The sequence below is a fragment of the Streptomyces populi genome, from assembly GCF_002911015.1.
Taxonomy (GTDB): Bacteria; Actinomycetota; Actinomycetes; order Streptomycetales; family Streptomycetaceae; genus Streptomyces; species Streptomyces populi.
Genome location: NZ_KZ626909.1, coordinates 1 through 44,302 on the forward strand (window position 1 = coordinate 1; position 44,302 = coordinate 44,302).

At 71.8% G+C, this 44,302-nt stretch carries 37 protein-coding genes; 16 read left to right on the forward strand and 21 right to left on the reverse strand.

The genetic code is table 11. The features are described 5' to 3' along the window. The 4 genes from CW362_RS28670 to CW362_RS28685 form a co-directional block, all read right to left on the reverse strand. A partial coding sequence (locus CW362_RS28670) for a hypothetical protein (RefSeq protein WP_162684254.1) occupies positions 1 to 4,118 on the reverse strand: 4,118 nt, incomplete at its 3' end. Positions 4,119 to 4,142: 24 nt separating this feature from the next. Continuing rightward, positions 4,143 to 5,735: a hypothetical protein gene (locus CW362_RS28675; protein ID WP_162684255.1), complete on the reverse strand. Its 1,593-nt coding sequence runs from the start codon at positions 5,733 to 5,735 to the stop codon at positions 4,143 to 4,145. A 275-nt stretch (positions 5,736 to 6,010) separates the two neighbouring features. After that, a complete protein-coding gene (locus tag CW362_RS28680; RefSeq protein ID WP_103552510.1) occupies positions 6,011 to 10,021 on the reverse strand; it encodes a hypothetical protein in 4,011 nt (1,336 codons plus the stop codon). Between the two features lie 97 nt (positions 10,022 to 10,118). Then, positions 10,119 to 12,149 (reverse strand): CHAT domain-containing protein, encoded by a 2,031-nt coding sequence (locus tag CW362_RS28685; RefSeq protein WP_162684256.1) that lies wholly within the window; start codon positions 12,147 to 12,149, stop codon positions 10,119 to 10,121. 122 nt (positions 12,150 to 12,271) lie between these two features. On the opposite strand from CW362_RS28685, the gene CW362_RS28690 reads away from it, so the two are divergent. The 4 genes from CW362_RS28690 to CW362_RS28705 all read left to right on the forward strand — a co-directional run bounded on the left by CW362_RS28690 (position 12,272) and on the right by CW362_RS28705 (position 15,653). After that, positions 12,272 to 13,090: a hypothetical protein gene (locus CW362_RS28690; protein ID WP_103552512.1), complete on the forward strand. Its 819-nt coding sequence runs from the start codon at positions 12,272 to 12,274 to the stop codon at positions 13,088 to 13,090. A 351-nt stretch (positions 13,091 to 13,441) separates the two neighbouring features. After that, complete coding sequence (locus CW362_RS28695; RefSeq protein ID WP_103552513.1) at positions 13,442 to 14,506, forward strand: aromatic ring-hydroxylating dioxygenase subunit alpha; 1,065 nt, start codon at positions 13,442 to 13,444, stop codon at positions 14,504 to 14,506. Then, entirely contained in the window at positions 14,503 to 14,721 is a 219-nt protein-coding gene (locus CW362_RS28700; protein WP_162684253.1) for a hypothetical protein, read from the forward strand. The genes CW362_RS28695 and CW362_RS28700 overlap by 4 nt, the downstream gene beginning before the upstream one ends. After that, positions 14,718 to 15,653 (forward strand): PDR/VanB family oxidoreductase, encoded by a 936-nt coding sequence (locus CW362_RS28705; RefSeq protein WP_103552514.1) that lies wholly within the window; start codon positions 14,718 to 14,720, stop codon positions 15,651 to 15,653. The genes CW362_RS28700 and CW362_RS28705 overlap by 4 nt, the downstream gene beginning before the upstream one ends. Here CW362_RS28705 and CW362_RS28710 read toward each other — a convergent pair. Beyond that, positions 15,604 to 16,419, reverse strand: a complete 816-nt coding sequence (locus CW362_RS28710; RefSeq protein WP_103552515.1) for an IclR family transcriptional regulator domain-containing protein — start codon at positions 16,417 to 16,419, stop codon at positions 15,604 to 15,606. The genes CW362_RS28705 and CW362_RS28710 overlap by 50 nt on opposite strands. Before the next feature lie 186 nt (positions 16,420 to 16,605). Here CW362_RS28710 and CW362_RS28715 point away from each other — a divergent pair, with 186 nt between their 5' ends. From CW362_RS28715 to CW362_RS28730, 4 genes are read left to right on the forward strand one after another with little or no spacing between them, the layout of a single operon-like run. Next, the gene (locus tag CW362_RS28715) at positions 16,606 to 17,577 is read left to right on the forward strand and encodes an ABC transporter substrate-binding protein (protein WP_103552516.1); all 972 of its coding nucleotides are present in this window, start codon (positions 16,606 to 16,608) and stop codon (positions 17,575 to 17,577) included. After that, a complete protein-coding gene (locus CW362_RS28720; RefSeq protein ID WP_240658084.1) occupies positions 17,574 to 18,383 on the forward strand; it encodes an ABC transporter permease in 810 nt (269 codons plus the stop codon). Before CW362_RS28715 ends, CW362_RS28720 begins: the two co-directional genes overlap by 4 nt. Further along, positions 18,380 to 19,198, forward strand: coding sequence for an ABC transporter permease (locus CW362_RS28725; RefSeq protein WP_376449943.1), 819 nt, complete (start codon positions 18,380 to 18,382; stop codon positions 19,196 to 19,198). The genes CW362_RS28720 and CW362_RS28725 overlap by 4 nt, the downstream gene beginning before the upstream one ends. A 20-nt stretch (positions 19,199 to 19,218) precedes the next feature. Continuing rightward, positions 19,219 to 20,028: an ABC transporter ATP-binding protein gene (locus tag CW362_RS28730; protein ID WP_103552517.1), complete on the forward strand. Its 810-nt coding sequence runs from the start codon at positions 19,219 to 19,221 to the stop codon at positions 20,026 to 20,028. A 36-nt stretch (positions 20,029 to 20,064) separates the two neighbouring features. Here CW362_RS28730 and CW362_RS28735 read toward each other — a convergent pair whose 3' ends face one another. The 11 genes from CW362_RS28735 to CW362_RS28785 form a co-directional block, all read right to left on the reverse strand. Then, positions 20,065 to 21,666: a glycoside hydrolase family 13 protein gene (locus CW362_RS28735; RefSeq protein ID WP_103552518.1), complete on the reverse strand. Its 1,602-nt coding sequence runs from the start codon at positions 21,664 to 21,666 to the stop codon at positions 20,065 to 20,067. A 39-nt stretch (positions 21,667 to 21,705) separates the two neighbouring features. Then, positions 21,706 to 22,581, reverse strand: coding sequence for a carbohydrate ABC transporter permease (locus tag CW362_RS28740; RefSeq protein ID WP_103552519.1), 876 nt, complete (start codon positions 22,579 to 22,581; stop codon positions 21,706 to 21,708). Then, complete coding sequence (locus tag CW362_RS28745) at positions 22,578 to 23,549, reverse strand: carbohydrate ABC transporter permease (RefSeq protein WP_103552520.1); 972 nt, start codon at positions 23,547 to 23,549, stop codon at positions 22,578 to 22,580. The genes CW362_RS28740 and CW362_RS28745 overlap by 4 nt, the downstream gene beginning before the upstream one ends. An 8-nt stretch (positions 23,550 to 23,557) precedes the next feature. After that, positions 23,558 to 24,910 carry an ABC transporter substrate-binding protein gene (locus CW362_RS28750; RefSeq protein ID WP_103552521.1) on the reverse strand — a complete coding sequence of 451 codons (1,353 nt, stop codon included), beginning with the start codon at positions 24,908 to 24,910 and terminating at the stop codon, positions 23,558 to 23,560. A gap of 279 nt (positions 24,911 to 25,189) precedes the next feature. Further along, entirely contained in the window at positions 25,190 to 26,188 is a 999-nt protein-coding gene (locus CW362_RS28755) for a LacI family DNA-binding transcriptional regulator (protein ID WP_206301077.1), read from the reverse strand. Between the two features lie 143 nt (positions 26,189 to 26,331). After that, positions 26,332 to 27,021, reverse strand: a complete 690-nt coding sequence (locus CW362_RS28760; RefSeq protein ID WP_103552523.1) for a GntR family transcriptional regulator — start codon at positions 27,019 to 27,021, stop codon at positions 26,332 to 26,334. A gap of 122 nt (positions 27,022 to 27,143) precedes the next feature. After that, positions 27,144 to 28,145, reverse strand: a complete 1,002-nt coding sequence (locus CW362_RS28765) for a proline racemase family protein (protein WP_103552524.1) — start codon at positions 28,143 to 28,145, stop codon at positions 27,144 to 27,146. A gap of 269 nt (positions 28,146 to 28,414) precedes the next feature. Beyond that, positions 28,415 to 29,317: a dihydrodipicolinate synthase family protein gene (locus tag CW362_RS28770; RefSeq protein WP_103552525.1), complete on the reverse strand. Its 903-nt coding sequence runs from the start codon at positions 29,315 to 29,317 to the stop codon at positions 28,415 to 28,417. Further along, positions 29,314 to 30,858 (reverse strand): NAD(P)/FAD-dependent oxidoreductase, encoded by a 1,545-nt coding sequence (locus CW362_RS28775; RefSeq protein WP_103552526.1) that lies wholly within the window; start codon positions 30,856 to 30,858, stop codon positions 29,314 to 29,316. The genes CW362_RS28770 and CW362_RS28775 overlap by 4 nt, the downstream gene beginning before the upstream one ends. Next, positions 30,851 to 31,150 (reverse strand): (2Fe-2S)-binding protein, encoded by a 300-nt coding sequence (locus CW362_RS28780; RefSeq protein ID WP_103552527.1) that lies wholly within the window; start codon positions 31,148 to 31,150, stop codon positions 30,851 to 30,853. Before CW362_RS28780 ends, CW362_RS28775 begins: the two co-directional genes overlap by 8 nt. After that, the gene (locus tag CW362_RS28785; RefSeq protein ID WP_103552528.1) at positions 31,147 to 32,298 is read right to left on the reverse strand and encodes an NAD(P)/FAD-dependent oxidoreductase; all 1,152 of its coding nucleotides are present in this window, start codon (positions 32,296 to 32,298) and stop codon (positions 31,147 to 31,149) included. Before CW362_RS28785 ends, CW362_RS28780 begins: the two co-directional genes overlap by 4 nt. A gap of 361 nt (positions 32,299 to 32,659) precedes the next feature. Between CW362_RS28785 and CW362_RS28790 the strand changes: the two genes are divergently transcribed. From CW362_RS28790 to CW362_RS28805, 4 genes are all read left to right on the forward strand, one after another. Beyond that, a complete protein-coding gene (locus CW362_RS28790) occupies positions 32,660 to 33,178 on the forward strand; it encodes a toxin-antitoxin system HicB family antitoxin (protein WP_103552529.1) in 519 nt (172 codons plus the stop codon). Positions 33,179 to 33,273: 95 nt separating this feature from the next. Further along, entirely contained in the window at positions 33,274 to 34,116 is an 843-nt protein-coding gene (locus CW362_RS28795; protein WP_103552530.1) for a DUF4097 family beta strand repeat-containing protein, read from the forward strand. A gap of 305 nt (positions 34,117 to 34,421) precedes the next feature. Further along, a complete protein-coding gene (locus CW362_RS28800) occupies positions 34,422 to 35,426 on the forward strand; it encodes an ATP-binding cassette domain-containing protein (protein ID WP_103552531.1) in 1,005 nt (334 codons plus the stop codon). Next, positions 35,423 to 36,205, forward strand: a complete 783-nt coding sequence (locus CW362_RS28805) for an ABC transporter permease (protein ID WP_103552532.1) — start codon at positions 35,423 to 35,425, stop codon at positions 36,203 to 36,205. The genes CW362_RS28800 and CW362_RS28805 overlap by 4 nt, the downstream gene beginning before the upstream one ends. Positions 36,206 to 36,269: 64 nt before the next feature. Here CW362_RS28805 and CW362_RS28810 read toward each other — a convergent pair whose 3' ends face one another. From CW362_RS28810 to CW362_RS28825, 4 genes are read right to left on the reverse strand one after another with little or no spacing between them, the layout of a single operon-like run. Beyond that, positions 36,270 to 37,085 (reverse strand): ABC transporter permease, encoded by an 816-nt coding sequence (locus CW362_RS28810; RefSeq protein WP_103552533.1) that lies wholly within the window; start codon positions 37,083 to 37,085, stop codon positions 36,270 to 36,272. Positions 37,086 to 37,095: 10 nt separating this feature from the next. Continuing rightward, positions 37,096 to 37,986, reverse strand: a complete 891-nt coding sequence (locus CW362_RS28815) for an ABC transporter permease (RefSeq protein ID WP_103552534.1) — start codon at positions 37,984 to 37,986, stop codon at positions 37,096 to 37,098. A gap of 7 nt (positions 37,987 to 37,993) precedes the next feature. Next, positions 37,994 to 39,202 (reverse strand): ABC transporter substrate-binding protein, encoded by a 1,209-nt coding sequence (locus tag CW362_RS28820; RefSeq protein ID WP_206301078.1) that lies wholly within the window; start codon positions 39,200 to 39,202, stop codon positions 37,994 to 37,996. Between the two features lie 26 nt (positions 39,203 to 39,228). Further along, entirely contained in the window at positions 39,229 to 40,308 is a 1,080-nt protein-coding gene (locus CW362_RS28825) for an ABC transporter ATP-binding protein (RefSeq protein WP_103552535.1), read from the reverse strand. 122 nt (positions 40,309 to 40,430) lie between these two features. Between CW362_RS28825 and CW362_RS28830 the strand changes: the two genes are divergently transcribed. Together CW362_RS28830 and CW362_RS28835 are read left to right on the forward strand one after the other, a co-directional pair. Further along, entirely contained in the window at positions 40,431 to 41,249 is an 819-nt protein-coding gene (locus tag CW362_RS28830; protein WP_103552543.1) for a FadR/GntR family transcriptional regulator, read from the forward strand. Then, complete coding sequence (locus CW362_RS28835) at positions 41,206 to 41,985, forward strand: PDC sensor domain-containing protein (RefSeq protein WP_103552536.1); 780 nt, start codon at positions 41,206 to 41,208, stop codon at positions 41,983 to 41,985. Before CW362_RS28830 ends, CW362_RS28835 begins: the two co-directional genes overlap by 44 nt. 90 nt (positions 41,986 to 42,075) lie before the next feature. On the opposite strand, the gene CW362_RS28840 is transcribed toward CW362_RS28835, so the two are convergent. Further along, positions 42,076 to 42,735 carry an MmyB family transcriptional regulator gene (locus CW362_RS28840; RefSeq protein ID WP_103552537.1) on the reverse strand — a complete coding sequence of 220 codons (660 nt, stop codon included), beginning with the start codon at positions 42,733 to 42,735 and terminating at the stop codon, positions 42,076 to 42,078. Between the two features lie 269 nt (positions 42,736 to 43,004). Here CW362_RS28840 and CW362_RS28845 point away from each other — a divergent pair, with 269 nt between their 5' ends. Continuing rightward, positions 43,005 to 43,661: a helix-turn-helix domain-containing protein gene (locus CW362_RS28845; RefSeq protein WP_103552538.1), complete on the forward strand. Its 657-nt coding sequence runs from the start codon at positions 43,005 to 43,007 to the stop codon at positions 43,659 to 43,661. Between the two features lie 32 nt (positions 43,662 to 43,693). Beyond that, positions 43,694 to 44,224, forward strand: a complete 531-nt coding sequence (locus CW362_RS28850) for a toxin-antitoxin system, toxin component (RefSeq protein ID WP_103552539.1) — start codon at positions 43,694 to 43,696, stop codon at positions 44,222 to 44,224. The last annotated feature ends 78 nt before the right edge of the window (positions 44,225 to 44,302 follow it).

Here is a 44,302-nt window from a genome sequence, read left to right on the forward strand (position 1 = left end):
TCCACCCATGCCCTGCGCCAGCGGTCGTCGGCCTTGCCGCTGGGCAACGACGGTCCCCCGTAGCGGCCGAGCCGGTGCAGGGCGAACTGAAGGTTGCGGCGCCGGGACTCCTCCCAGAGCGGCGAGTCCAGCAGCTCGGCCAGCAGGCCGGCCGGGACACCGACCTCGGCTCCGCGCCGTGCCGCCATGAGGTGCCATGCGGTGGGTGGATTGTTCTCCGGGGCGAACGGGTCCAGCGGACCGAGGAGTCCGGCCGCCTCCCGCGCGGGCTTCAGCGCCTGACGGCGGGAGAGGCGATGGGTGCGGGCCAGCAGGTCGGCGGCGCGCAGTGCCAGGAGCCGCTGACGCGCGTGCGGCTCGGGCTCGGGGAACACGGCCTCCAGGTCCGCGGGCACGAGCCGGTGCAGGCGCAGCCAGGCCGCGTGGACCTGCCCGTTGTCCCGGCCCAGTCGTTCGACGGCCGTGCGCAGGGCGGCCTTGGCGCTCGGCCCCGGACCGAGCAGCCGGTAACGCAGCTCAGCGGTCCACAACGCGCGCAGCCCCGCCGCCCGGGGGTCCTCACCGGGCTCGGCGCGGTGCCGGACCAGCAGTCGTTCGAAGACATCGGTGCGGGGCCGTTCGGTGAGCAGGGGGGTTTCCGCGACGGGACCGTACAGGCGGATCTGTTCGACGAGCAGCATCAGACGGCGGCCGGGGTCGGGCACCGACTCCAGAGCCGTGTTCAGGACCGCGCCATGGTCGCGTGCCTCCTCCAGCGGTCCGCACACCAGGGCGTGCACGGCGTGGGTGAGCCACTCCGCGGGCGTGGGCGGCGGACCGTGCAGGCCGGGGTCCTCCCTGCGCCGGGTCAGCTGCTCCGCCCACCGGCCCAGCAGGGCCGCCGCGTCCCGCGTCATCCGCCGGCGGTGCAGCAGGACGCATTCGGCGGCGTTCATGGCCGTGCCGGCCGCGCCGCGCGGGGTCTCCCGCAGCGGTGTGGCGCGGGAGACCCCTTGATGGGCCCGGCCGAGGTCACCCGCCACGGCCAGTGCCGTCGACGCCCTGAAGGCCAGGGCGGAGAGGCGCTCCTCGTCGTCGGAAGCCCGGTTCAGGGCGCGGTCCGCGTAGATCTCGGCCTGCTGGAGGTCGAGCATCTGGGCGTGCGCGCGGGCCAGGACCATCAGCGTCTCGAAGGCCAGCTCCGGCGCCACCTGGCCCGAGACCGCGGGCAGGGTGACCTCCTCCAGCAGCTGCTGTGCGGCGCTGGGATCGCCCGTCAGCAGATACGACCGGGCCCGCAGCAGGTCGGCGGTGAGCGAGCCCCGGCCGAAGCCCTCGCGGTTCAGGAGGCCGTCCGAGACGGGCAGCCCCGAGCGCAGCTCCGCGTCCGCCCCGGCCAGGTCCACCCACTCCTCGGCGTGTTCCGTGACCGTGCCGTACCGTCGTCGCCAGGCCCGTACCAGATCGGGGCGGTCCGCGCGCTGCCAGTCGCGCATCGCGAACCGGGCCACCATCAGCGCCTGCGGGCCTCCGCGCGCGCGGGCCGCGTCGAACATCCGGGTGAACACACGGTCGGCTTCGGCGTGGCTGAGGTGGGCGGGCTCGCGGGTACGGCCGATCCGGACCTCGCAGCCGGCCAGCAGCAGCCCGGCGTCGGCGAGCCAGAGGTCCTGCAGTTCGTGCGCGGGTCCGGTCCGCGCGTCGGCCTCGAGGACGTCGCGCAGCAACCGGCGTGCCTCCCGTACCTTGCCGAGGCCTTCCTGCGCGCTCGCGCGGATGCGCAGGGCCGCATCGATGATGTGCGTGCGCAGCCGGTCCTCCTGGACCGGGGGCCGGTCCGGCACGGTCATGGCGGCCCTGCGCCGGGCCAGCGCCAGATAGCGCTCGACGTCGTTCCACGCGGGCCGGGAGCTGTAGAGCACGGCGTGCAGCTGGCCGTAGGCGCGTTCGAGGGCGATGTCGTACCAGAGCTGTGGTGGCATCACCCGGGGGTCGGGTTCCCCGCGGCCTTCGGCCTCGGACCGCTCGTCCTCGAAGTCCGCGCTGATCAGCCGGTCGGCGAGGTCGATGACCGTGGTGAAGGCGCCGTGCCGCCACGCCGCGGTGACCTGGGAGTACCAGATCCCGGCGGCGTCGTCGAGGAACGCGTCGCGGTCGCCCTGCCGCTCGACGGCGGAATGCAGCTGGTGGTACACCTGCTCGGCGATCCAGCCCGCGGTCTCGGCGAAACCCCCGGCGTCCCGGGCGAGTTCGCGGCAGGTGGCGGCACCGTCCCGGTGGAACCTGTGCCAGACCTGCTCCTCGTCCAGGCGCATGCGGCGGCTCAGTGCGCGCCGTACGTTGACGTGCACGAGCAGGCGGCTCTCGTCGCCCTTGATCCAGGCGGACCGGCGGGCGTGCTCGATGAGCCGGTTCCACAGGGCCCGTGGGTCGGCGAACTCGTCGGCACCGGCGTTCGGGTCCTTGGACAGCAGGGGTACGAGCACCTTCTCGAAGTAGTCGAAGGTGGGGTGCCTGGCGACGGCGCAGTACTCCAGGGCCCGGCTGACCCGGGCGTCGCCGATGTTCCTCAGTTCCCGCTCGACGACGAAGAGGTAGAGGGAGTCGCCACCCCCCGGCAGGTCGTCCGGCAGATCGTCCGGCAGGTCGGCGAGCAGCGCGAGGACGAGCGGGGTGAAGGCGGGCGAGCCCTCGACGTCCCGGGCGCTCGTCTCGACTATGCGCTCGGCCCGTTCGGGATCGACGCCCCTCATCCTGAGATAGGCGTTCGCCTCGTCGACGCTGAACGGCTTCAGTTCGACGGAACGCCACGGGACGTCACCGAAGACGGACCGGAACCCCTCCGTCTCGGTGACGTCCGAGCGCCCGGACAGCACCACGCGCAGCGAGGGGACCGCCCTGACCAGCCCGCGGACCAGACGGAACAGGCGCTCCAACTCGTGGTCCGGGCGGGTCAGCACCTCGTCCAGGGTGTCGAGGCACAGAAGGACGGGACCTTGGGCCAGCGCGTTGAGGGCGTCGGTGAACCGGGTGACGAGGGCTCCCGACAGGGGCGCCGACCGCCCCGGATCACGCGGCGGTTCACCGGGCATGCCGAACTCGCGGTCGAGCCGGCGCGGGACATCACGGTGGTCCCGCACGAAGTCCGCCATCGGACCGAGCCGTTCCCCGGCTTCCGGCATCTGGATCCGGGCGCGCTCGACGAGGTGGGCGGCCACCTTCACCAGCATCAGTTCCGGCATGTCCAGCAGCAGTTCGGTGACGAGCGTCTGTGCGTCCACGACCGCGGAGAGCACGGGCGGGCTCTGCCTGATGCCGTACTTGGCGACGAGCCAGGCCAGTTGGGTGCTCTTGCCCATGCCTCCGTGTGCGTGCACATGGATCACCAGGGGCGGCCCCGGCGGCAGGGCGGCCTCCTCCGGGAGGGGTGTCTCCGGGGCGGGGGCACGGACCGCCGATTCCAGGATGCCCTCGACGTCCCGGCGTGCGACGTAGTGCCGGGTCTGCTCCAGGAACTCGTACAGTCCCCTGCCCGCCTCCAGCCGGCGCTCCGCCTCGTCACGGCGCCACGACAGACCGGGGTGCAGGAAATCAGAGGCGTAGGGGTGGAGGTCGTCGGGCGCGATCGCCTCCGCGAGCCGGTGGCACATGGCGAGGTCGGGGAGGTTCTCGAAGACCGGGTAGAGCCTGTCGAACTCCTCGCACGCCTCCTCGTGTTGACCGGCGATGACCAGGAGCCGCAGCCTCTGCGTCCGCGCCGTACCCCCGTCGGCGCCGGTCAGCCGGGAGGCGAGCCGCGAAGCGAGGCGGACCATGTCCCCCGGCGGTACGCCGTGGGCGCCGGGGTTCTGCCCGTCCTCCCACCAGGCGGCCCACGCCCCCTTGCGCACCAGGTCGTTGAGCTCGTACCAGCCCGCCTCGGCGGGGTACGCCTCCACGGCCCTTCCCAGCTCCTCGAACGTGAAGTCCAGTCCGTCGACGGCCGCGGCGAACGTGTCACGGTCGATGCAGGTCAGCAGACTGCAGTGTTTGAGGACGCGATAGCGCCGCGGGTTGCGGTGCCGCGACACCTCGAAGTGCCGGTACGCCTTCTCGTACGCGTCCCGGCCGTCCAGGCCCTCCGGTTTCCCCTCTTCCATGTGCCCCTCCCCCCTTTTTCCCTGTCAGCCGAAGCGGCTCACGGCCGCGGAATACACGTCGTTCAGGAACCCCGGGCCGAAGGCACCCCTGTTGACCTGGAGTTGTTCTGTCACGAGCTGGCGCCACTCGTCCGGATTGTGCCAGTCATATCCCATTCGCGTACCGAGTTCACGCAGCAGCGGGGCCCCGCGTTCCTCCTCCCAGGGCTCCAGGAGGACCGTGCGGCGCCCGGCGACGAACGCGCCCAGCCAGTCGGCGGTCTCGGGGTCCCTGGCAGTCACCACTACGCTGACGGCGCTCGCGCTGTTCAGAACGACGTTGAACAGGTCACGGACCAGGGAGCGGGCGGTGCCCCACTGTTTCTCGTCCTCGCCGAAGTGGTCGAGAGCCAGTGCGAGGTGGGTCCCCGACGGTGCCAGACTGACGATGAGGTCGATGGCTCCGCTCACCAGTTCGTCGCGCACCGTGTTCGTACGCGTGCGGTACTCCCCGGATTCCCTGGCGAGGAGTCGCTCCAGTTCGGTGAGCTCCTCCGGCGCGTCCCAGTCGTCGTGCCGCTTCACCTGGGCGCGGACGCTCTCGACCAGTAAGGACACCGTCTCGGTCACCGCGCTGTCCGAGCGGAGCGGTGCGGCGGACCGGACGCGGGTGTCGCGAGCGCGTGCCCTGAAGTTCAGGTAGAGAGCGCGGCGGTCACGGCGCCCCTCCCAGAGCCGCAGCGTGGACAGCAGCAGGCAGGTGGTCCCGATCGGGGTGTCGGTGACCCCGCCGGACAGCACCACCACCTCTTTCACCTCGGCCCCGCCCTCCAGGTGCTCCAGCGCCGAGAGCCGTTGGGGAACCCGGTCGGTGACCCGGTCCAGACAGGTGTACAGGTCCGGGGCGTCGGAACCGCCCCCGCGCGGCACGTGCCTCCGGGCGGTCGGCAGGACCAGTTCGGGGCGGCAGTTGACGGTGACGGCGGCCGACACCCGTGTGTCGCTCCGGGTCATCGAGCGGACGGCGTCGTCGAGGCTGTCGCCCGTGATCAGCCCCTCGTAGAACCCGGTCAGCGGACCGCACAGGTCCGGGGCCGACGCCGGCTCGGCGGTCACGGACACCGCGGCGAGCGCCGGGTGCGGCGCGTCGGCCTCGACGTACGGTTCGAGCAGCCGGTGGGCGTCGGCGGGTAACTCCTCGCTGGTGGACACGATGAGCCGTACGGAGGACAGGTCGAGCCTGCCCAGGTCGTACGGGGCCCACTGGAACAGGGACCGGGCGCTGTCACCCGCCAGGTGCAGTACGTGCGGCTTGGTCCTGTGGAGTGCCGCGATCAGCTTGTCGTCGTCGACTGGGGCAGGGAGCACTTCGACCTCCCACCGGCCGGCGTGGGGTCCGACCGCGGCGTGTACCGCGACATCCTCGTGCCAGGGCAGGTCGGCCTCCGGCTCCGCCCGGACGTCGACCCCTACGACGAGTACCCGTACCGAGAGATCGCGGAACGGCAGCGGCTCCCCCGGCTGGAAGCCTCCGGCGCCCACGCCGGTGCGGAACACACTCACCGGACCCGCCTCGCGCCGGGCGGCCTCCTCGAACGCGAGGCGTTCCCATCCGACGTCGCACAACTCGCGCCCCACCGGACGCAGGATCCACAGTCCGGGCTCATCTCGCCCCTCCCCCGTCCGCGCCGCCACCTCGCGGCGCAGCGCTTCCCACAGTTGCTCCGGTCCCGCCGGGTCCGACAGCGGTGCCCCGGTCCTGATCTCCCATCGGTCCCTGTCGGTATCGGCTCCCCGAAGCAGAGTCGATTCGACGGTGTAAGCCACCGGGTCCACATCCCCGGAAGCGATCCTGAGGTGGACGACGTCCGTCATTCACCTACCCCCATTTTCACGTGCTTCCTGACCGGAGCCTATGAATCTCCCAGGAGTCTCCGAAATCCGGATGCCAAATCCTGTTCGTCATCGACCATTCTCAGGAGGAATTTCTTCGGATCTATTTCGATCGGTACGTCGGCAGGGTCCTGCGGGCTGCGGAACGCCCCGCGGAGCCGGTCGCACAACTCGTCCACGCCACCGGGTGCCGACGGATCACGGCGCCAGCGCTCGCGGTCCTCCTCCCGCCCGCGCAGCACGTGGGCGTCCGTGAGCTCACCGAGCAGGGCCGAGTACATGTGGTGCGCCGAGGCGTCCCTCCTCACCCGGTCCTCCTCGCACCTGAGCTGGTCGTCGCCGATGCGCCGGTGGCAGGCTCCGACGTCCATGGGCGTGCCCTGGGCGTAGAACAGGCGCAACGCGTTGAGTTCGTAGTAGCAGGCCTCCTTCATCGCCGTCCCTTCCGCCTCTCCGTTGCCTTCGGCCCTCGCCAGACCGGCGTGCGCCCGCTGGACGCGCGCCCGCGCCGAGTCGGTCATGGCGACCAGCACGATGTCACCGCTGAGTTCGACGTCGTGCACGTGCGCCACCAGATCGTTGTCCAGCTTCGTCAGCTCGTTCCGGTCACCGTGCAGCCGGGGTTCGAGCTCCAGCAGACAGCCTTCGACGAGGTGCAGATGCCGTTTCACGGCGCCCGCGGTGCCCTCGCCGTCCGGGACGAAGCAGCGCCCCAGGAGGACGTGGTCGGCGCGCGCCCGGTCCCGGTGGACGCCTTCGGCCGCGCCCGACGCCTCGGCGGCGAGCTGGACGTGGGTGTCACGCCGGATGGTGAAGAGCTTCTGGCGCAGGATCTCCCCGTCGGCCCAGTGGGTGTCGACGGAGCCCCGGAACCGGGCGTCGGCGAGCGCCTCCGCCGCCGCCGGAAAGCGGTCCAGCACCTCCGGCAGCCGCCCCGCGTCGAGCAGGACCCGCAGGACCTCGACCTCGACGGCGCTGGCGACCAGCCCGACACGGGCGCCGGGGACGAGCCGGTCCAGGTAGTCACCGCCGACCCGCTCCGCCACGGCGAGCCGCCCGGTGTCCCGCAGGCCGCTGAGTATCACGACGCTCATGGCGACCGCGAGCGGCGAGCCGTCCACGTCGGGGTCGCCCTGCCCCGTGCCCAGCAGGGCCGACAGACCGGGCCGCCTGTCGCCCCGCTTCAGGTCCTCGAACACCCCGTACAGGCGCTGGGCCATCGTGGACAGGCCCGGGTCGGGGTCGTCCTGAGGGATGCTCCCCGTGATCCGCTCGAGCCGCCGGACCATGTCGCTGAGGCCGCGGTCGCGCCGCGAACGGGTCATGAGGGCGGCGACCAGCAGGAGGTAGGTGGACCAGTCCTCCACCCGCTCCAGGTACGGCAGTGCCGAGGAGATGAGCCGCAGCACGTCCGCGGTCCCGCCGTGCGTACGGCGGCGCAGCGCTCGCTTCGCCAGGCCCGCCGTGTGCCGGCAGGCGATCCGGTCCACTTCGCTCCGCAGCACGTCGCCGTCCTCGGTGCCGATCCGGCGACGGGGGTCGACGGCGAGGGCGACGGCGGGATGGATGCGTATCCGTACCTCGGAACTGCCCGGCCGCCTGGTGCGGCTGACGAGGCCGTCCCGGGCGAGCGCCGTCACCAGGTCGTCGAGCTCCCTGGTCTCCCCGTGCAGGCCACCGCCGTCGTCCTCCTCTCCGGTCCGCTCCTCGGGCGGCAGGCCGAGCCGTCTGCGGCGCAGCCCCGCCCAGACCACCGCCGGCAGGCCCGGTTCGCCGCCGTCGACGAAGGAGAGGACCAGGTCCCTCGGGCGCAGCCGCGAGAGGACGAGGAGCAGGAGGTGCCGCGGGTCCTCTTCGGGTATGCACCCCATCGTCTCGTGGGCCCACTCCTCGATCCCCGTCCAGGCGGAGGGTGGTTGCTCCGCTTCCTTTCCCCGCCACGCCCGGGGGTCCATGTCCAGGTCGGCGAGCCGACGCAGCCGTGCGCGCCCGTCCCGTTCGCCCGCCACCGTGTCCGCGAACCTCAGCAGCCCGGGATGTCCCGCGGCGCGGGAGAGCACGTCGTGGATGAGCTTGCGGTCCTCGTCGTCGGCCGTGTCGCGGGCCGCGGCGTCGATGAGCGGGCCGAGGCTCGGCAGACCCTGCGCGTGGAGGAACGCCTCGGCGGGTGCCGGCAGGGGCATCGGCACGTCGAGGAGCCGGTCCCGGTCGAGCCGCAGCGGGCGGGGACTCGTGACGAGCAGGCGGAAGCCGGGGGCGTCCGGAAGGGTCATGGCACTGATCAGGCGGGCCCAGCGCGGGTCCCGCCAGGGACCGTCGTCCACCGCCCGCGCGTCCTGTGGACGCGCGACGGTCAGCTCTCCGACATCGAGGAGGGCGACCAGCGCGTACTCCTTGGTGTTGCCCGTGATCCGCTGCTCCACGGCGCGGCTCATGCGCTCGAACTCCAGGTCGTCGGCCATCACCTCGTCCAGCCGCTCCTCGACGGTCACGCCGTCCGCGTCCAGGTACGGGCGCATGGCCGGCAGCTGGAGCAGTTCCCGGAGGAAGCGGCGCAGCACCTCGTCGGGCGGCTCGTCCCCGGGGGATCCCAGCACGTGGCGCAGCACGTCGCGGTAGCGGTGCTGGTACAGGCTGATCAGTTCGTCGGCGCAGGTGGTCTTGCCCACGCCGGGCATCCCGTGCAGGACGACTCCGTTGTGGCCGTCGCCCGCCAGCCGTGCCAGGACCCGGCTCGCCGACCACATGGGCTCGTGGTGCCCGACGAGGCTCGGCGCCGACCTGTAGGTCAGCTCGTCGGCCCGCGGCGGCTGCGGCGGGTTCAGGGTCAGTCCGCAGGCCTGCGCTCCGTAGAGGACGGGAGCCGCGACGTCGAGGGGACTCAGGACGTCCCGGCACTCCTCGATCGCCGCCGCCAGGGCCCTGGGCAGGCTCAGGCCCCGGGTGAGGAGTTGGTCGTACAGACTCACCATCAGGGCGACCGCGCCCTGATCGGATATCCGGTGCCGGAAGGCGAGGACCGGGCAGCCCAGTTGCACCGCCAGGTCCACGGCCAGCCCGCCGACGGCGGAGCACGAGTCGGTGACGCCGGGTTCCGGCTCGGTGTGGGAGGGGATGCGGAACATCGCCAGCCGGTCGGCGAGCGAGGGGCTGCTGGCCGGGCGGGTGGTCATCACCACCAGCCGCAGCCGTCTGTCGTTGCCGCTGCCGCGCAGCTTCCCGCACAGGTCCTGGGCCGTCACGGGGATGTGCTCGTGCGCTCCCTCGCCCACCGACCAGGTGCCGGGAGTTCCCCGGCCGGCCAGGTGCAGGATCATCGCCCAGTCGGCCTCCTGCCGGTTGTCACCCCGCCGGGCGTTCCCGAGGTGCTCGCCCACCTGCTCCTTGGTGACGTGGTACGAGAGCGCGCGCCTGGTGATGTCCATCCCGCGCCCGTCGGCGGCCGCGTTCTCGATGGTGCCGAGGACCTGGGACTGCTCGGCGTGCAGATCGAGCGGTTCGCCGGTCGCGGTCCTGCCGAAGAATCCGACGACGTGCAACGGACGCGTCTCGCGCGCCGGGTCCGGCGGGGCGGCCGGCCGGCGTGGATCGATGTCGTGGACGAAGGTCACCAGCCGGTCCGCCAGACTGCCCCCGCCGTCCGCGGCCAGGACGAGCGGGTAGCCGATCACCTCCCGCTCCGGCCCGTTCGGATCGAGACGCAGCAGCACCGTCGCCGGACCGTGGGCGGTCAGCCCGTCCCAGATCCTCTTGGTGAGGACCGTCCGCCGGAGCCAGTCGCCCAGGTCCCGGCCCATCCGTTCCTCGCCCGGCTCGCCGAACCTGCCGTGCTGCATGAACGCGTGCGGGTCGGTGAGGAACGCGCGGAACCTCCGTGCCCTGACCGCGTCCTCGTCCCGCGCCAGATCCACGGCGGACTCGGCCACGAGCCCGCCGGCCCTGTCGGACAGCCGCCAGAACCAGCGTGGCAGGCCGGTTTTCGCCACGGCGAATTCCCTGACCTCCAGCAGGGCGTCGTAATGCGCCGACACGTCCCCGTCCCCCCAAGAACCCCTCGCATATGCCAGTGCAGAGCAGGGTAGACCCGCGACCGCCCCTTATATGGGGAAGAGCGGGAAAGAAGGGACATCAAATATCGGCCCCTGGAACCGTGGCTTCCTTCTTTCGAAAAGGTCTGCGAATTCTCGGCGGGTGCTGACGTATCCATCCCTCGAGTTCCGCCGGGGAAGTACGGGCGCTGCGCTCGGCGTCCATCAGACGTCCCGGATTGCCTCCGGTACGGCTCAGTACCCGGGATGCGGACGGCCCCGCCGCCGTGAGCCCCGGAAGCGAGCACAGGATCTGCCGCATCTCGTCGTCGCTCAGCGACTCCAGCTCGACGCGCGGCAGGCCGGGAGCCCGCTTCGGCAGGGCCGTCCGGGAGGTGAGCAGCAGCCGGAGCGGGCCCTGCGCGGAGGCGAGCCGGTCGATGAAGGGGCCCCAGCGCGCGTCGTGGGCGAGCGCGCGGTCGGCGGCGTCCACCACCAGGAGCAGGCGCAGCCCGGACATCCGGGAGACCAGGTCCGCCCAGGAGGGGGCGGAGGGGACGGCTCCCGGGCCGCCCTGCCCCTCGCCCCGCCCGGTCCGGCGTTCGCGGAGCGGTGGGACCTCCACCGCCAGTTGCTCCAGCAGACTGTCGACCGGCTCGGCGCGGGACGGCGCGGGAGCCCCGTACCAGGGCGGTCTGGGGTGCCACAGGATCCGGTCGAAGGCCTCCCGGTGATCGTGCGCGAGCTGTACGGCGCACGTCGTCGCGCCGAGGCCGGCGCGGCCGTACAGGACGACTCCGCGCGTACCGCCGCCGACGGCGAGCGCGGCGCTGGCCGCCGTCATCTGCCGGAGGTGCCCGACGAAGGAGTCGGGCCGGCCCGGGAGGGTTCCGGAGGCGTCCGCGCGGCGGCGGATCCGCGCCGCGGGGCGCAGGCGGCGGTCCGGCAGCCGAAGACCGGCGGCGGTCGCGCCGTGCAGGACAGGTGTGGCGGCGAAGGACAGGGGGGTGGCGCCGGCCCCGAACCGGGCGTCGAGCGCGGTGTCGGACAGGGCCGCGTGGAGCGCCGTCGGCAGGGGGTGGCCCTGCCGGAAGAGATGCGTGTACAGGCCCTCGGCGAGTCGCAGGGCGAAGTCGTTGCGTACGGGGAAGCGCATCGCCACGACGGCGCATCCGAGCCGCTCGGCGATGGCCGAGGCCAGCGACTCGGGCACGGCGGGGACGGCGCGCTCCGCTTCGCCCCTGCGCTGCGTCGGCACGGCGGCACGGTTCGCGGTCCGCCCGGCCGACCAGCACACGGCCAGGAACACCAGCCTGGTCCGTCCCCGTGCCCGCTCCAGGAGTTCGAGCAGGTCCTCGGCATCCAGTTCGTCGCTCGTGCCGTCCTCCTTCTCCAGGCGCAGAAGCCCGGGCAGACCGTGCGCGACGATGTGGAGGACGTCCCAGCCCTCGGGTTCGTCCAGCATCGCGCCGAGCGTCCTGCGTGTGACGCCGAACTGCCGGGTCCGCACCTCGAGCGGCAGGGCGGGGGCGGCTCCCCCGGCGGCCAGGTCGCGCAGCCGGCCGCGCAGGGTGGCGCGGTGCGCGCCGAGGTCCAGCGCGGCCGAGCCCCGCGGCAGGCTGAACAGGGCCAGCATGCGCAGGTGTGACGGGAGTCCACGCGCTCGGGACGAGGACGGGACGGTGACGGAGGCGGCCCGGCGGCGGTCTCGTACGAACAGCACACCGTGCTCTGCCAGCGACCGGCCTCCGACCAGGCCCAGTTCCCAGGGCAGATGCTCGAAGTCACGCATGAGCGGCGGAAGTTCAAGTGTCACGACGAGCGGCGCGAGTTCCTTCAGCAGGGGCGCCACACCCCCCAGTCCGACGTCCCCGATCCACTCTCCCGAGGTTCGCACCGCGTGCTCCACGGCGGCCGCGCCGCCCTCGCTCCCGTGCACCCGGGCAACCGTGCGCTGGAGTTCGTACAGTCCGGCGAGCCCGGAACGCTGCCGCGGCGTCTCGAGCAGCACTTCTTCGAACGCGACCTGTCCTCTGCCGGCCACCTGGAGGCGCCAGGCCCACCAGTCGGGCAGCCCGTCCGCCGGATGCCGTCGCCAGTGACCGATCGAGAGCTCGGCTGATCGCAGCATGCAGGGTTTTGCCCATCTCTCTTGCAGTACAGAACATTTCATGGCCATCCATACGAAATGACCGTCACCTTGCCTACGCTACGACACGAACCACGCTGCACGAGGGGCGACGGGAGACACAGGTGGCCAGGGCGCGACACAGGCAGTACATCCGGAAGGTGCGGGCCGACCTCGGCATGGAACCGGCATGGCCGCCGGCCTCCCATCGGCGGCTCGGGGACGTCGGGGTCTTCCGCAAGGGGCACTTCGAGCGGAAGGGAACCCTCGAGTCGCTGTACGGCATCGGCTTCGCTCCCCGGCCGATCCCTCACAACCGCGCCTCGTACCACAGCGATTCGACGGGGAACGTCCAGGTCCACCTCGACACGGGCCTCGGCGTGGACGCCGGTCCGGTGGCCGCCGACGGTTCGGTGCTCCTGGAGTTCGCCAGGGCGCGGTCGGTGCTCTTCCACGCGACGGGCTGCCGGACGGAGGAGATCGAGGGCATCGAGACGGTCGAGAGCCGGATGCTGGACCTGCACCGGGCGGGCGGCTGGCCCGACGACCAGGTCGTGATCACCGAGGTCACGCATGCCGCGTTCACGACGGTCCTCATGAGCAGGAGGCGCAGGGACCGCATCGCGCTCCGGGCCGCCGCGGACCCCGGCGTCACCGGCCTGGACATGCTGGCGGCCTCGGGAGGGCTGCAATGGGCCGGAGGGTCGACAGCCGGCATCCAGTTGCTGTCCGAGGGGGATCTCACCCCCCTGTACCGGGTCCGGGGCGTGATCCCGCACTGGTTCAAGGAAGCCGAAGCGGGGTTCCTCGGCGGGACGAAGGACGAGGACGCCGTCGAGAAATGGGTCGTCGACGAAGTGAGCAGCGAGTCCTTCGAGGACGAGGACTTCGAAGAGGACGACTTCGAGGACGAGGACGAGGAAGAGGACGCCGACGGCGCCTGACCCGCGGTTCCCGGCAGCCCACGGGCACCGCGGGTCCCCGTCCGGCCCGACCCGTCGGACGGGCCCTGGCCGCCCGCGAAGAGGGAGAGCACGCCGACCACGGCACCGGCGATGACCAGCGCGGAGCCGAGGAACGTGAGAAAGCGGCCGAGTTCCCGCCGGGCCGTCCGGTCGCCGGGCGGGGCGACCGTGGTTCCTTCCGGGTCCTCCGGCAGATACGAGTCCGTGTCCCTTCCCACATCCCTTCCGTCTGGCGGAAGCCGTCTTGCCCGCCGGCCGCGGGCGTCACGACCCTGAGTTCCACCACGGCACGCGGGGCGGCGAGGCCCCGCTCTCAGGGACGGGAACGCCATGCCGCACACCACCGCCTTCGCCCGCAACCAGTGGTACGTCGCCGCCTACACCTACGAGGTCGGGCGCGGACTGCTCGGCCGGACGGTCCTCGGTGAGCCGCTCGTGCTCTACCGGACCGAGGAGGACGGGGCGGCCGTCGCGCTGTCCGACCGGTGTGTGCACCGGTACTTCCCGCTCTCGGAGAGCCGTCTCGACGGTGACCGGATCGTGTGCGGCTACCACGGGTTCACGTACGACAGGACCGGTACGTGCGTCCGCGTGCCGGGGCAGAAGCGGATACCCCGCACCGCCCGTGTCGCCTCCTACCCGGTCGTCGAGCAGGACCTGTTCGTCTGGGTCTGGATCGGCGACCCCGCGCTCGCGGACCCGGGGTCCGTACCGCGCGCACCGCACATGGACTCGCCCGGCTGGACGACGGTCAGCGGCATGGAACCCGTCGACGCGGACTACGGACTCCTCGTCGACAACCTCCTCGACCTCTCGCACGAGACGTACCTGCACGGCGGCTACATCGGCACGCCCGAGGTCGCCGAGACGCCGATCACCACCGAGGTGGACGAGGGCGCCGGTGTCGTGCGCGTCTCCCGGCACATGGACGACGCCGAGTGTCCGCCCTTCTACGCCCGGTCGACCGGCGTCCGGGGCCGGATCACGCGCTGGCAGGACATCGAGTACCACGCGCCGTGCCTCTACCTGCTGCACAGCAGGGTCGCGCCGGCCGGTGTGCCGCCGGAGGCGGACGGCAGCGACCCGAACGCCTTCCACACCGAGATCACGTACGCCATCACACCGTCCGGCGAGGGCGCGGTGTACGACTTCTGGGCGGTCTCGCGCGACTTCGCCCGCTCGGACGACGAAGTCAGCTCCTTCATGCGGGACTTGAACCACACCGTCGTGATGCAGGACGTCGACGCGCTCAACCTCCTCCAGCGGGCCCTCGCCACCGGGCGCACCGGCCACCAGGAGCTGAGCATCAACATCGACACCGGCGGTCTCGCGGCCCGGCGCATCCTGGCCCGCCTGGCGGAGGAGGGCGACAAGCCGGTGGAGAGGGCACGGTGACCGGTCCGGCCGGCGAGGTCCACCGCGTCACCTGGCTCCCGGGCACCGACGTTCTGCACGGCACCTGCCACTGCGGCGCCGAGCACACCGCCGAGGACCCGGTCGCGATGTGGGAGTGGATGCTCGCCCACCCCGAGGGACACGGGGCACGGACCGGGGACCGGGGGCGGCACCGGGGCGGAGGCGTTCAGGGGCCGCGGGGAACGGGGGCGTGAACGTGTACGAGGCACGACTCGCCGTCGAACGGATCGAGTCCGTCGCCGATGACGTGCTCGCCCTGAGCCTGCGGCATCCGCTCGGGGCCGAACTCCCTCCCTGGGAACCGGGCGCCCACATCGACGTCGTGCTCGGGCCGGGCCTGGAGCGGCAGTACTCGCTGTGCGGTGATCCGGCGGACCGCCGGTCGTGGCGGATCGCGGTGCTGCGCGAGCCGGACGGGCGGGGCGGATCGGCTCACGTGCACGGGAGGCTGGGCGAGGGCGACACGGTCCGGGTCCGGGGCCCGCGCAATCGCTTCGCGCTCGTGCCCGCCCCGCGCTACCGCTTCGTGGCGGGCGGGATCGGCATCACCCCGATCCTGCCGATGCTGGCCGCGGCCGAGGCGGCGGGCGCCGGGTGGACCTTGCTGTACGGCGGCCGGACCCGCGGTTCCATGGCGTTCACCGGGGAGTTGGAGCGCTACGGGGACCGGGTCACCCTCGCGCCCCAGGACGAGACCGGACCGCTCGACCTGCCCTCCGTGCTGGCCGGGGTCTCCGGTGACACCCTCGTCTACTGCTGTGGTCCCGGGCCGCTGCTGGACGCGATGGAGGAGCGCTGCCCCACCGCCCTGCTGCACGTCGAGCGGTTCCGGCCGCGGGAGCGAAGCACCGGCGGGGAGACGGAGTTCGAGGTCGTCCTGGAGCGGTCGGGGCGGACGCTCACCGTCGCCCCCGGCGTCTCCGTCCTCGACACCGTGCGCGCCGCCGGTGTCGAGGTCCTCCACTCCTGCACCGAGGGCACGTGCGGGACCTGCGAGACGGACGTGCTCGAAGGGACCCCGGACCACCGGGACTCGGTGCTCACGGACGCGGAGCGGGAGGCGGGCGGGACCATGCTCATCTGCGTGTCCCGCTGCCTCGGGGAACGGCTCGTCCTGGATCTGTGACCGCCAGGTCCCGCTCGATCCGCGCGACCGTCTCCAGCAGGCGGGGAAGCAGGTCGCGGCGGACGGATTCGAGGCTGTTGCGGCTGGCGTGCACCGGGATGTTCACGGCCGCCACCACGTCGCCGTTCCGGTCGCGCACCGGGGCGGCGACCGAGCGCAGCCCCTCCTCCAGCTCCTGGTCGACGACGGCGTAGCCCTGGCGCCGCGCCCGGGCCAGTTCCGCCCTCAGCAGGTCCGGCGCGACGATCGTGCGCGCGGTCAGAGGGCGCAGATCGGCCCGCCGCAGCCGGGTGTCGATCTCGTCGTCCGCGAGGTGCGCGAGGATCACCCGGCCGACCGAGGTGGCATGGGCCGGGAAGCGGGTGCCGACGGTGATCGCCGCCGTCATGATGCGCCGGGTCGGGACCCGCGCCACGTACACGATGTCGTCACCGTCGAGGACGCAGAGCGAGCTCGACTCCCCCACCTGTTCGGCGAGTTGCTCGAGGTGGGGCTGGGCGATCTCCGGGAGGGTGAAGCCGGAGAGATAGGCGTAGCCGAGTTCCAGCACGCGCGGGGTGAGCCGGAAGACACGGCCGTCCGTGCGGACGTAGCCGAGGTCGACCAGGGTCAGCAGGAAGCGGCGCGCCGCCGCGCGGGTCAGGCCGCAGCCGCGGGCGACCTCACTGAGCGTCAGTTCCGGCCGGTCGGCGCCGAAGACCCGGATGACGGCGAGTCCTCGTTCGAAGGAGCGGACGAAGTGGGGGGCTCGGTCTGCCGCAGGCATCGTCGCCTCCAGAGGGGCACGCGGAGCGCCCTCCGTACGGGACGGGGGCACACTTCGATAACTGTCAACAATATTGTCAGCCAAAGCCATTGACCCGGCACGGACAGGGTTCTACCTTCGCGCTGAGCACCATTGTGCGGTGTGCGCACACCCTGTCGGAACACTCTCGTCTGCACAGGAGGAGCCATGCGTCGTCTGCTCGCCGGGATCGCGGTCGGAGCCGTGCTGGTCGCCGCGTCGGCCTGCGGTTCGTCGGACGGCGGTGGCGCCTCGGACAAGAACTCCTCGTCCGGCGGCACCACCGAGGTCAAGCTGGGGGTCATCCCCATCGTCGACGTCGCCCCCGTCTACCTGGGCCAGAAGAAGGGCTTCTACAAGAAGCACGGACTGACCCTGTCGATGACGGCCGCGCAGGGCGGCGCGGCGATCGTCCCGGGTGTCGTCTCGGGCCAGTTCCAGTTCGGGTTCTCCAACGTGACCTCGCTGATGATCGCCCAGTCCAACGACGTTCCCGTGAAGGCCATCGCGAACGGCGTCGCCTCGACGGGCGTGGCGGGCGCGGACTTCGGTGCCATCACGGTGAAGAAGGGCAGCGCGATCAAGTCGGCGAAGGACCTGGAGGGCAAGAAGGTCGCCGTCAACACGCTGAAGAACATCAACGAGACGGCCGTGCGCGAGTCGGTGCGCAAGGCGGGCGGCGACCCGTCCGAGGTGAAGTTCGTCGAGCTCGCCTTCGACCAGATGCCCGCGGCCCTGGACAGCGGTCGGATCGACGCCGCGATGGTGGTCGAGCCGGCGCTCGCCACCGTCAAGAGCCAGGGCGCGACCGAGATCGCCTCCTCCCTGGTCGACGTGGCGCCGAACCTCACGGTCGCCATGTACTTCACCTCGAACCAGTACGCGCAGCAACACCCGGACGTGGTGAAGAAGTTCCAGGAGGCCACCGCGGAGTCCCTCGCCTACGCCGACGCGCACCCGGACGAGGTCCGGGGGATCGTCACCACGTACACCACGATCCCCGCGGCCGTGCTGGCGAAGGTGACCCTGCCGAAGTGGCCGGCCGAGCCGAACCGGGCCTCGATCGAGGCGCTGGAGAAGCTGGGCGAGCAGGACGGTCTCTTCAAGTCGACGCCCGACCTGGACAAGCTGCTGCCGTGAAGCCCACGTCACCGCGCGGCGGCGGCTCCTCCGGACGGGCCGTGAACGCCGCACTGGGCGCCGCCGGGCTCGCGGCCTTCCTCGCCCTCGGCGAGGCGGTGCCGCGGCTCGGCCTCGTCAAGGAGCAGTTCTTCCCTCCGACCAGCCGGATCGCGCGGGCCCTCGGCGGCGAGATCACCGACAGCGCCTTCTGGGCGGATCTCGGCGACACCCTCACGGGCTGGGCGCTGGGCCTCGTGATCGCCGTCGGCGCGGGCGTCGTGGCGGGGGTGGTCGTCTCGGTCGTGCCGTACCTGCGCGAGGCGACCGCCTCGACGATCGAGTTCCTGCGGCCCATCCCCTCCGTGGCCCTGATCCCGCTGGCCGTCCTGCTCTACGGCACCGAGCTGAGGTCGGTGCTCCTCCTGGTCGTGTACGCGTCCTTCTGGCAGGTCCTCGTCCAGGTCATGTACGGGGTGCGGGACGTCGACCCGGTGGCGGAGGAGACCGCGCGCTCGTACGGGCTCGGCACCTGGGCCCGGATCCGGCACGTGCTGTGGCCGACCGCGCTCCCGTACGTCATGACCGGGGTCCGGCTCGCCGCGGCGGTCGCGCTCATCCTCACGGTGACCGCCGAACTCGTCATCGGGGCACCGGGGCTGGGCGCGCGCATCGCGGTGGCCCAGACCTCGCAGGCGGTGCCCGAGCTGTACGCGCTGATCGTGGTCACGGGTCTGCTCGGGCTGCTCATCAACGTGGGCGCGCGGTCGGTGGAGCGGTACGCGCTGGCCTGGCACCAGTCGGTGCGCGGGGAGGTGACGGTGTGAAGGACGACCCCGCCGGGCGGAGGAGGCCGGGCACGTGGGGAGGCCGTCTGCTGCGCGCGCTGTTCGTCGTCGCGCTCCCCGCCCTGCTGTTCGGCCTCTGGTGGCTCGCCTCGGACGGCAGCACCGACGTCTACTGGCCGCCGCTGCGCACGATCCTCGAGACCTTCCCCGACGTCTGGACCCGCGCGCGGCTCCGCGCCGATCTGCTGCCCAGCCTGCTGCGGCTGCTCGCCGGCTACACGTCGGCCGCCGTGGTGGGGATCGGCCTCGGCACGGTCATCGGCTCGTACCGGAAGGTGCGGGCCGTGTGCGAACCCGTCCTGGAGTTCCTGCGGGCGGTGCCGCCGCCCGTCCTCGTCCCGGTCATCATGCTGTTCGCGGGCATCGGGGACACGATGAAGATCGTCGTGATCGCGAGCGGCTGTGTGTGGCCGGTCCTGCTCAACACGATCGAGGGCGTGCGCGCCGTCGACTCCGTGATGTCCGAGACGGCCCGCTCGTACGGCATCACGGGTCCGGCCCGGATCCGGTCCGTCGTGCTGCCGTCGGCGGGCCCGCAGATCTTCGCGGGGCTGCGCCAGGCGCTGTCCATCGGCATCATCCTGATGGTCATCAGCGAGATGTTCGCGGCCAGCAACGGACTCGGCTTCACCATCGTGCAGTTCCAGCGCGGCTTCGCGATCCCCGACATGTGGACCGGGATCCTCGTCCTCGGCCTGCTCGGTTTTCTCCTCTCGGTGCTCTTCCAACTGGTCGAGCGCCGGGTCCTCGGCTGGTACCACGGTCTGCGCGACTCCTCCAGGCGGTCCCCGTGACGCATCCGAAAGGGCGGTCCATGCACGCGTCTTTGGTCGTATCCGGCCTGCGGAAGGTCTACGAGGGGGCGGGGCGCCGGGTGGAGGCGGTCCGCGATCTCACCTTCACGGTGGACGCGGGTGAACTCGTCTGTCTGGTGGGCCCGTCGGGCTGCGGCAAAACCACGCTGCTGAAGTGCATGGCCGGTCTGCTGGCGCCGACGTCGGGCGAGGTGCTGCTCGGGGGCCGGCGGGTGAGCGGTCCGCCGCCGGGCATGGCGTTCGTGTTCCAGGAGTACGGGCGCAGTCTGTTCCCCTGGATGAGGGTCGGCGAGAACGTCGAACTCCCGCTGCGGCAGAAGAAGCTGGGCAGGGTTCGGCGCAGGGAACTGGTCGTCGACGCGCTGGAGTCCGTCGGTCTGGCCGATGCCGCGGGAGCCTATCCGTGGCAGCTGTCCGGCGGGATGCAGCAGCGGGTCGCGATCGCCCGGGCCCTGGCGTACGAACCCGAGGTCCTGCTCATGGACGAGCCGTTCGCGGCGGTCGACGCGCAGACCCGCGCCGATCTGGAGGATCTGGTGCGCCGGCTGTGGCGCCGGCGCGGGATCACCGTCCTGTTCGTGACCCATGACATCGACGAGGCCGTGTACCTCGGTGAGCGGGTCCTGGTCCTCTCGGCCTCCCCCACCGTCGTGCGGGAGCAGCTGAAGGTCGATCTTCCCGAGGAGCGGGACCAGTTGCGCACCCGGGTGGCCCCGCGCTTCGCCGAACTGCGGACCCGTGTGTACGAGCAGATCCAGGCGGCGAAACGCGGGGAGCCGGTCGTCGAGGACGCGCCTCCGCCTCGGTGAGGACCGTGGAGAGGGTGTCGTGCGGTGCGGCCCCGGTCAGGCGCGCAGCCAGACCGCCGTGTCCGGCGGCAGGAGTCCGTCGGCGGTCAACGGGGCGCTGTGGAGCAGGAGCCGGGAGTGCCCGGGCAGTCCGACCGGGCCGTCGGACAGATTGACGACGCAGAGCAGGCCGTCCGCGCGGGTGAAGGCGAGGACGCCCTCGGGCGCGGGCAGCCAGTCGAGCGGGCCGTCGCCGAAGCCCGCTTCGTCGCGGCGCAGGCGCAGTGCGGCCCGGTAGAGGCTCAGCATGGAGGCGGGGTCGTCCGCCTGGCGGTCGGCGGCGTACGCCGGCCAGTCGGCGGGCTGCGGGAGCCAGGGCTCGCCGCCGAACCCGGCGTGCTCCTCGGCGGCCGTCCAGGGCAGCGGGACCCGGCAGCCGTCCCGGCCCGGGTCGGTGCCGCCGGAGCGCGTGTACATCGGGTCCTGGATGCTCTCGCGCGGCAACTCCACCTCGGGCAGGCCGAGTTCCTCGCCCTGGTAGACGTACACGGCGCCGGGGAGAGCGAGCGAGAGCAGGGCCGCGGCGCGGGCCCGGCGGGTGCCGAGCGCCAGGTCGGTGGGGGTGCCGAAGGCCTTGGCGGTGAAGTCGAAGCCGGTGTCCGCGCGGCCGTAGCGGGTGACCGTGCGGGTCACGTCGTGGTTGCACAGCACCCAGGTGGCGGGGGCGCCGACGGGGGCGTGCTCGGCGAGGGTCTCGTCGATCGAGGTCCGCAGCCGGTCCGCGTCCCAGGGGCAGGACAGGAAGGAGAAGTTGAAGGCGGTGTGCAGTTCGTCGGGGCGCAGGTAGCGGGCGAAGCGCTCGGAGTCGGGGAGCCAGACCTCGCCGACGAAGATGCCGTCGTAGGCGTCGGCGACCTCGCGCCAGGAGCGGTAGATGTCGTGGAGCTCGTCGCGGTCGACGTAGGGGTTGGGGTCGCGGCCCTCGACGTAGTCGGGCAGGTCCGGGTCCTTGGCGAGCAGCGCGGCCGAATCGATGCGCACACCGGCCACTCCCCGCTCGAACCAGAAGCGCAGGATCTCCTCGTGCTCGCGGCGGACGGCGGGGTGGTCCCAGTTGAGGTCGGGCTGCTGGGGGGTGAAGAGGTGGAGGTACCAGTCGCCGTCGGGCAGCCGGGTCCACACCGGCTCGGTGGAGCCCGCGAACTGGGACGGCCAGTCGTTGGGCGGGAGTTCGCCGTGTTCGCCGCGTCCGGGGCGGAAGTGGAACAGCTCGCGCTCCGGGCCGCCGGCCAGCGCCGCCCTGAACCAGGGGTGTTGGTCGGAGACGTGGTTCGGCACGATGTCGACCAGGGTGCGGATGCCCAGCTCGCGGGCCTCGGCGATGAGCTTCTCGGCCTCGGCGAGCGTGCCGAAGGCCGGGTCGATGGTGCGGTAGTCGGCGACGTCGTAGCCGCCGTCGGCCAGGGGCGAGAGGTACCAGGGGTTGAACCACAGCGCGTCCACGCCGAGTTCGGCGAGGTACGGGAGTCTGGCGCGGACGCCCGCGAGGTCGCCGGTGCCGTCGCCGTCGCCGTCCGCGAAGCTGCGGACGTACACCTGGTAGATGACGGCGGAACGCCACCACGCGGACTGATTTCGGGCAGGGCGGGGCTGTCCCACGGTGCGTTGCCTTTCGTTCGAGGAGGTCGGGTACGGGCGTCAGCCCTTGGTGCTGCCCGCGCTGATCCCGGCGATGATGTGCCGCTGGAACACCAGGAACATCACGACCATGGGGATGCTGGCGATCACCATCGCGGCGATGAGCACGGTCAGCTGGATGTTCTGCGACAGTTGGACGAGCGCCACGCTGATGGGCTGCTTGTCGGTGTCGGAGAAGACCATCAGCGGCCAGAGGAAGTCCTGCCAGACGGCGACCAGGGCGAAGATCGACACGACTCCGAGGACGGGCCGGGACATCGGCAGCACGATCGACCACAGGGTGCGCAGCTTCCCGGCGCCGTCGATCTCGGCGGCCTCCAGGACGTCGCGCGGGATCTGGTCGAAGAAGCGCTTGAGGAGGTAGAGGTTGAAGGCGTTGGCGACGGCCGGCAGCCAGATGCCGAGCGGGGAGTTGAGCAGGCTGGTGTGCAGGACGGGCAGGTCGGCGACGGTCAGGTACTTGGGGACCACCAGGGCCTGCGCGGGGACCATGAGGGTGGCGAGGATGCCGCCGAGGATCACCTTGCCGAAGGCCGGCCTCAGTTTGGACAGGGCGTAGGCGGCGGCCGTGCAGAAGACGAGCTGGAGCAGCCAGGCGCCCGTGGCCTGGACGACGGTGTTCCACAGATGGGTGGGCAGGTCCATCAGGTCCCACGCGTCGGTGTATCCGGCGAGGTGCCAGTGTTCCGGCACGAGCGTGGGCGGGGTGCGTGTGACCTCGTCCGGCGACTTCATGGCGCCGGTCACCATCCAGTAGACGGGGAAGAGGAAGGCCAGCGCGAAGAGCAGGACGACCCCGCCGAAGACGGTCCAGTAGAGGGCCCTGCCGCGGGGGCGGGCCAGGGTGAGCGGAGAGATCAGGGTGCGGGTGCTCACGCGTCCTCCCCTTCGGAGCGGGTCAGCCGCAGGTAGAGGGCGGAGAAGGCGCTGAGCAGGACGAGCAGCATGACGCTCAGCGCGCAGGCTCCGCCGAAGTCGTTGTAGAGGAAGGCGTACTTGTAGATCAGGTAGAGCACCGTGACGGTCTTGTCCTCGGGGCCGCCACCGGTGATCACGAAGGGCTCGGTGAACACCTGCATGGTGGCGATGATCTGAAGCAGCATCAGCATGAGGATGATGAAGCGCGTCTGGGGGATCGTCACGTGCCGGATGCGCTGGAGCAGGCTCGCTCCGTCCAGCTCGGCCGCCTCGTACAGCTCGCCGGGGATGCTCTGGAGGGCGGCCAGGTAGATGAGGACGGTGCCGCCGAGGTTGGCCCAGGTGGCGACGATGACGAGGGAGACGAGTGCGGTGTCGGCGCCGTTGGACCAGTTCGAGGTCGGCAGGTGCAGCGCGCGCAGCGTCTCGTTGGCGAGGCCGGCCCCGGGGTCGTAGAACCACTTCCACAGCAGGGCGCTGACCACGGGCGGGATCATCACCGGGAGGTAGACCACGACCCTGAAGAACGCCTTGGCGTGCCGCAGTTCGTTCAGGACCAGCGCCGTCACGAACGGGACGGCGAAGCCGATGAGCAGGGCGAGGACGGTGAAGGTGAGGGTGTTGCGCCAGGCGGCCGTGAACTCCGGATCGTGGAAGACCCGGGTGAAGTTGGCGGTGCCGACCCACTCGCCGCCGCTGCCGGGCGTGTACTTCTGGAAGGCGATCACGACGGCGCGGATCGCCGGGTACCAGGAGAACAGGGCGAAGCAGAGCAGGCCGCCGGCCAGGAAGGCGTAGGCGCGGAACTGGTCGGCCGGGCGCCGGCGTGACACACCCCCGTTCCGGCGCCCGGCCGACCGCGGCGCCTCCGGCGCGCCGACGGCGGCCGGAGGGAGCACTGCGGGGGGTTTCGATGCGGTCTTCATGAACGGTGTCAGCCTCGGGCCAGGATGGAGTCGATCTTGCCGGAGGCGTCCTCGAGGAGCTGGTCGATGTCGGCGTCCTTCTTGGTGAGGACGGCGGACACGGCGGCGTCGAGGACGGAGTAGATCTGCTGGGCCTGCGGGGGCTCGATCTTCATCTGTAGGCCCTGGTTGCCGTCGAGGAAGGGCTGGTAGTTCTCCACGGGCACGTTGGCGTTGGCCTTCTTGACCTGCTGGTCCTTGGCGTCCGCGGCGCCGGTGAACAGGCGCGGTTCGGGCAGGCCGACGGGCGCGTCGTTCTGCTTGGCGCGGGCGTAGTCGCCGAGGAAGCCCTTGCCGGGGGTCAGGAACATGTGGTCGAGCCACTTGAGGCCGGCCTTGATCTGGGCCGGGGTGTCCTTCTTGTTGAACATGTAGCCGTCGCCGCCGATGAGCGTGCCCTTGCCGCCGGGCATCGGGGCCAGGGCGAGGTCGTTGTAGTTGCCGCCCTTCTCCTTGACGAGGATCGGGATGTTGTCGGGCGCGGAGAGGTACATGCCGAGCTTGCCGGAGCCCATCATCTGCTGGACGTCGTTGATGACGAGCAGTTGCTTGCTGCCCATGGAGTTGTCGCTCCAGCGCATGTCCTTCAGGTTCTGTAGGACCGCCTTGCCCTCGGGGGTGTCGACGGCCGCCTTCTTGCCGTCCTCGGAGACGACGTTCCCGCCCTGCGAGTAGAGCTCGGCGGTGAAGTGCCAGCCGCCCTGGTTCTGGGCGCTGTAGTCGGCGTAACCGACGGTGCCCTTGCCGAGCGCGGCGATCTTCTTGGCGTCCGCGCGCAGTTCCTCCCAGGTGGCCGGGGGCTTGTCGGGGTCGAGGCCGGCCTTCTCGAAGAGCGCCTTGTTGTAGATGAGGCCCATCGAGTAGCCGGTGCGCGGGACGCCGTAGATCTTGCCGTCGACGGTGTAGATGTCGCGCAGCTGCTGCTGGATGGTGCCGTAGCTCTTGAGGTCCTTGACGTAACTCGTGATGTCGGCGGCCTGGTTGACGTCGACGACGTGCTTGGCGTCGGTGAAGTACGTGTAGAACACGTCCTCCATCTGGCCTCCGGCGAGCTTGGCGTCGAAGGTCTTGGGGTCCTGGCACGGGAACGCGTCGTGCGTGACGACGTCGATGTCCGGGTTGGCCTTCTCGAAGGCCGCGACGTCGGCGTCGAAGAACGAGCGGTCGGTCTTGGCGCTCTTCGGCGGCTCGCAGTTGACGGTGATGCGGGTCTTTCCGTTCGCCGCGTCGTCGTCGCCGCTCGAACCGCACGCGGTGGCGGTGAGCGCGACGGATGACGCCATGAGCATGACGAAGCTACGGCGGAACCCGGTACTTCTCATTGGTGGACCCCTTCGGGCTGGAGCGAGGAAGGCCCACGGCGGGCTTGCCGCCGTGTTCTGGCGCCGCACACTCAAGCACCGTCGACATCGGTCCGCAAGATGTCGCGCAGAATCTGTAATTATTTGACAGCGATCAAGGGTCTTCACGGCAGGTGGTTGCGTACCGGAGTCACCGGTCCCGGTACGGCGCCTCGGTCACCGGTCCCGGTACGGCGGCGCCGGGCCGGGACCGGGTCGTGCGGCCCCGGGGCCGCGGTCGCGCGGCCCCGGTCGCGCGGCTCAGCCCCGGGGCGCCTGCGCGGTCGAGCCGCGCACCACCAGTTCCGGCTCGAACAGGAGCTCCTCGGGGGTCACGCTGCTGCCGCCGATCTGCGCGTTCAGCAGCTCCACCGCGGCGCGCCCCATGGCCTCGATGGGCTGGCGGACCGTGGTCAGCGGGGGCTCGGTGCAGTTCATGAACGCCGAGTCGTCGTACCCGACGACGGAGATCTCGCCGGGGACGCTGAGCCCCTTGCGGCGGGCGGCCCGCACGGCGCCGAGCGCGAGCGGGTCGCTGGCGCAGATGATGCCGGTGACCCCCTGGTCGAGCAGTCTGGTGGCCGCGGCCTGGCCGCCCTCCAGCGAGAACATCGCCCGCGCCACGCGCTCGTCGGGCAGATCCGGCGCGAGGGCGCGCGCCGCCGCGAGCTTGCGGCCCGAGGGCATGTGGTCACCGGGGCCGAGGACGAGTCCGATCCGCTCGTGGCCGAGCGAGTCGAGATGGCGCCAGGCCTGCTCGACGGCCACGGCGTCGTCGCAGGAGACGCACGGGAAGCCGAGGTGCTCGATGGCCGCGTTGACCAGCACCACCGGAATGTTGCGGTCCGCGAGCTCGCGGTAGTGGTCGTGCGGCGCGTCGGCCTGCGCGTACAGACCGCCGGCGAACACCACGCCGGAGACCTGCTGCTGGAGCAGCAGCTCCACGTAGTCGGCCTCGGAGACCCCGCCCTTGGTCTGGGTGCACAGCACCGGGGTGAGACCGAGCTGGGCGAGCGCTCCGCCGATCACCTCCGCGAAGGCCGGGAAGATCGGGTTCTGCAGCTCGGGCAGGACGAGCCCGACGAGCCGCGCGCGCTCGCCGCGCAGCTGGGTCGGCCGCTCGTAGCCGAGGACGTCCAGGGCGGACAGGACCGCCTGCCGAGTGGAGTCGGAGACACCCGGCTTGCCGTTGAGCACCCGGCTGACCGTGGCCTCGCTGACCCCGACCTTCTTCGCCACCTGAGCAAGTCGTCGCGTCATGCACGCAAGAATAGCGCAAGAAATGCAAGTTGCTTGCGTAACGCGTCGTCCGATTCCTCTTCACAGGAACGGGACCGGAGTCCGGGTGCCCGCCGACGGCGGCGGCTGCTTCCGGCCACCGCCCTCGCCGCCGCGGCGGCCCCTCAGGGCGCGGCCCACAGTCCGCGGACATGGCCGAGGTGGCGGGTCATCACCGCGCGGACGGCGCGTTCGTCGCGCTCCAGGAGCGCGTCGAGCAGTTCCAGGTGCTCCCTCGCCGATTCCTCCAGACGGCCCGCCCGGACCAGCGCGTCGAGCCCGTACAGGCGCGAGCGCTTGCGCAGGTCGCCGACGACCTCCACCAGGTGGGAGTTGCCCGCGAGGGCCAGCAGACCGAGGTGGAAGCGGATGTCCGCCTCCACGTAGGCGATGAGGTCACCGGCCGCCGCCGCCGTCACGATCTCCCGGGCGGCCGGGCGCAGCGCCTCCAGCGAGGCGGGATCCGCCGTGCCGGCCAGCCCCACGACGGTGGGGATCTCGATGAGCGAGCGGATGTGGGTGTACTCGTCGAGCTGCTTCTCGGACACCTCCGTGACCCGGAAACCCTTGTTGGGGACCGTGTCGACCAGTCCCTCCTTGGCCAGGTCCAGCATGGCCTCCCGGACCGGCGTCGCCGAGACGCCGAAGCGGGCCGCGAGCGTCGGCGCCGAGTAGACCTCGCCCGGCCGCAGCTCACCCGCGATCAGCGCGGCGCGCAGCGCGTCGGCCACGCGCTCGCGGTAGCTGCTCCTCCTGCCGCCCAGCGCGGGCAGGTCGGGAGCGGCTGAGGGTGCGCTGCTGCGCTCGGCGGCCATCGGGGTCTCCTCGTACGGGCCTCGGCGCCTCGGTGCGGCCTTGTCCTGTCGCACCCTTTGGGCACTGTGCCATGTCACGTGTTATCGGGGGCTCCAGTATCCACGGCCCGGCGCGTGGCCGCTCACAGGACGAACCCGGCCGGGAACGGGTCCGTCGGGTCGAGCAGGTACTGGGCGGTTCCCGTGATCCACGCGCGTCCCGTGAAGCTGGGCAGCACGGCGGGGAGCCCGGCGACCTCGGTGGTGCCCAGCAGCCGTCCGGTGAACCGCGTGCCGATGAACGACTCGTTCACGAACTCGGTGTCCAGCGGGAGTTCACCACGGGCGTGCAGTTGGGCCATGCGCGCGCTGGTGCCCGTGCCGCAGGGCGAGCGGTCGAACCAGCCGGGGTGGATCGCCATCGCGTGCCGTGAGTAACGGGCCGTCGCCCCCGGCGCGTACAGGTGGACGTGGTGGCAGCCGCGGATGGACGGGTCCTCGGGGTGCACGGGCCCTCCCTCGGCGTTGACCGCGTCCATGAGCGCGAGCCCGGCGGCGAGGATCTCGTCCTTGCGGGAGCGGTCGAAGGGCAGGCCGAACTGCTCCAGCGGCAGGATCGCGTAGAAGTTCCCGCCGTAGGCCAGGTCGTACGTCACCGTACGGCCGTCGGCGAGTGTCGCCCTGCGGTCGAGGCCGGCGGCGAACGAGGGCACGTTCCTGAGCGTGACCTCCCTGGCCGCGCCGTCCTCCACGGCGACCTCGGCGACGACGAGGCCCGCCGGGGTGTCGAGCCGGATCGTGGTGACGGGCTCGACGACCTCGACCATGCCGGTCTCCACCAGCACGGTCGCCACCCCGATCGTGCCGTGTCCGCACATCGGCAGGTAGCCCGACACCTCGATGTAGATCACGCCGTAGTCGCAGTCGGGCCGGGTGGGCGGCTGGAGGATCGCTCCGCTCATCGCCGCGTGGCCGCGCGGCTCGTTCATCAGGAGCCGCTTGATGTCGTCGCGGTGCTCGCGGAAGTACAGCCGCCGCTCGTTCATGGTCGCGCCCGGGACCGTGCCGATCCCGCCGGTGACCACCCGGGTGGGCATGCCCTCGGTGTGCGAGTCGACGGCGTGCAGGACGAGTTTGCTGCGCATGGGGCTCCTCGGTGGGTGGGTCGGGGCCGTGCCGGTGCATCAGCCCGTCGCCGTCGGACAGGGATGTGGGCGTCGGTGGCGACGGGCATCGATGTACCGGCACGGCCCCTCACGCCGGATCCCGACTGCGGGTGAGCGGTGGCTCGGGTGCAGTCCCTCATCGGCGTGGGTTTCAGCCCCTCCGGCGTTTGGGGAGCAGGGGTCCGGGGGCGGAGCCCCGGGGGTGGGAAGGGCAGGGGCGGAGGAAGGTTGTGGGCTGAGGGGGCGGCTCAGGCGAGTCCTGCGGCGACGGCACGTTCCGTGGCCAGGCGCACGGCGGCCTCCTGCTCGGGCAGCAGCGGGACGCGCGGCGGGCGGACCGGACCGCCGTGGCGGCCGACGAGGTCCATGGAGAGCTTGATGGCCTGGACGAACTCGACCCGGGAGTCCCAGCGCAGCAGCGGGTGCAGCTGTCGGTAGAGCTTGCCCGCCGTGTCGAGGTCGCCCGCGACGGCGGCGCGGTACAGCTCGACGCTCGCCCTGGGCAGCGCGTTCGGGTAGCCGGCCACCCAGCCCTTGGCGCCCGCGACGGCGAGTTCGAGCAGGACGTCGTCGGCGCCGATCAGCAGGTCGAGTTCCGGCGCGAGTTCGGCGATGCGGTAGGCCCGGCGTACGTCGCCGGAGAACTCCTTGACGCCCTGGACGTAGCCGGCGGCGTGCAGCTTCGCGAGGAGTTCGGGCACCAGGTCGACCTTGGTGTCGACGGGGTTGTTGTACGCGACGACCGGAACGCCCGCCCGGGAGACCTCCTCGTAGTGTGCGAGGACGGAACGCTCGTCGGCGCGGTAGGCGTTGGGCGGCAGCAGCATCACGGCGCCGCAGCCCGCGTCCCTGGCCTGCTCGGCCCAGCGACGGGCCTCGGCCGAGCCGTACGCGGCGACGCCCGGCATCACCCGGGACCCGCCGACCGCGGCGACGGCGGTCTCGACGACCGAGGCCCGCTCCTCGGGGGTGAGCACCTGGTACTCACCGAGGGACCCGTTGGGCACGACGCCGTCGCAGCCGTTCTCGACGAGCCAGGAGCAGTGCTCGGCGTAGCGGCCGAGGTCGATCGAGAGGTCGTCGTTCAGCGGGAGCGCGGTGGCCACGAGAACTCCGTGCCAGGGACGGTGGCTGTCGGGGGTGACCGTCATGAGGGTTCCTCCCTTTCAGTGGGGTGTGACATTGCACTGTGTGACTGTGTGGGCTGGCGATCCGGGTCATGGGTGCGTCGGTGTGGGGCTCCCGCCGGGCGGCCGGGGGCGTGGTCGTTGCCGCCGTCATGACCCTCGTCGTCCGCACCCGCGCGGGCGAGTTCGCCGAGTGGTACCGGGCGGGCCAACATGCGTTGCACGGGAGTCTGTTCGCAGCCGGTGAGGCCGGCGACGGCGGGTTCGCAGATCCGGCCCTGGCACCATCCCATTCCGGCTCGGGTGAGCAGCTTGACCGTCCGCAGGTCGCCCGCGCCGAGGTCGGTGACGGCCTCGCGGACGCGGCCGGCCGTGACCTCCTCGCAGCGGCACACGACGGTGTCGTCGGTGACCTGGTCGGCCCAGTGAAGGGGCGGTCGGTACACCGTGTCGAGCGCTGCCGCGAACCGGCGCGCTCGCGTCCGGACCCGTGCGGCCCCGGCGGCCGGGTCGGGTGCGGTGCCGTGCAGCCGGGCGGCCGCCGACCGGCCCGCGATGTGCCCCTCGGCCAGGGCCAGTTCGGCCCCGCCGATGCCCGTGGTCTCGCCCGCGGCCCAGACGCCGGGTACGTCGGTGCGCTGTTCGTCGTCCACGGAGACGTTCACCCCGTCCACGCGGCAGCCGAGCGCCTCGGCGAGGTCGGTGTGCGGGATCATCCCGTGCCCGACGGCGAGCGCCTCGCACGGGATCCGCCGCTCCGTCCCGGGCCGCACCCGCCCGTCGGGGCCGAGCGCGGCGACGGTGACGGCTTCGAGGCGCCCCTCGCCCCGGGCCTCGATGACGGTGTGCCGCGGAAGGAAGGGGACGCGGTGGCGGAGCAGCCGGGCCGCGTACCGGGCTCCCTCGGCGGCCTTGCCGGGGGCGGACGCCAGCGCCCCGGCCGCGCGCGGCAGCCTTCGGGGGTCGAGGGACTCCACGAGCGCCGCGACCTCGACCCCGGCGGCCGCCAGTGCGGTCGCGACGGGCAGCAGCAGCGGCCCGCTCCCCGCGACGACGGCTCTGCGGCCGGGCACGACGAGACCGCCCTTGAGCATCGCCTGGGCCCCGCCGGCGGTCACGACCCCGGGCAGGGTCCAGCCGGGGAAGGGCAGCACCTTCTCGTATCCCCCGGTGGCCAGGAGGACGGCGTCGGCGCGCACGGCGACGGAGCGCTCCTGGAGCGGCCCGAGGAGGGCGTGGACGGTGAATCCCGGCCGGGCGCCGGGTGCCGGCCCGGTCCGCTCGACCGTCCAGACATGGTGGTCCGGCAGGTGCTCGACCGTGCCCGCCTCCAGGTGTGCCGCGAGCCCCTGTTCCAGGCGCTCCCAAGTGCTCCACCGATGGTGCAGGGCCGAGGGCCGCCGGGCGCCGAGGCCGCTCGCGGGGCGGCGGTGGAACTGGCCGCCCGCCGCCGCGGCCGCGTCGATCAGCGTCACGTGGATGCCGCGTGCCGCCGCGGCCAGGGAGGCGGCGAGGCCGGCCGGACCCGCGCCGATCACCGCGAGGCGGGGGGATCCGTCAGTCATCGTGGCCGGTGCCCTCCTGCGTGCGGATCGCGTCGCCGGGTGCCAGCGGGACCAGACAGGCCCGTTGGTTGGGGCGGTCGTTGACGGTGACGAGACAGTCGAAGCAGACGCCGATGCCGCAGAAGACCCCGCGGGGGCGGCCGGTGCCGCGGGTGCTGCGCCACGAGGTCACGCCCTCGGCCCACAGGGCCGCGGCGACGGTCCGGCCGGGCAGCACGTCGATCGCCCGGCCGTCGAGGGTGACGGTGAAGGGCCGGCCGGGCTCGGCCCGTACGAGGTCCAGGGGGTTCACGCGGTCTCCTCGGGGAAGCGGTCGGGCCGGAACGGCGTGAGGTCGAGGCCGGGCGCCCTGCCCGCCAGGACCTGCGCGATCAACTGCCCGGTCCCGGTGGACAGTCCGATCCCGGCCCCCTCGTGCCCGCAGGCGTGGAGGAGACCGGGCGCCCGGGGGTCGGGGCCGATGGCGGGCAGGTGGTCGGGAAGATAGGGGCGGAAGCCGAGGTAGGTCCGCAGGGCGCGCACCCGCGCGAGGAACGGGAAGAGCCGGGTGGCTCCGGCGGCCAGCTCCCGGACGACCGGCAGCGAGAAGGACCGGTCGAAGCCGACCCGTTCCCGGCTCGCGCCGATCAGGACCGGGCCGGCCGCGGTCCCCTCCACCACCGGCGACGTCTGGAGGGCGGCCGAGTCGCTGGCGACGTCGGCCACGTAGTCCGCCGCGTACACCTTGTGCCGCACCCGGCGCGGCAGGGGCTCGGTGACCAGGACGAATCCCCGGCGAGGCAGCACGGGAAGCGTGACGCCCGCGAGCGAGGCCACGGCGCCGCCCCAGGTTCCGGCCGCGTTGACGACGGCGGGAGCGTGCAGCTCGCCCCGGTCGGTGCGCACCCCGCGGACCGAGCCGTCCTTCCCGCGCAGCACCTCGGTCACGGTGTGCCCGGTCAGCAGCCGCGCGCCCGACGCCCGCAGGAGGTGCGCGGCGGCGAGGGCGGGCATCACCTGGGTGTCCTGCGGGTAGCGGACGGCGCCCGCGAGCCCCGGCGCCAGGTACGGCTCCAGATCGTGCAGTCGATCGGCGGCGACCGGTTCGGCCAGCACGCCGGCCGCCCGCTGGCCCGCCGCGAACGTCTCCAGCGCGGTCAGGCCCTCGGGGGTGGACGCCACGACGACGCCGCCCTTGGCCTCGTACTCGAACGCCTTCGCGTGTTCCTCGGCGAGGTCCGCCCACAGGCGCCCGGAGAGCAGGGCGAGGTCGAGTTCGGGTCCGGGCTCCTTGTCGGAGACGAGCAGGTTCCCCTCGCCCGCGCCGGTCGTGCCGCCGGCCACCGGGCCCCGGTCCACCACGGCGACGTCGAGCCCCTCGCGAGCCGCGTACAGGGCACAGGCCGCACCCACCATTCCGGCTCCGACGACCACGACATCGCAGGTAACAGGCTGACTCACATCAGTACTATGTCACATATCGCAGTTCTCGTCCCCGCGCCGGACAGGAATCCCCAGAGTCGGCCGGGAGTCGGCCATCGGCGGCGGGCCCTCCGCATCCCAAGCAGGCGGCGGCCCTTCGCCTCGACGCGCGCACCCTCCGGCGCCACCTCGTGGCATCACATGGCGCCATGTGGCATCACTCGACACCATCCGGTGCCACCAGCCATGCATTCATGGCACACAGGCATACGTGGCACCATCCCGACCCAGAAATCGCGCACCTCATTTCCGCAGGTCAGGGCCGTTCGGGCATGCGCCTGCCGCCAGGAGGCACCATTCGGGCTTGCATGTGGCACCACAGTGGTGCCACGATGTCGCCATGGACCTCACTCCGTATGTCGACAGCCTGCGCCACGAACTCGCGGTGGCCGCCGAAGCCGGCGGGGACGAAGCCCGGCAGCTGGCCGAGCGGCTCACCGCTCCGCTGGAGTCGGCGGCGCGCCTGACCATGCTCAACGTGCTCTCCGCCGCGATGGACGAGATCACCCGCGAGCTCGCCCCCGGCTCGGTCGACGTACGGCTGCGGGGACTGGACCCCGATTTCGTCGTGACACCGCCTCCCTCCTACGCCGGCACCACGGACGTGGCGGAGGCACCTGCCGAACCGGTCAGGGCGCAGCCGCCCGCCGAGGGCGACGAGGGTGGCACCGCGCGCGTCAACCTGCGTCTGCCGGCCCATCTCAAGGCGCGTGCCGAGGAGGCCGCGAACCACGAGGGCCTGTCGGTCAACGCGTGGCTGGTACGGGCCGTGTCGGCGGCGGTCGACGGCGGAACCCGGCCCAGGACGGCGGGCAGGACCCGCACGGTCGGACAGAGCTTCACGGGCTGGGTGCGCTAGCCGCGCCCACGTCCGCACCACTGCACCCGCACCACTGCACCCACACCGTCCCCACCTGCGGGGACGGCTCGAAGACTCAAGAGGACGGGACAGCCATGCCTTCTTTCGACACTCCCCAGCCGATCTCGGTCACCGCCGAGGTGGCCGCCGGTTCCATCCGTCTCACCGCGGGCGACCGCGCCGACACGGTCGTCGAGGTGCTGCCGCGCGACCCGAAGCGGGACAAGGACGTGCGGGCCGCCGAGCAGACCGAGGTCGTGTACGCGAGCGGCGTCCTGACGGTCAGGACCAAGCACCGGCCCCTGGTCGGCCCCAGCGGCCTCGTCGACGTGACGGTCGACCTGCCCGCGGGCTCCCGGGTCGACATGTCCGGCTCCTGGGCCCAGATGCTCGGCGAGGGCCGGCTCGGCGAGGTCCGGGTGAAGACCTCGGCCGGCGACGTCCGCCTCGACACCACCGGCCCGCTGACGCTGACCGTGTCGCACGGCCTGGTCACCGTGGACCGGGTCGAGGGCACGGCCGAGATCACCAGCAGCACCGGCAACGTGCGCGTCGGCACGGTCGAGGGTCCCGCCGTCCTGAAGAACGCGCACGGCACCACGACCGTCGGCACGGTCACCGGCGAGACGCGGATGAGCAGCACGAACGGCGGCATCGACATCACGTACGCCGGGGCGTCGGTCACCGGCACCACGACCAACGGGCACATCCGCCTCACCGAGGTCGCCGGCGGCGAGATCCAGCTGGAGACGTCCAACGGCTCCATCGAGGTCGGCATCCGCGAGGGCGTCGCCGCCTGGCTCGACGTCAGCTCCAACCGCGGCCAGGTGCGCAACCGGCTCACCGCGTCCGAGGCCCCCGAGCAGACCGAGGGAACCGTCGCGGTCCGCGCACGGAGCAACTGGGGCAACATCGACATCGTCCGCGCCAAGTCCTGACCCTCCCCACCGCCGACACCTCCGCCACCGGCACGGCCTCCGCACCGCCGTCCCCTCCCTCCACGAGCCGCCGCCCCCTCTCCTCGGGGCCGCTCCCCCGCGGCCCCGCCTCCCGGGCTCCCCCTGTCACGGCTCCCCCAGGCAGCTCCCCTCACTGTCCTGCCTGCCCGCCGCTCCCCCTCGCGGCGCCCGTCGCGGCCTCCGCCCCGCCCCCGGCTCCCCGCACCTCCTTCCCCTCCCCCTTCTTCTTCCAGCACCTCCATCACCCAGCCTCCGAACGGGAGAGCCCCATGCCTTCATCTGTCATGCCCACGCCCAGAAGGGGCGACGGTCCCCGACCTCCCGCCGCCGTCTCCGCCGTCGGTCTGCGCAAGTCGTACGGCGACAAGACCGTGCTCGACGGCATCGATCTGCGCATCCCGGCCGGCTCCGTCTTCGCGCTGCTCGGGCCGAACGGCGCCGGAAAGACCACCACCGTGCAGATCCTGTCCACGCTCGTCGCCGCCGACGGCGGGCACGCCCAGGTCGCGGGCCACGACATCGCCGCCTCGCCCGACGGGGTGCGCGCCGCGATCGGCGTCACCGGGCAGTTCTCCGCCCTCGACGACCTGCTCACGGCCGAGGAGAACCTGATCCTCATGGCCGACCTGCTGCGCCTCGGCAAGCGCGAAGGGCGCTTCCGCGCCCAGGAGTTGCTCCAGCGGTTCGACATCGCGGACGTCGCCGGCAAGCGGGCCGCGACCTTCTCCGGCGGGATGCGGCGCCGGCTGGACCTCGCCATGATGCTCGTCGGCGACCCCCAGGTGATCTTCCTGGACGAGCCGACGACCGGGCTCGACCCCCGCAGCCGCCGCACCATGTGGGACACGGTGCGTTCCCTGGTCGCGGGCGGCACCACCGTGTTCCTCACCACCCAGTACCTCGAAGAGGCCGACCAGTTGGCCGACCGCATCGCCGTGCTCGACAAGGGCCGGATCGTGGCCGAGGGAACGGCGGAGCAGCTCAAGGCGCAGATCCCCGGCGGTCACGTCCGCCTCCGGTTCACCGAGACCGCCGACTACGAGCGAGCGGTCGCCGTCTTCCCCGGCGCGGCCACCGACGAGGAGGACCTGACCCTGCGGGTGGCGGGCGACGCCGGCCTCGACGCGCTGCGCGCCCTGCTGGACCGGCTCGACACCGCCGGCATCAGCGCCGCCGACCTCTCCGTGCACACCCCCGACCTCGACGACGTCTTCCTCACCCTGACCGGCGACGGCGCCACCGGGACCGGCGCCCACGACACGCCCCGGACCAAGGAGAACCAGCGATGAGCACCCTCACGTACGCCGTGCACGACTCGATGACGATGCTGCGGCGCAACCTCCGGCACGCGATGCGCTATCCGAGCGTGTCGCTGGGCGCCGCGATGATGCCGATCCTGATGCTGCTGCTGTTCGTGTACGCCTTCGGGGACTCGATCGGCGCCGGGATGGGCGGCGGCCGGGACGCCTACCTGGAGTACCTGACCCCCGGCGTCATCGTCATGGGGGTGGCGGCCGGGGCGATGTCCACCTCGATCGCGGTCTGCTCCGACATGACGCAGGGCATCGTCAACCGCTTCCGCACGATGAACATCACCCGCTCCTCGTTCATGACGGGCCATGTCGTCGGCAGCGTCGTCCAGACGATGGTGAGCATGGTCCTGGTCGTCGCCTTCGCGCTCGCCATCGGCTTCCGGTCGGACGCGACGCCACTCGAATGGCTCGCCGCCGCCGGGCTCCTCACGGCCATCGCGTTCGCGGTCACCTGGCTCTCGGCGGCACTGGGCCTGATCTCCAAGACCGTCGAGTCCGCGAGCAACAAGCCGCTGCTGGTGCAGTTCCTGCCGTTCCTCGGCTCCGCGTTCGTACCGGCCGGCTCGATGTCCCCGGGGCTTCGCTGGTTCGCCGAGAACCAGCCGTTCACCCCGATGACCGAGACGCTGCGCGGCCTGCTCTCCGGCTCGGCGATCGGCGACAACGGCTGGATCTCGCTCGCCTGGTGCGCCGGCATCAGCCTGGGCGGCTACCTGTGGTCACGGTCGCTGTTCAACAGCACGACGAAGCGCTGACCGGGCCCGTCCCGGTTCGGTTCGGTTCGCTTCGGTCAACTGCCCTAGGGGCGGTTCGGGGACGTCAGATCCGGCTCGACGTGGCCGTGTCCGCGGACAGCCGCTGCGCCGCGTAGATCGGGATCACCGAGAGCAGCACGAGCACGGCGGCCACGACGTTCACGACCGGTGCCTGCCGGGGCCGGGTCATGTTGTCGAAGATCCAGATCGGCAGGGTCTGGATGCCGGGCCCGGCCGTGAACGTCGTCACGACGATCTCGTCGAAGGACAGCGCGAAGGCGAGCAGTCCGCCGGCCAGCAGTGCCGAGCGCACCAGCGGGAAGGTGACGTCGACGAAGACCCGGAAGGTGTCCGCGCCCAGGTCCATCGCCGCTTCCTCGTACGTTCCGGACGTCCGGCGCAGTCGCGCGACCACGTTGTTGAAGACGACGACGATGCAGAAGGTCGCGTGGCCGACGATCACGGTGAACATGCCGAGTCCGACGCCGAGCGGTTCGAGCACCGTGCTGAACGCCGAGTTGAGCGCGATGCCCGTGACGATGCCGGGCAGCGCGATCGGCAGGACGACCACGAAGGAGACGGTGTCCCGGCCGAAGAACCGGTGGCGGGCGACCGCGAACGCGATCAGCGTGCCGAGCACCAGGGCGATCGCCGTGGCGCCGAGTCCGGCCTTGACCGACACCCACAGCGCCGCGCGGGCCCCCTCGTTCTCCCGGGCGACCGACCACCAGTGGAGGGTGAGCCCGGACGGCGGCCAGCTCGCGCTGCGGTCCCGGTTGAAGGAGTTGACCAGGACGAGCGCCAGCGGCACGTAGATGAACGCGAAGCCGAGCCCGGCGGCGGCGCGCAGCGCGATGCGCGCGGGACGGGAGAGTTGCACAGCGGGCTCCTCAGAGACTGCTCAGGGCGCCCGTGCGGCGCATCGCGAGGAGGTAGACCACGATGACCACGACGGGGACCGTGCCGAGCGCGGCGGCCATGGGCAGGTTCAGTTCGATGTTGGAGTAGACGACGTTGCCGATGAGCTGGGTCTTGCCGCCGACGATCTGCACGGTGATGTAGTCGCCGAGACTGAGCGAGAAGGTGAACACCGAGCCGGCGGCCACGGACGGCAGCACCATGGGCAGCACGACCGAGCGGAAGGTGCGGCCCGCGCGGGCCCCCAGGTCCGCCGAGGCGTCCAGCAGGTTGGCGGGCAGCTGCTCCAGCGCCGTGTGGATCGGCAGGATCATGTACGGCAGCCAGAGGTAGGTCAGCGCGATGACCGCGGCCGTGAGTCCGTACCCGGGTCCGCTCAGTCCGAGGGGCTTCAACGCCCAGTCGGCGAGGCCGTCCTGGGAGAGGATCAGCCGCCACGCGTACACCTTGACGAGGTAACTCGCCCACAGGGGCGTGAGGATGGCGACGACGAGCAGCGGGCGCCGCTCGGGCTTTGCGATGCGGGCCGTGTAGAAGGCGACCGGGAAGGCGATCACCGCGCACAGGAGGGTGACCGCGAGGGCGACGCCGACGCTGCGCAGGATCACCTGCCGGTAGACGGGGGTGGTCAGCAGCTGGTGGAAGTTGTCGGCCGACCAGACCTTCACCACTTCGGAGGTGAAGGAGTTCGTCGTCCAGAACGCCGAGACGAACAGCACGGCCAGCGAGCCGAGGTAGAGGACCGCCAGCCAGAGCAGGGGTGCGGTCAGCAGCAGGGACAGCCGCAGCCGGGGGCGCCGGTGCAGTGTCCCCGCGAGCCGCCGGACGGGAGAGCGTCCGGCGGTCTGCGGGAGGGAGGTCATCGTCCGGTCAGCCCTTGATCTCGGTCCAGGCCTGGACCCACTTGGCGTACGGGACGCACTTGACGTCGGTGCGGCCGTCGAGGCACTGCTCGATGGGCGTGTTCCAGAAGGCGACGTTCTTCCAGTAGCTCTCGTCGGTGGCGTGGAAGGTGTCGCAGAAGGACTTGTCGCTCGTGTACGCGCAGGCCTCGGAGTTGGCGGGCGCCTCGCCGAAGTACTCGGCCACCTGGGCGTTCACCTTCGGGGAGATGATCCAGTCCATCCACTTGTAGGCGCAGTTGGGGTGCTTGGCCTTGGCGGAGACCATCCAGGTGTCGGACCAGCCGGTGGAACCCTCCTCGGGCACGAAGGCCTTGACCTTGGCTCCCTCGTCGGCGGTGAGGTTGGCGATGACCTGCCAGGTGGTGCCGACCACGGAGTCGCCGCTCTTGAAGGCGGAGATCTCCTTGAGGTAGTCGCTCCAGTACTCCCCCACGTTCGCGCTCTGCTTCTTCAGCAGGGCGACGGCCGCGTCGAACTGCTTCTGGTCGAGGGCGTAGGGGTCCTTGATCTTCAGCTCGGGCCGGGCGGACTTCAGGTACAGCGCCGCGTCGGCGATGTAGATGGGCGAGTCGTACGCGGTGACGTGGCCCTTGTGGGCGGAGGCGTCGTCGAAGACCGCGGACCAGGACGTCGGGGCGGGGCTGACCTTCTGGGTGTTGTACATCAGCAGGTTGGCGCCCCGGCCGTGCGGGATGCCGTACATCTGCCCGTCGACGGAGTTCCAGGCGCCCTTCTTCAGACCGCTGAAGACGTTCTTGTAGTTGGGTACGAGGGCGGTGTTGACCGGGGCCGCGTCACCGGAGGCGATGAGGCGCAGGGAGGCGTCCCCGGAGGCCGAGACCGCGTCGTACTGGCCGGTCTTCATCAGCTTGACCATCTCGTCCGAGCTGGCGGCGACCTTGGAGTTAACCTGGCAGCCGGTCTGCTTCTCGAAGTCGGAGACCCAGTCGACCTTCGGGTCGTTGGAGCCGTCCTCGACGTAGCCGGCCCAGGCGATCAGGTTGACCTGCCCCTCGGTCTTGCCGAGCTTGGACTGCGCCTTGAGGTCGGGCGGGTTGAGGCCGGTGGACGCGGAGGAGCCCGTGTCGGACGATCCGCAGGCGGTGGCCGCGAGGAGCACCGCGACGGCGGCGGCGGCCTTGAGGGTTGGGGTGAGGCGCACGGCGTACTCCATACGTGACGGGGGACTGAGCGGGGAGGTCAGCGGGGGTCGGGGACCCGGACGGCGTGGCGGCGGTGCCACCGGAGCCGGACCCGGGTGCCGCGCAGGGCGGCGACGTCCTCGGAGGAGGTCTCCAGGTTCTGCTGGAGCGCGGTGAGGCGGCCGCCGGCGTCGAGGTCCACCAGGAAGCGGGTGGCGTCGCCCAGATAGACGACCTCGGCGACGGTGCCGGTGGCGGTGGAGAACTCCGGCTCGGCGTCGTCGGTCGCCTCGGCGGCCCCGGCGTCGGCGGACTCGGTGGCCCGCGCGGACTCCTGGAGCACGCGGATCTTCTCGGGCCGGATGCTGTACGTGCCCGGGGCGCCGACGATCTGCTGCGCCGACTGTCCGTCGAGCAGGTTGGACGTGCCGACGAAGCCCGCGACGAAGGCGGTGGCGGGGCGTTCGTAGATCTCGGCCGGCGTGCCGACCTGTTCGATGCGGCCCTGGTTGAAGACGGCGATGCGGTCGCTCATCGTCAGGGCCTCCTCCTGGTCGTGGGTGACGAACACGAAGGTGATGCCGACCTCGCGCTGGATCGCCTTGAGTTCGACCTGCATCTGCTCGCGCAGCTTGAGGTCGAGGGCGCCGAGGGGCTCGTCCAGGAGCAGGACACCGGGGCGGCCGACCAGGGCCCGGGCGAGGGCGACGCGCTGGCGCTGGCCGCCGGAGAGCTGGGCCGGGCGGCGCCGGCCGAACCCTTCGAGGCGTACGTCGGCGAGCGCCTTGCGGGCCCGGACCAGCCGCTCCGCCTTGGGCACCTTGCGGACCTTGAGTCCGTAGGCGACGTTCTCCTCGACGGTCATGTGCGGGAACAGGGCGTAGTCCTGGAAGACCGTGTGCACGTCGCGTTCGAAGGGCGCGAGACCGGTGACCTCCTGGCCGGCCAGTTCGATCCGGCCCTCGGTCGGGCTCTCGAACCCGGCGATCATCCGCAACACGGTCGTCTTGCCCGAGCCGGACGGGCCGAGCATCGAGAAGAACTCGCCGTCGGCTATCTCCAGATCGACTCCGGCCACGGCGGTCGTATCGCCGAACGCCTTGCGCAGGCCCTGGAGCCGGATCGCCTTTGCCTCCATGGGCGGGGAACCTTTCTGGTGCGGTGGTGCGTTGCAACACTGACCGGAAAGATATGAAGCCATAGTTCAAACCTCAAGACCCCTTTAGAGTAAAGGTTGAGTCAACGCACAAGGTGGTGACCGTGAAGCAACACAGGGGCGACGGCGTCCGCAGAGCCGTCTTCACACCCGTGGACAACCGCGCCCGCGTCGAGACGGTCGTGCACCGGATCGGCGACGCCATCGAGCTGGGCCTCCTCGCCGACGGCGAGCAACTGCCGGGCGAGATGGAGCTGGCCGGCCAGCTCGGCGTCTCCACGGTCACCCTGCGCGAGGCCCTCATGGCCCTCAGACAGCAGGGGCTGGTCACCACACGGCGCGGGCGTGGCGGCGGCAGCTTCGTCTCGCTTCCCGAAGTCCCGGGCGAGGAGAGGCTGCTGGCCCGGCTGGCCGGCTGGAGCACCGAGGAGCTGCGCGACCTGGGCGACCACTGGGCGGCCCTGTCCGGAGCGGCGGCCCGGCTCGCGGCGCAGCGGACCGAACCGGACGACCTCAAGGCGCTGCGGCGCACCCTGGACGACCTGTCCGCTGCCGAGGACGCCCCCGCCCGCAGCCGCGTCTACGGCCGCTTCCACGTCGAACTCGCCGCTGCGGCGCAGTCCGCCCGGCTGACGCGCGAACAGGTCGTGCTCCAGACCGAGGTGGGGGCGCTGATGTGCCTGGTGCTCGGGGACGACGAATATCGTGAAGAAGTCGCGGACCGTCACCGCTCCGTAATCTCGGCCGTGCAAGATGGGGCCCACGATTCGGCCAGAGCACTGGCCGAGCGGTGCGTACTGGACTCGACGGCGCGGCTGATCACCCTGCGCCTCTCGATGCCGCGCGCCGTGTCAGGTCCGCGTCCTCTGGAGGGCACCCATGCGCAGGAGCCCCGGACCGGCCGGCGCGACGGCGACGCTTGACGCCTCCGCCGAGGCGGCCGTCGCCGCGCAGGTCCGCCGGACGCTGGAGACCGTGTTCGACGCGGTCGCCGAGACCCGGGCCGACGCGACCGCGCTGCTCGCCCGCGTCGTCGCCGGGGGCCGTCGGCCCGCGACGGTGGACCTGGCGGCGCTGCGCCCGGGGCTGCATCTGCGGCTCACCCGGCAGGAGTTGGTGTCGGGCGCCGGGTTCGTGGCCGCGCCGGGACTGCTCGGTGACGTACCGGCGTGGCTGGAATGGTGGCAGCAGGGCTCCGACGGGAGCGTACGACCGCTGCTGCTCGACCTCGATCCGGCCCACTCCGCGTACTCGGACTACACGCACTGGGACTGGTTCGCCCTCCCCCGCGACACGGGGCAGCGCGCGGTCGCCGGGCCCTACGTCGACTACCTCTGCTCCGACGAGTACAGCCTGACGCTGTCCGCGCCGGTCCACGTGGAGGGCCGGTTCGTGGGGGTCGCCGCGGCCGACGTGTATCTGCGGCACTTCGAGGGCGCGGTCGTCCCGCTCCTCCAGCGGCTGCCCGGGGCCGCCCACCTGGTGAACGCGCGGGGCCGGGTGGCCGCGTCCGCCGACCCCGCCCATCTGGCCGGATCACTCACCAAGGGACCCGACTTCGCGGCCGTGCTGGCGGCGGCCCGGAGCACGCGCCACGGGGACATGCGGCTCGTCCCCTGCGACGGCGTGCCCCTCGTCCTCGTGATGCCGGCCGGCTGAACGGCCCGGCCCCGGGGAACCGGCGCCCCTCCGGACCTCCTGCGGCCGGGCACGGTCCCACGCCGCGCCGACGCGCACGGTCGACGCGCGTCACACGGCCCGAAGCTCCGCCGTGCCGTTGCGCGTCCTGCGGGTCCTGCGCGGACCGCCAGTGACCGGCCGGACCGCCTCGCGCAGCACCAGGGTCATCCGCGAATACCCCATGTCCCGCAGGGTCCGGGGGGTGTCGTCGACGATCCGGCAGTCCGTGCTGCCCCAGCGGGGATCGGGGTGGACCAGCGGGCGCACGGCGCCGTCGTGCTCGACCCCGCGCGGTCCGACCGCCTGGATCCAGTGCGGCAGGCCGTGCCGGTAGGCGGCGTCCATGATCGGGTCCTGGGCGATGTCCCGGCGGATCGACTGGAGTCCGCGGTCCTGGCCGTTGCGCTCCACCGCCGCGGCGAAGTGCGCGAGCATCGGCAGGCACCAGCTCGACTCGTGCTCCCCGAGCACCGAGCCCGCGTCCGGATGGAACAGGACGAAGCGCAGGAAGTTGTCGCCCGGCATGGCGGTCGGATGCGCGCCGACACCGCCGAAAAGTGTCTCGAACGCGGCGTTGGACAGCACGACGTCCCAGCGGTGGTCGAAGACGACGGAGGGGAAGGGGACGGCCTCGAGCAGCGTGGCGTAGTCCTGGAGGTACGCCTGTGCTTCGAGACTCTCGGGGACAGGTCGCGGCTGGGACCGCTGCCTTCCTGCCTGGTACGCCATCGGGAGGTCACCCCTCTTGCCTATGCGGCCTTCACGCGGCGCCCCGATCCTGCTGCCCCGGGGACAGGCGTGTCAACTATCGTGGCATTTGGCGCTCGTTGACGGCTGAATCTCGCCACAGTTGTGGCGAGACCTGGATGTGAGTTCGAGCGACGGGCTAGGCTCCGGTTGGTCCCCGGTCTTGTTGCCGGGATGGTTCCTGACCCTCGTGTCCACATGGTTCCCGAACTTCGTGAGAGCCACCTGAGAGAGACGTAGGAGATCTGTCGGTGACGGATGGCTTCGAGGTTCCGTGCGCCACGGCGACGGTTCTGCTGCAGGCTGTCGTGGCCAGGGTCACCGCGCTCGCCGACCGGCTCGGCGTGCCGCACGCCGAGGTCTTCGACGTCCGGCGGCTGTCGGCCGAGTCCGGCGTCCCCGAACCCGTGGCGAAGGCCCTGCTGGGCGGCCGCCCCGCCGGAGAACCCGACTTGCAGGCACGCTTCCTGCAACGTCTGGACCTGCTGCGCCGCACCCGGCTCAAGCCCAACGGCCGTCGCTACACGCAGCAGGAGATAGCGGACGGCGCCGGCATGTCGCGTCAGCAGGCGGGCGCCCTCATCAACGGTGACCGGCGCCCCACCATGGAGCACTGCGACGCCATCCAGCGCTTCTTCCGGGTGCACGCCGGGTTCCTCACGGCCGAGGACTCCGAAGCGCTCGTGGGCGCCCTCCAGCGGTCGGAACAGGAATTCCTGCAACGGCTCGCCGACCGCGAACGCGCCGCGGCCTCGGCCGCCCACGATCCGCTCGAACGGCTGCTCCTCGACCACGGTGTCCGTGGGATCGCCTGGCGGGCCGCGCAGTTGCCCACCGACCAGCACCGGGACAAGGTCGCGGAATGGCTGGACATGCTCCTGGAGAGCGTCAAACGGCCAGAGTCGTGAGCCGGGGGAGACCAGTGGGCATCGGAAGGGAAATGCGCCGCCTGTGCGGCGAGCTGGTCTCGGAGCTCTCGCTCCCGGCGCCGGCGGCACCCGCCGACCTCTACACCGCGCTGTGCGGCGCGATGAGCCGGCGCCGCGGCCGTCCCGTCCAGTTCCGCACGGCCGCCTTCCCGCCCGGCACCGCCAGCGGGCTGTGGCTCGACATGGCCGAACAGGACCTGGTCGTCATCGAGGAACGCACCGCCCCCGACCACCAGTTGGTCATTCTCGGTCACGAGCTGTGGCACATGAAGGCCGGGCACTGCAGTCATCACGTCGACGGCGCGGCCGTCGCGGCGCGCTTACTCAGCGACGGCGCGGACCTCCAGGCCACCGTCCTGAAAGTGGCCGCGCGGACCCGCTTCGACCTCGCCGACGAGCAGGAGGCCGAAAGCTTCGGTCTCCTGCTCGCCAGCAAGTGCCGCACCTGGCTGGCCGGTTCCTCACTGCGCGGCCCGGTGCAGCGGCACGGTCTGGCCGGCCGCATCGAAGCCTCCCTGGGCTGTCGCGGGCCGCGGGGCTGAAGGTCCCGGGGTCATGGACGGATCGAGCTACTACATCCCGGCCGTCGCCATGGGCGCGGCGATCGCGTTCAAAGGGCC

Bases quoted from the DNA above. Each gene is read 5' to 3' on its own strand.
- CW362_RS28685 (WP_162684256.1), bottom strand. From the start codon at position 12,149: ATGCTGCGATCAGCCGAGCTCTCGATCGGTCACTGGCGACGGCATCCG.
- CW362_RS28695 (WP_103552513.1), top strand. From the start codon at position 13,442: ATGCCGCACACCACCGCCTTCGCCCGCAACCAGTGGTACGTCGCCGCC.
- CW362_RS28710 (WP_103552515.1), bottom strand. From the start codon at position 16,419: ATGCCTGCGGCAGACCGAGCCCCCCACTTCGTCCGCTCCTTCGAACGA.
- CW362_RS28715 (WP_103552516.1), top strand. From the start codon at position 16,606: ATGCGTCGTCTGCTCGCCGGGATCGCGGTCGGAGCCGTGCTGGTCGCC.
- CW362_RS28730 (WP_103552517.1), top strand. From the start codon at position 19,219: ATGCACGCGTCTTTGGTCGTATCCGGCCTGCGGAAGGTCTACGAGGGG.
- CW362_RS28745 (WP_103552520.1), bottom strand. From the start codon at position 23,549: ATGAAGACCGCATCGAAACCCCCCGCAGTGCTCCCTCCGGCCGCCGTC.
- CW362_RS28750 (WP_103552521.1), bottom strand. From the start codon at position 24,910: ATGAGAAGTACCGGGTTCCGCCGTAGCTTCGTCATGCTCATGGCGTCA.
- CW362_RS28755 (WP_206301077.1), bottom strand. From the start codon at position 26,188: ATGACGCGACGACTTGCTCAGGTGGCGAAGAAGGTCGGGGTCAGCGAG.
- CW362_RS28760 (WP_103552523.1), bottom strand. From the start codon at position 27,021: ATGGCCGCCGAGCGCAGCAGCGCACCCTCAGCCGCTCCCGACCTGCCC.
- CW362_RS28765 (WP_103552524.1), bottom strand. From the start codon at position 28,145: ATGCGCAGCAAACTCGTCCTGCACGCCGTCGACTCGCACACCGAGGGC.
- CW362_RS28770 (WP_103552525.1), bottom strand. From the start codon at position 29,317: ATGACGGTCACCCCCGACAGCCACCGTCCCTGGCACGGAGTTCTCGTG.
- CW362_RS28775 (WP_103552526.1), bottom strand. From the start codon at position 30,858: ATGACTGACGGATCCCCCCGCCTCGCGGTGATCGGCGCGGGTCCGGCC.
- CW362_RS28790 (WP_103552529.1), top strand. From the start codon at position 32,660: ATGGACCTCACTCCGTATGTCGACAGCCTGCGCCACGAACTCGCGGTG.
- CW362_RS28795 (WP_103552530.1), top strand. From the start codon at position 33,274: ATGCCTTCTTTCGACACTCCCCAGCCGATCTCGGTCACCGCCGAGGTG.
- CW362_RS28800 (WP_103552531.1), top strand. From the start codon at position 34,422: ATGCCCACGCCCAGAAGGGGCGACGGTCCCCGACCTCCCGCCGCCGTC.
- CW362_RS28805 (WP_103552532.1), top strand. From the start codon at position 35,423: ATGAGCACCCTCACGTACGCCGTGCACGACTCGATGACGATGCTGCGG.
- CW362_RS28815 (WP_103552534.1), bottom strand. From the start codon at position 37,986: ATGACCTCCCTCCCGCAGACCGCCGGACGCTCTCCCGTCCGGCGGCTC.
- CW362_RS28820 (WP_206301078.1), bottom strand. From the start codon at position 39,202: ATGGAGTACGCCGTGCGCCTCACCCCAACCCTCAAGGCCGCCGCCGCC.
- CW362_RS28825 (WP_103552535.1), bottom strand. From the start codon at position 40,308: ATGGAGGCAAAGGCGATCCGGCTCCAGGGCCTGCGCAAGGCGTTCGGC.
- CW362_RS28835 (WP_103552536.1), top strand. From the start codon at position 41,206: ATGCGCAGGAGCCCCGGACCGGCCGGCGCGACGGCGACGCTTGACGCC.
- CW362_RS28840 (WP_103552537.1), bottom strand. From the start codon at position 42,735: ATGGCGTACCAGGCAGGAAGGCAGCGGTCCCAGCCGCGACCTGTCCCC.
- CW362_RS28850 (WP_103552539.1), top strand. From the start codon at position 43,694: ATGCGCCGCCTGTGCGGCGAGCTGGTCTCGGAGCTCTCGCTCCCGGCG.